Source organism: Dyella sp. C11 (assembly GCF_003121485.1).
Classification (GTDB): Bacteria; Pseudomonadota; Gammaproteobacteria; order Xanthomonadales; family Rhodanobacteraceae; genus Dyella.
The window spans coordinates 1-57,396 of the sequence record NZ_QAVX01000008.1; the positions used below are offsets into that span (position 1 = coordinate 1).

A 57,396-nucleotide genomic window follows, 5' to 3' on the forward strand; every position below is an offset into this window, starting at 1 on the left:
CCGCAACCTGGCTCGCCTGCCGCGGGCTTCCGCCCTCCTGCCGGAGGCCGGGTCACTTTCTCTTGCTTGCCCAAGAGAAAGTAACCAAAGAGAAGGGCACCCCCACTTGGCGCTGCCTGGGCTACGCCCAGCCAGTCCGTGAGGGGCGGCCGGGCTTTTCGACCGGGCTCCTGCCCGGACGAAAAGTGCCTGACATCCATGTCAGGCACCCCTGCGGGGCCTGATCGTCCACCCCTCACCGCCGCACAGGGGGCCCAAGATCAAGAGCGGAGCAGACGGCTCGTGCAGCTGCGCTGCACATCGCATTGCGGAGCGTTGGACGCGTCGGCCTTCTTCTCAGGTTGGCCACGCCCGCTTTTGACCTTTGTGGGAGCGCACCCTGTGCGCGACAACCTGGCGACACGGTCACATTCCAGCGCCGGTCGCGCACAGGGTGCGCTCCTACAGAGGGATCGCGAGAGCGAAGGGGTTGGCGGCGGGCGATCACCGGCGCCTGTACGACGTGAGTGGATCAGCCACGCGTGCTTTCGATCTTTTGTAGGAGCGCACTTGTGCGCGACAACCCGCGACACGGTCACATCCAAGCGCCGGTCGCGCACAAGATGCGCTCCTACAGAGGGGGCGCGAGCGCGAAGGGGTTGGCGGCGGGCGATCACCGGCGCCTGTACGACGTGAGTGGATCAGCCACGCGTGCTTTCGATCTTTTGTAGGAGCGCACTTGTGCGCGACAACCCGCGACATGGTCACATCCAGGCGCCGGTCGCGCACAAGTGCGCTCCTACAGAGGGATCGCGAGAGCGAAGGGGCTGGCTGCGGGCGATCACCATCGCCTATACGACGTGAGCGACCAGGTCGCGGATTCGATGCAACCAAAGCCAACAACGACTGGAAACGGCGAGGCCAGATTGCCCCCTCGCGACCGCAAAACTCGCAACGGCCAAAAACTTCTTCCCCGCGCGGAAGAGTGGCAAGCACAGAGCTAAAACATCACCACTGCGTGCGCTGCGGCAACAACCCCTTCAACTCTGCATCCGTCAAATTCCGCCACTGCCCCGGCTTCAAATGCCCCAGCTTGACGTTCACCACACGCACGCGCCGCAACTGCGTCACGCGATAGCCAAACTCCGCCGCCATCAAACGAATCTGACGATTCAGGCCCTGCGTAAGAATGATGGCGAAGCCGAACTTGGCGATCTTGCGCACCTTGCACGGCTTGGTCATTTGGCCGTGGATGCGCACGCCACGCGCCATGCCGCGAAGGAATTCTTCCGTCACGGCCTTGTTCACGGCCACCAGATATTCCTTCTCGTGGTTGTTTTCCGTGCGCAGGATTTCGTTGACGATGTCACCGTTGCTGGTGAGCAGGATCAGGCCTTCGGAATCCTTGTCCAGGCGACCGATGGGGAAAATGCGTTCCTGGTGGTCGACGAAGTCGACGATGTTGTCCTTGACGGTGCTGTCCGTGGTGCAGGTGATGCCCACGGGCTTGTTCAGTGCGATATAGACGGCGCGCTTGGCGGACGGCGTGGCGGCCAGGATGCGTGCCTTGACGATCTCGCCATCCACGCGCACTTCGTCGCCCTCCAGCGCCTTGGCGCCGGTGGTGACGACTTCACCGTTGATGGTGACGCGGCCGGCCAAAAGCATGTCGTCCGCCTCGCGACGGGAGCAGATGCCGGCTTCGCTGATGTATTTGTTGACGCGCATGGTTCGATGCTTTTCCTGCAGGAGCGCACTTGTGCGCGACCGGGGTGGTGCGATGTGCTTCGGTCGCGCACAAGTGCGCTCCTACATCATTCAATCAAGAGCGCATGCCCACGCCGCGCTTGAGCAGGTGCAGCGCCACGACCGTCAGGCCGACGACGAACACCAGCATCACCGCAAAGGCCACGCCAATCTGCACGTCGCTCACGCCGAGCACGCCGAAGCGGAACGCGTTCACCATGTACAGGATGGGGTTGACCAGCGAAATGCTGCGCCACGGTTCGCTCAGCAGGTCCACCGAATAGAACACGCCGCCGAGGTAGGTGAGCGGGGTGAGCACGAAGGTGGGCACCAGCGCGATGTCGTCGAACTTCTTGGCGAACACCGCGTTGACGAAGCCGGCCAGCGAGAAGATCGTCGCGCCCAGCAACACCGAGAGGAAGGTGATGATGGGGTGTGCCACGTGCAGGTCGGTGAAGAACAGCGCGATGAGCAACACCAGCGCGCCCACCACGATGCCGCGCGTCACCGCGCCGGTAACGTACCCCAGCAGCATCACCCAGTTGGGCATCGGCGACACCAGCATTTCTTCCACGGCACGGCTGAACTTGGCGCCGAAGAACGAGCTGGAAATGTTGCCGTAGCTGTTGGTGATGATGCTCATCATCACCAGGCCGGGCACGATGTACTGCATGTACGTGAAGCCATGCATCACGCCGATGCGACTGCCGATGAGCTTGCCGAAGATGACGAAGTACAGCGTCATCGTGATGGCGGGCGGAATCAGCGTCTGCGTCCAGATGCGCATGATGCGCACGATTTCGCGACGGACGATGGTGTTCAGTGCAACGAGGTTGCCTGCGGCGTTCATGCGGCCTTCTCCGTGTTTTCCTTGCGGCCGTTCTCGACGAGGCGCACGAACAGTTCTTCCAGTCGGTTGGTCTTGTTGCGCATGGACGTCACCGTAATGCCGCGCTCGCTCAAGCCCGCGAACAGCGAGTTGAGATCGTGCGAGCGGGACATCTCCGCTTCCAGGGTGTGATCGTCAACGCGACGCAGCGTGATGCCGGCAATGGCGGGCAGGTCGCCCGGTGCGTTGTTCACGTCGAGCACGAAGGTTTCCACGTCCAGCGAGGCCAGCAGGCGCTTCATCGAGGTGTTCTCCACGATGGTGCCGTGGTCGATGATGGCGATGTTGCGGCAGAGCGTTTCGGCTTCTTCCAGGTAATGCGTGGTGAGGATCACCGTGGTGCCGGCGGCGTTGATGCCGCTGACGAACTGCCACATGGAGCGGCGGATCTCGATGTCCACGCCCGCGGTCGGCTCGTCGAGGATCAGCAGCTTCGGCTCGTTCATCATCGCGCGGGCGATCATCAGGCGACGCTTCATGCCGCCGGAGAGCATGCGCGCCTGATGGTGCGCCTTGTCCCACAGGCGAAGTTCCTTGAGGTACTTCTCCGCGCGCTCCATCGCGATCTTGCGCGGGATGCCGTAGAAGCCGGCTTCGTTCACGCAGATGTCGAAGGGCTTCTCGAACTGGTTGAAGTTGATCTCCTGGGGAACCAGGCCGATCAGCTGCATGGCCTTGCCACGCTGCTTGTTCACCGACACGCCAAACACCTTCGCGTCGCCGTCGCTGGCGTTCACGAGGGAGGAGAGGATGCCGATGAGGGTGGATTTGCCGGCGCCGTTGGGGCCGAGCAGGGCGAAGAAATCGCCGGGCTGGACCGTGAGACTGATGCCTTTGAGGGCTTCGACGCCGTTGCTGTAGGTCTTGCGCAGGTTTTCGACGACCAGCGCGGGTGTTGAACTGGGGGACATGGGCTGCACCGAAGGGGCCAGCCTTCTATTATACGTGGCTTGCCCGGGCCGACCCGCCCCGGCTCACGACCTCACTGTTTCCCCCGGAAGACCCATGGCCGACCATTTCCAGCTCCGTCTCGTCGACAGCACCATGCTGGCGCCCACCGTGCGACACATGGCGTTCGAGCGCGCGGATGGCCAGCCGCTGGCCTTCACGCCGGGGCAGTTCCTGCAGATCCACTTCCACTACGACGACGGCACGGCCACCAAGCGCAGCTATTCCGTGGGCACCGTGGGTGATGGTTCCTCGCCCGTGCAGCGCATCGAAATCGCGGTGAGCTACGTGGAAGGCGGTGCCGCCACCAAGTTGCTGGGCGAGCTGCCGGTTGGCGGCGAAATCAACGCCAGCGGCCCGTACGGTCGTTTCTGCCTGCAGCCGGGCGATACCAACGCGCGCTACCTGCTGCTGGCCACCGGCACCGGCGTCACGCCCTATCGCGCCATGCTTCCGCAGATCGCCGAACTGGTGAAGAACGGCCGCGAAGTGGTGCTGCTGTACGGCGCGCGCAACGAGACCGAGCTGCTCTACGGCGAGGAATTCGAGGCGTTCGCCCAGGCCAACCCGGGCTTCACCTTCCATGGTTGCCTGAGTCGCCAGCCGCGCGACGTGCCGCGCCCCAATGACCGCCAGGGCCACGTGCAGAACGTGCTGGCGGAACTGGCGCCCAGCGCCGACCGCGACATCGCGTACCTGTGCGGCAACCCCAACATGGTCGACGCCGCCTTTGCCGCGCTCAAGGACTTCGGCCTGCCGGTGATGCATATCCGTCGCGAGAAATACATTTCCTCACGCTGACGTTCGCAATGGCCTCTAAGCCGTTGCTCGATAAAGCGCTCAAGTTCCGCTGAGACCGGCCGCTAACGGGATCAGCCCGGCGACGCCCTTCGCCACTTCCCAATCCGTAGTTCTACGGGACGCTTTCCTGACGCCCGCCAAAAACGTGACGCAGTTCACGCTGCCGACACCTGCCCGGGATTCCGATATCAAGGCTCGGGGACCCACGCCGATAGCTCCCGTTAGGCACCCCTGCTTCCCGCAGGGTGCGGGAAGGGGCGTTTATGAAGGGTTGGAATCGCAAGACCTGGATGGGTTGCGTTGTCGCCTTGGCGCTGGGTGTGCCGTTGGCGCATGCCGAAGGCGGAACGATCATGTTTTCAGGCGCAGTCGTCACGCCCACCTGTTCTTTCGGAACGGGCGATGTCAATACCGGTGGGGAGTGCGGTGCCTCTGCGAGTGCATCGTCCCATGCCCAACTATATCGACAGGACAGCGTTGCACTTGAGAATGCGCTAAATACGCATGACCGCCTGCTCAATTACTTCGCGGGTTACGCGCACGAAAACGGGCAGCAGCTGCTTACCCGCACCTACGAGTGATCCTGTTCACTGGTACGACAGCGTAAAGGTGGCTGTGCCCTTCACCAGGCCGGCCGCGACCGGTGTGGTGATGACGTAGTACTGCGCGTAGTACGGAATGGACATCGCACTGGTGGCGGTTCCCAGCGACTGCACTGCGCCGAACGTCACCGCATTGCTCTGCGCCGTGCCGTTGTAGAGCACCTGGATGCCGATATTGGTGGCGTAACCAGAGCCGGTCGTATTGGTGATGACGCCAGTCGTCGTGCCCTGGGTTGCCGTGTTGAGCGTGATCGACACTTTCGCGCCGCTCTGGCAGGTGAGGTTGATGAAGAACGGCGTCAATCCCTCGGTCGTGCCAGCGCTGGTCAGCTGCTTGGTGCTCACCGTGGGCAGCGTGACGGTTTGATTCGTGGAGTCGGTATTGACCGTGCACGAAGGCGCGCTGATCGTGGTGCCGCCAGCCAGTGAAAGCGTCGCACCGCTGATCTGCGTGCTGCTGGAATTCTGATCACCGCCCGCGATGTACCACCAGAAGGGCATCAAGGTAATGCCGCTCACCGTGCCGGAGGTGACTTTGGTCGGATCGGTGACAATCAGCTGTGCCGTGTATGTCTGTGCCGTGGCCGAACCGGTGAAGCACGCGCCAGGGTTTGTCGTGCTGCAACTGCTCGATATGGAGCCGGAGTTGGTGACGCTGGTCACCGCATAACCGGCGACGCCATTCGGGCCCTCACGACTGCGATCACCCAGCGTGGCATCGCTGTAGCTCGTGGCCTGGGTCGGGCTGGCGGTCACCAGCAAAGCCAGGCCGGGATTGCCGGCAAGCGCGAAGGTGATGCCAGGGCCGCCGGGAACGTTGGTGGAATCAAGCGTGGCCAGTGTCTGGCCAGCCTGGATCGTCGCCGTGCGGTCGGCCGTGCTGATCGTGCCGTTGGACTTGCCGTTGGATGTCACCGGCAGGTTGCTGCAGGTGAAGTTGATGCTCGCCGTGCCCGGCGTGCCGAGCAGCTGGCCTTTGCTCATGGTGCTGGGCAGCGTCACGTTGGGCAGCGAGATCACCGCTGCGCCGGTCGATGTGCAGGTCGCGGCCGGCAGCGTGCGCGTCGCCTGGCTGTGCGCGACAGGCGTAACGGCGAGCGAAGCCAGGCCCAGGACGGCGCAGGCAAGCCAGGACGTGGCGCAGCGAAAACGTGACAACGTCATGGGGCGTTCCTGGTGGCTTCGGAGAGCGACGCGCCGCGGGGCGTGCACGTGGCCGGGATTTCCTGATACGACTTGGCGTCCTTGGCGGTGAGGCCAATGTTGTACGAGAACGAGCAGGCGTGCTCGCTGCCATCCTCATCATGCCACTGCGCGGTGAGCATGCCGGCCGTGTTCACGCCACGTGCGAGGATCTGGCCGCCCTGGCCGACCAGGCCGAGGGTCACGCCGGCCTCATTCACCACTTCCGCACCGAACGGAAGCGACGCGCCGCCCGACTGGCGCACGCGGAAGATCACCGTGCGGCCGTTCTGCGTCTTGAACTTCACCAGCACGACGGAACCGGCGTAGGGCGCCACCTGCGCGCTGGTGGCATCAAGCTGCACGTCCAGCGGCAGACCCTTCGGGTCGATCTGGATGGTGTTGAGCGAGTAAGGCGTGAGGTAAGGCACCAGCCCGTACCCGGCACTGTTGATCTTGGAGTTGTTGGCGTTGAGCAGGCGTGCACCGGCGGCGTTCGGCGCTTCCACGATGGCCACGGTGTCGCCCATCGGCTGGCCAAACACCACGCCGCCGCTGTGCACCACCAACGAGCCGTTCACGCCAACCGAGGCCTGCGAATAGCCGTTGCCGGAGCCGACGCTGGCATTGAACACAGCGAACGGACTGCGATAGGAAGCGTTGGCCGAACCGGAGCTGCCGGCGTCTTCGCCATGCGAAGCAGACACGCCGTAGCTGAACTGGTTGGCATCGCCCAGCGAACCGTTGAGCAGCGCCTGTTCCTGCGAGCCGCTGATGGCGTCGTGATTCATGTTCAACATCAGCGTCGGTGCGTGAGCGCTGGTGCCGAGCGGAATATTGACGTTGACGAAGTAACCGTTCGAATAACGGCCCAGCACGTCGCGCGTACGCGTAGCGTTGATGCCGTAGCTGATGTGGTGGAAGCTGTTGCTGTAGCCCGCCTGGAATTGCGTGTCGGTGCCCGAACGGTTCCAGTAATCGTTGGCCGAGCCGCTGACGAACAGCGTGCCGCCATTGCTGCCCAGCGGCTGGCTCAAGGTCAGGTCGAAGCGGTTGCGCTGGCGCTGCAGCGTGTTGTCGCTGAGGCCGTCGTTGAGCGTGGTGCCCGTCAACGCCGCCTGTTGTGCCGGCGTGAGCAGCGCAGTGACCGGCACGCCGTCGATGGTGGGCGCCGTGGGTGCCACGTAGTTGAAGGCGTTGAGCCCGCGCATCGCGTAGTCGCGCGCGGTGGCCGCGTCCGTAAGGCTCAGGTAGCCGCTGGTGGAGTAGCGATAGGCAGCGACGGACAGCGAGGTACGCGTGTCGGTGACGATCTTGCTGTAGCTCACGCGCAGGCTTTCACCCGAATGCGAGGACTGGTTGGGAATTTCCGCGTGCGACGCGGTCAGGTCCAAGCCGATGGCGCCAAAGCGCGTGTTGAACGCCGCACCCACCAGCGCCGCGCCGTAACCCTGCGAAGCAACCACGCCAGCGTAGCCGGTGAGCAGATTGTTGATGCCGTGCTGCAACGTGCCCTGCACGACGTCCGGCTGATGCTCAAGGCCGGTATTGCGCAGCTGGCCCGCCACGATGCTGTAGCGCGTTACGCCCGGGCGCAGCAGCTGGGCAATGGAGGCATACGGCACGGTGAATGTGCGCACGCGGCCATCGGCCTCCGTCACCACCACATCCAGATTGCCGCCGTAACCCGTCGGATAGAGGTCGGAAATGGAGAACGGGCCCGGTGCCACCGTGGTCTGGTAGATCTGCACGCCGTTCTGGCGCACGGTAACGAGTGCATTGGTTTCGGCGATGCCACGAACCACCGGCGCATAACCGCGCAGCGAATCGGGCAGCATGCGGTCGTCAGTAGCCAGCTGCACACCGCGGATGCCGTAGGTGTCGAACACCTGGCCGTCAGTGAAGCTGTCGCCCACGGTCAACACGGCGCGCAGGCCGGGCAGATCGCGCTGCACGTACGTGCGGATGTTGTCCCAGTGCGTATGCGAGGACGAGCTGCCCGAAGCCGATTGCCACGTCACCGTGGAATCCTGGCGGAACTGCCACAGGCCCACGTTGAAACCGGCGTGCAGGCCAAGGTACGAGGGGGTCAGGCTGTTGCCGCCGCTGGTGGAGCGGTAGCCGGTGAAGTTGTAGTTGAGCAGGCCCGCGGCAACACCCGGATCCCAGCTCTCCGGGTCCACATAACCGCGCGCCGTCTGGTCGATATAAGCCTGCGGCACGCTCACATCCACGCGCAGGCGGGACATGTCGACCGACATGGTGGCGTCCTTGATGACGCTGCCGATATCCGTGCAGCCGGACGCGTCGGCAAGCTGGGACTGCACCTCGGAAGATTTCTTGAGGTGCAGTCCCAGCTTGTCGTACAGCTCGGCGTCCAGACACGGCACGGCGTTCGCATTCGGATTCGGTGCGGCGAAGCGCATGTCGCGACGACCGATCCAGGACTGGTTGAGGTAGACGTCCACGTTGTACATGCCCGGCATCACCACGTTGCCGCGCTCGAAGCGCGACAGGTCCGAGGTGTTGTTGCCGGCGCCCGACAGCAGGTTGCGATCGAAGCTCGCATCGATGGCTGACGCGCTGGCATCGGCCGTGGCCGGGCTGGCCGCCGCTGCATGTGTCACATGCGGAACGGCCAGTGCCGAGGCAATGCCGGCCGCCAGCAACAGCGGGCGCAAGGCGCTCCCCCGGTCGGCACGGCTGCGATGGCGCAGCGCTTGCGTCACGGCGACACGCTGCTCTTGGTGGTGCCGGTCGAGCCGTAATCGTTGATGGTGTCAAAGCTCACCACGGCGTTCGACGCCGGGGCGGCGGTCATGCCGGGCACGCTTACATGCAGGTCGCCCATCGGGTCGACCATGCCCACTTTGTCAGTGGTCAGCGACTTGCCGCCGGCCTGGACCGTCAGCGTGGTGATGGTGATATGGAACGGCGAAGGGTTGTGCGCCACCAGGGCGTAATCACCACCTTCCTTCACCACTTTCCAGGTCAGCTGCGCGGGCGCCTTGGTCGCATCACCCTGCAGGGTTGCCGGGCGATAGAACAGCTTCAGGCGCGAACGGAAAGCGAACTGCACCAGGTTCTTGCCGGTCAGTTCGGGAGAATTGGGCTTGGGCGGCACTTCCAGCACGTTGAGCCAGAACACCGACTCACGGTCCTGCGGCAGCTGATTCGCCGTGGCGAGGATGCGCAGGCTCTGCTCTTTGTGCGGTTCCATGCGAAACAGCGGCGGCGTCACCACGAACGGGGTGTTGGCCGTGTCGGGCGTGGACTTTTCATCGCCCGCATCCACCCACGCTTCAATCAGCGCAGGGGCGTTGTTGTCATTGGTCAGGCGTACCGTGACCTCCCCGTCCTTGGCCTGATAAACCACGCGCGTGCCGCCAACGATGACGTTGGCAAGAGCCGGCGTTGCGATGCAAAGGGAGATCAGCACCGCCAGGGCGGCGCGAAACGGGGTCTGCATGGGGGGCACCTTGGAAGAGGAGGGCGCGACGCACGCCAGGCGGTACCGCGGCCGATGACGGCCGCGGTACGGGTCCAATCGCTTACTGGTAAGCGAGGTTGAACTGCACGGTGCTGGCGACCGTACCGGCGGTCACGGTGCCGGTGCCGTAGTAAGCGGCGTAGTAGGTGAACGAGGCGGTGCCGGTCGTGAAGGTGGCAGCGGTCGAACCCTGGCCCGCCACCGTACCGGCGTTCAGGTTCAGGCGGCTGGCGCCAGCGGCGTCGGTCGACAGCGCGATTTCAACGCCGGTGGCCGGGGTGCCGGTGGAGGACGTGTTCTTCAGGTTGCCGTCGGTCAGGATGTTGGTGCTGGGCAGGAAGTACGGGGCAACCTTGGTCTTGCCGTCGGAGGCCGTGCAGTTGCTCAGCGCGATGGTGAACGGGGTGTAGCCCGCGGTCGAGCCGAGGGTGGTGCCGAGCTCGGAGGTCTGCACGGTCGGCAGGACCACCGAAGCGGTGGTGCCGGCGCTGTTGATGTTGACGGTGCAGGTGGAGCCGGTGACGGCGCCCGTGAAGTTGACGGTGCCGTCAACGCTCTGGGTGGTGGCGGCAGCGGCCAGGCCGGCAAAGCCCAGGGAGGCGGCGACCACGGCGGAGAGGAGAAGCTTCTTCATAACCATGTCCTTTGAACGTTGTGTGGATACAGCTGTTTGTTCTGCGCTTCCGGACAGTGGCGTCTGCCCCCCCTTGGCGCTGCTTTGGCTCCCGGCCCGATCCCGTAAGGGCCGGAGTCCAGATCGCTTACCCCTGCCGTAGCAACCGCCGTGCCAACCCTTACGGAGCCGTAAAAATGGCCGTATCCGCCAAAAGTGAGAGGTGGTTGTTAAACAGGAGTGACGATTTTGGTAAGCCGCTGAGCGTCACATCGGACGTTCTGGGCAGGCTCAATGTGCAAAGTGTGTCACATTTTCAGAATCGTCCTATTGCCTGCGCGCTCAAGTTTTCGTTCAGGTTGGTCGATACAGAACGAATATGTAAAGCACCCTTGACAAGAAAACCGATGAAGCGCAGCCTTCTGTCAAGGCAACTTGACACGCGAGTTGAGGGAGGCGCCATGGAGCGCGGTCGGACAATCGGAAACGCGGCGTGAGCGCGCCGTGGTGGTTGGGTGGAGATCGTGTAACAACCATGAACACATGGCCCGCCTGGGGCCGGTGGTGTGCGGCGGGTCTCGCTTACGCCTTATTGGGGATCAGCTTCTGGTTGATGATCCAGGGGCCGGTGATCCGGCTCGTGGGCCTGGCGTGTTTCGTGGTGGCGCTGCCCTTGCTGATCGTCACCGGTCGCGCCTTCACCCAGGAGCGCTGCCGCGGCGGGGACAGGCGCTTCGTCCGCGAATTCATGCCGGCCATGGTCATCTACATGGTGGTGATGCTTTACCTCTGGCCGCTGCAGAAGGGCATGTCGCCGGGCTGGCCGAAAACGACGCTCGTGCTCCTGCCCATGCTGCCCATCATCTGGGCCATGCTGGCGAGCATCCGCCACGTGCTGTCCAGCGATGAGCTGGAGCGACGCCAGCATCTCGAAGCGCTGGCCATCGGGGTATCGCTGGTGTGCGTGGTGGCCATGGGTTTGGGCTTGCTGGGTGCCGCCAGGGTCGTCGTGCTGGATGGCGCCACGGCGTTGCTTCTGGTGTACCCGGCCATCTGTGTGACCTACGGGCTGACGCGCTGCTTCATGGTCTGGCGTGCCCGCCAGGAATGAATAACCGCATTCGTGAATTGCGCAGTGATCACGGCTGGTCGCAGGCCGACCTCGCTGACCGTCTGGACGTGTCACGCCAGACGGTGAACGCCATCGAGACGGGCAAGTACGATCCAAGCTTGCCGCTGGCCTTCAAGATCGCGCGATTGTTCAACCTGTCTATCGAATCGATTTTCGAACCGGAACTCCCGGCCGTATTGCCGGCGGGTTCGCGACATCCAATGGAGTGAGGGAGAGCACCCATGGCAATCAAGGGCCGAACGGCCTTCCGGGTAGGTGTACTGGTGGTGGTCGCGGCAGTGCTGGGGTGGAAGCATTTTCATCCGCCCGCTGCTGTCGCCGCCGACGACTCCAGCGCCACCAGTGCGCCGGTCGATCATCCGTCGACACCCGTCAAGCCACAGGCGTGGAAGCTTGGCTCGCTCACGCTGACGCCGTGCGAGTTGGGCCAGCCCAATAGTGGACTATCGACGGCGGCGTGGTGTGCACCGTTCGAGGTGCCTGAAAACCGCGACGATCCCAACAGCCGCAAGATCCACCTGAAGCTGGCGATCATTCGCAGTAGTGCGCAAGTGGCCAGCAAGGACATGCTGGTGATGCTGGCGGGTGGTCCGGGTCAGGCGGCTACCGAATCGTGGCCAGGCGTCGCCACGGCACTGCAGCCGCTGGCGGCGCATCGTCACGTCGTGCTGCTCGACCAGCGTGGCACCGGCGGCTCCAATCCGCTCACCTGCAAGGACGAGGGCGAAGGCACCGAAGGCGGCTCCGAAGACATCGACGCCAGCGCCGAGCGGCAGAAGCAGGAAACCGAACGCTGCCTCAAGCAGATCGAAAGCAAGGCCGATCCGCGCTACTACACCACCACCATCGCCGCGCAGGATCTGGAAGACGTACGCAAGGCGCTGGGTTCGCCGGAGTTCGACCTGGTCGGCGTGTCCTACGGCACGCGCATGGCGCAGCAATACGCCATGCGTTACCCCAACGCCGTGCGCAGCCTGGTGCTGGATGGCGTGGTGCCCAACGAGCTTGTGCTGGGCGAAGACTTTGCCCGCAATCTGGACGACGCACTGAAGGCGCAATTCGCGCAGTGCACGGCCGACGAGGCGTGCCGCAAGCGCTTCAACGATCCGTACCAGACGCTCTACCAGCTGCGCGATGCCCTGCGAGCGAATCCCCACAAGGTGAGCTTCCGCGATCCTCAGAACTACCAGACCGTGCAGCGCACGCTGAGCGAATACTCGCTGGCCAGTGTCGTGCGCATGTTCGCCTATTCGCCGCTCACGGCCGCGCTGTTGCCGCTGTCCATCGACGCCGCGGCGCATGGCGATGTCGGCCCATTGCTGGGACAGGCGAAGCTGTTGTCGGGTGACCTTTCCGACACGATGAACGGCGGCATGCAGATGGCGGTGATCTGCAGCGAAGATGCCGACCTGCTCACCCCACGCGATGAAGACGCGCACACCATCCTTGGCACGCGCATGGTCGACACGCTGCGCACCACCTGTTCCGTGTGGCCCAAGGGCACGCGACCGGCGGATTTCCACCAGCCGTTGAAAACCAATACGCCCGTGCTGCTGCTGTCGGGCCAGCTTGATCCCGTCACCCCACCGCGTTACGGCGAGCAGGTGGCCAGGAACCTGCCCAATTCGCGTCACATCGTGCTCACCGGCCAGGGCCACAACGTGATCAACGCCGGTTGCGCGCCGCAAGTGGTGAAGCACTTCATCGAAGACCTGGACCTGAAGACGCTGGACGTGACGTGCCTCCAGCGCCTGCAACCCACGCCGACCTTCATCGATTTCAACGGAGCCACGCCATGATCGAAGTGAAGGATCTGCACAAGGCGTTCGGCGCCGTGAAGGCAGTCGATGGCGTCAGCTTCGAGGCACGCGATGGCGAAATTACCGGCTTGCTCGGCCCCAATGGCGCTGGCAAGACCACCACGCTGCGCATGCTCTACACGCTGATGAAGCCCGATCGTGGCCAGGTGCTGGTAGATGGCATCGATGCCGCACAGGATGCCCTTGCCGTCCGTCGGCTGCTGGGTGTGCTGCCCGATGCGCGCGGCCTGTACAAGCGCCTCACCGCGCGTGAAAACATCGACTATTTCGCGCGATTGCACGGGTTGCCCGAAGACCTGATCACCAGCCGTCGCGAGGCACTCGTGAAAGCGTTGGAGATGGAAGACTTCGCTGCACGTCGTACCGAAGGCTTCTCGCAGGGCCAGCGGGTGAAGACGGCGATTGCCCGCGCGCTCATCCACGACCCGCGCAATGTCATTCTCGACGAGCCCACCAACGGCCTGGATGTGATGGCCACGCGTGCACTGCGCCAGTTCATGCAGCATCTCAAGCAGGAGGGCCGCTGCGTGCTGTTTTCCAGCCACATCATGCAAGAGGTGGCGGCGTTGTGCGATCGCATCGTGGTCATTGCCAACGGACGCGTGGTGGCCGACGAATCGCCGGCGGCGCTGCGCGACCAGACGGGCGAGGCGAACCTTGAAGACGCCTTCGTGAAGATCATCGGCAGCGAAGAGGGACTCGCCGCATGAACATGAAAACCATGGAGCCCATCGGCCGCCCGCGTGCTTTCCTCACTGTGTTCCTCAAGGAGGTGAAGGAAAACCTGCGCGATCGCCGCACCATCATCAGCGCATTCGTTACCGGCCCCTTGTTGGGGCCGCTGATGCTGGTGATGCTGCTCAACATCACGCTCAACCGCCAGTTCGACAAGGCGGAGAAGCCGTTGCCGGTGCCGGTGATCGGGGCCGAGCAGGCGCCCAACCTCATGCGTGCATTGAAGGCCGAAGGCATCGTGCCGAAGCCGCCCATCGCCAACCCGGAAGCCGCCGTACGCAAGCAGGATGCCGACGTGGTGCTGCGCATTTCGCCCGACTACGCCAGCGCCTGGCGCAAGGGCGAGGCGGTCCAGGTGGAAATGATCTTCGACTCCTCGCAGCGCGACGCCGATGCCGCGGTGGATCGCGTGTCGCAGATCGTGGAGACCTTCGCGCGTGAACAGGGCGCGATGCGTCTGGTGGCGCGCGGATTGTCGCCGAGTACCGCATGGCCGGTGGTGGCCGCCAAGCGCGACCAGGCCACGGCACAGGCGCGCGCGGCGTTGATGTTCTCCATCCTGCCTTACTTCTTCGTGCTCACGGTGTTCATGGGCGGCATGTATCTGGCCATTGATCTCACCGCTGGCGAACGTGAGCGCCAATCGCTGGAGCCGTTGTTTTCCAATCCCGTACCGCGCTGGAAGATCCTGGCGGGCAAGCTCGCAGCCATTTGCACCTTCGCGACGGCCAGCTTGCTGATCAGCCTGCTGGCGTTCGGGGTGGTGGGGCCATTCATTCCCACCGAAAAGCTTGGCATGGAGTTGGACCTTGGCCCGCGCTTTGCCGGTCAGGTGCTGGTGTTGATGGTGCCGCTGATCGCCTTGCTGGCGGCGTTGCAATCCATGGTGGCGGCGTTTGCCAAGAGCTACCGCGAAGCGCAGACGTACCTGTCACTGCTGCTGTTCGTGCCTGCGCTGCCAAGCATCCTGCTCTCCACCATGCCGATCAAGTCGCAGGACTGGATGTATGCGGTGCCGTTGCTCGGCCAGCATCTGGGCATCATGCAGTTGCTGCGCGGCGACGGCGTTACCCTGCAACAGGCAGGTCTTTGCCTGGCAGGCAGTCTCGCCGCCGCGCTGGTCGGCGTGTTGGCAACCGCGCGGCTTTACCAGTCGGAACGTCTGGCGATATCGGGCTGAGACGCCGGGATCGGTGAAACGCTTGAAAAGACCGTCATTCCGGCGCAGGCCGGAATCCAGTGACCGTACAGATGGGTTGTCGCGAAGCCATTTGCCGTTGCTTTTGGCGCCACTCAATCGCCTCGCAACGCGATGACCAGCTTTCAGCTGTCAAAGAACACTTCCGGCCTGCGCCGGAATGACGGGCGGGCGGTACCATGGGGCTTTCCCGTTTCGAGAAAGCCCATGCGCCGCCAACTGCTTGCCCTGAGCCTCGTCGCTGCCCTTGCCGGCTGCAGCTCGCACAATGACAGCGCGCCTGCCGCATCGTCGTCCGCACCGGCTCCGGCGAGCACGGCGGCAGTCGTGCCGCCGCCCTCTACCGACGCCGACATCGCTGCCCAGCGCATGGCCAACTACGCCTCGGTCAAGCTCACGGCCGACCTTTCTGCCTTCGACGACAAGCAGCGCCGCATGATTGCGCTGCTGATCGAAGCGGCGGATGTCACCAACGACATCTACTGGCAGCAGTCGTGGGGTGACAAGGCGGCGCTGATGGCGCGCATTCCCGACGACGTGACCCGACGTTTCGCCGAGATCAATTACGGCCCGTGGGATCGCCTGGACAACGACCAACCGTTCGTCGCCGGCGTCGGCCCGCGACCGCTGGGCGCGCAGTTCTATCCGGCGGACATGACGAAGGACGAGTTCGACAAGTCCGATCTCAAGGACAAGGCCGGCCTCTACACGCTGCTTCGTCGCAATGCGCAGAATGCACTCGTTGTCGTGCCCTACCACGAAGCCTACAAGGCGGATCTCACGCGCGCGGCCGACCTGCTGCGCCAGGCGGCCGATCTCTCCGCCGACAAGGAATTTGCCGGCTACCTGAAGAAGCGCGCCGATGCGCTGCTCAGTGACGACTACCAGCCGAGCGACTTCGCCTGGATGTCGATGAAGAACAACCCCGTCGACATCGTGATCGGTCCCATCGAAACGTACGAAGACCAGCTGTTCGGCTACAAGGCCAGCTACGAAAGCTACGTGCTGGTGAAGGACCAGGTGTGGAGCGCCAAGCTCGCACGCTTCGCCAAGTATCTTCCCGAGTTGCAGCGCGAGCTGCCGGTGGACGACAAATACAAGGCGGAAAAGCCGGGCTCCGATGCCGATCTCAACGCCTACTTCGCCGTGTACTACGCGGGCGACGCCAACGTGGGCGCCAAGACCATTGCCATCAATCTTCCCAACGACGAGGAAGTGCAGCTGAAGAAGGGCACGCGCCGCCTGCAGCTGGAAAACGTGATGCAGGCGAAGTTCGACAAGATCATGCTGCCCATCGCCAGGGAGCTGATCGTCGACGACCAGCAGCCGCACCTCACTTTCGATGCGTTCTTCCAGAACACCATGTTCCACGAAGTGGCGCACGGCCTGGGCATCAAGAACACGCTCGACGGCAAGGGCATGGTGCGCACGGCGCTGAAGGACCAGGCATCGAGTTTCGAGGAAGGCAAGGCTGACATCCTCGGCCTCTACATGGTCACCAAGCTTGCCGAAAAGGGCGAGCTGGACCATGCCAAGCTGATGGACAACTACGTCACCTTCCTGGCCGGCATCCTGCGTTCGGTGCGCTTTGGCGCCAGCGATGCGCACGCCAAGGCCAACATGGTGCGCTTCAACTTCTTCCAGCAGCAGGGAGCGTTCACGCGCGATGCCAGCTCGGGTCGCTATCGCGTGGACTTCGACAAGATGACCGCCGCCATGAATGCACTGTCGGCCAAGCTGCTCACCATCCAGGGCGACGGCGACTACGCCGCCGCCAAGCAGCTCACCGACAGCATGGGCAACGTCGATGCCACGCTGGCCGGCGACCTCAAGCGACTGGATCAGGCGAAGATCCCCGTCGACATTACGTTCGAACAGGGGTTGGATGTATTGGGTTTGCAGAAGCCCTGAGCACCCCGCTCTTGTAGGAGCGCACTTGTGCGCGACCGCTCGCCGCATCCGTAGCCCGGCGCGCTCCTACAAACAGCCTCGGCAGCGGCTGATGTCTCGACTATGCCACGCGGTGCGATGTTCGCAGCATGAACCCTTCATGCGGACATCGCGCACTGCGTTCCGGTCGTGTTTCCCTGCCGGGCCACTGTTATCTGCTTACCGCGGTGACGGCTTACCGCCGACCGCTGTTCAAGGACGCGCGACTGGCTCGCCTGGCCTGCCAAAGCATCCATGATCGGAAGAGCTGGGGCGATGCAACGCTGTTGTGCTGGGTGTTGATGCCTGATCACTGGCATGGTCTGGTGCAGCTTGGGGTGCGTGACACCTTGCCGGTGGTGATGAATCGTTTCAAGGCTGAGGTCGCCCGGCGACTCAGGTGCAGCCAATCAGGTGTCGTATGGAGTCGCGGTTACCACGATCGCGCACTCCGCCTCGAGGATGATGTCAAAGCGGTGGCGCGATATATCGTGGCTAATCCCTTGCGGGCCCGACTGGTAAGCCACGTGCTCGACTATCCGTATTGGGACTGCGTATGGCTTTGACGCCTGTTTCAGAGCCGCCCTGGCGTTTGCAATGGATGGCTTGCGAATGGGTCGCGCACAAGTGCGCTCCTACAAAAGGGTGGCCTGATTTTTCCAGGGACGACTAGTCGGTCCTTCCATCCATATGCGCATTTGCCCAGTCCGCAACCGCCAGCGGATGCTCCAGATGCAGATGATGTCCACCATCCATGTGCGTTACCGCAATATTCCCCACGCATGCAGCGCGCTCCCGCATGCGTGCGCCAGGCAGGTACGGCGTATCCGGCCGTGCGAGCAGCAGAGCGGTGGGTGATTCGACACCGCGCAGCAAGGCGCGTACCTGTTCTTCGGCGAGTCGGATGGATGAAGTGCGGTTGACCCGCGCGTCACTGCGCCAATGGAAGCCGTGTTCGGTCTTGCGCAGGCCGCGTTCCACGATGGGGCGTGCCTGGTCCGCCGGCAGGCCGCTGGCCATGGTGCGTGCGCTGATGGCCATGTCGATGGTAGGGAAGGCGCGCAACGAACGTCCCGTGGCGGAGCTTGCCATGGCATCACGGAAGTGGCGCAGCGTGTGGTGGCCGTCGTCGGCGATGGGACCAAGGCCTTCGATGAGCAGGAGCTTCTCGATGCGTTCGGGTTTTGCCGCGGCCACCAGTGAAGCAATGCCTGCGCCGAGCGAATGACCCATCAGGTCGAAACGCTGCAGGCCCAGCACGTCGATGGCGAGAAGCACCGTGCGCACGTAGTCGACGAAGTAGTACTGCGCGCCGGGCGGGAGGTGATCGGAATGTCCGTGGCCCGGCAGTTCCAGCGCGATCACCTGGCGGCGTCCGGCGAGGATGGGCGCTAGGCGTGCAAAGCTCCACGCGTTGTCGAGCCAGCCATGCAGGGCCAGCAAGGGCGGCGTGTCGCTGTCTCCCCAGACTTGCGCACTCAGGCGAAGGTGGGGCAGGTGAACATCACGGTTGACCGGATGACTCACGCGCCGGCACTCGCCCGCGGTGCGAATTCCGGCCAGCCGCTGGCGTGACGCAGCACCAGGGCGGCGAGGCTGTCGACCTGGCCGGGCGTGTCGTTGAGCGCGGGGATATAACGCAGCTCGTCGCCACCCGCCTCACGGAAGAAGTCGCGGTTCTGCATGGCGATTTCCTCCAGCGTTTCCAGGCAGTCCACCGCGAAACCGGGGCAGGCCACATCGATCGTCCTGATGCCCCGGCTGGCGAGCTCGCGCACAGTGGCGTCGGTGTACGGCTGCAGCCAGGATTCCCTGCCGACGCGCGACTGGAAACTCACCAGCAGCTGTGACTCGCCCAGCCCCAATCGTTGGCGCAAGGCCTCTGCGGTGGCCTTGCTTTGCGCGAAGTACGGATCGCCTTCACGCACATAGCGCTCGGGAATGCCGTGGAAGGAAAGCAGCAGTTTTTCGCCGCGGCCGTTCGCTGCCCACCACTGCTCGATGCTGCGTGCCAGCGCATCGATATGCGCCGCATCATCGTGGTAGTCGTTGATCAGGCGAAGCTCTGGCGGCCAGCGCAGCGATTGCATGGCATCGGCAACCGCATCGATGACCGAGCCGGTGGATGTAGCGGAGTACTGGGGATAGAGCGGCAGCACCAGCAGGCGGCGTACGCCTTCGCGCTGCAAGCGCTCGATTTGCGAGGTGACGGAGGGCTGCCCGTAACGCATGGCCAGTTCCACGCGAACCGGGCCGGAGCAAACCGCCGACAGCTTTTCCTGCATGCGTGCGGCCAGTGCTTCGCTGCCCACGCGCAACGGCGAACCCTGCGGCGTCCAGATGCGCTGGTAGGCGTGTGCCGAGCGCGAAGGTCGCACGCGCAGGATCACGCCATGCAAGATCAGCCACCAGAGCCAGCGCGGATAATCGATGACGCGCGGGTCGCCCAGGAATTCGGCGAGATAAGGACGCACGGCCTGCGCCGTCGGTGCTTCCGGTGTGCCGAGGTTCACCAACAGCACTGCAGCCTGAATGGGAAGGTCTCGGGAAGAACCGGCAACGCCGGTATAGTCATGGCTGCGTGGCATCGTGGCGCCGGCGATGAAAACCGCCGCAAGTCTGCCACAAGCCGTCAGGGGCGCCGTGGCGAGGATCGCCGCAGGCAGCCGTATCGCTTATCCAGCTCAAGGGAGTCGTCCATGTTCAAAGCATCGCTGCACCGCCTGTTGCTCGCCTCACTGGTCCTGCTGTTGCCCGCGGCCGCCGTGCACGCGGAAGACCCGCCGCTGGTGCGCGCCCAGAACGCGGTGCGCGTGCTGAGCGACATCATGGAAGCGCCGGACAAGTCCATTCCCACCGATCTGCTGAAGCAGGCCAAGGCCATCGCGGTCATCCCCGACCTGTTGAAGGTGGGCTTCGTGTTCGGTGGTCGTCGCGGCGAGGGCCTGATCTCGGTGAAGGGCCCGGACGGCACGTGGTCCAATCCCAGCTTCATCACCATGACGGGCGGCAGCGTGGGCTTCCAGGCCGGTGCTTCGTCCACCGACGTGATCCTGGTGTTCCGCACCCAGCGCGGCGTGGATTCCATCGTCAACGGCAAATTCACGCTGGGCGCCGATGCGGCGGCCGCTGCCGGCCCGGTGGGTCGCACGGCCCAGGCCTCGACCGACAGCGACTTCAAGGCCGAGATCTACTCGTACTCCCGCTCGCGCGGCCTGTTTGCCGGCGTGGCGCTGGACGGCTCCGCTCTGCGCATCGACTACGACGCCAACGAGTCCATCTACGGCAAGGGCATTACCCCGCGCCGCATCTTCGAGGGTGGCGTGAGCAACGTTCCGGGACCGGTGGTCGATTTCAGGGATCGCCTTGAGGAGTACACTCAGCGATGATGTGGAGCGGCGGCGCGGGAGCGTGACAGCCTCGTTCCGCCGCTTTCATTTCTGAGGCCATTCATGAGCATCACCCATCTCCTTATCCTGCTGGTCGTTGTCGTGCTGATTTTCGGCACCAAGAAGCTGCGCAACATCGGTTCGGACCTCGGCGGCGCCGTGCGCGACTTCAAGAAGGGCCTGGACGGCGGCGAAGAGCCCCCCAAGCCGACCAATCCCAACGAACAGCTGCGCGCCGATCCTCCGCCGGCCGGTCCCAGCCAGAATCAGAATCAGCACGACACCGAGCAGAAGTAACTCGGGGTAGATCGGCATGATCGAGATCAGCTTCGGCAAGCTGGTACTGCTCGCGCTCATTGCGCTGATCGTGCTCGGCCCGGAAAAGCTGCCGCACGCGGCGCGCACGGCGGGTGTCTTCATGCGCCGTATCCGTACCGGCTGGGACAGCGTACGCGCCGAGGTAGAGCGCGAGCTTCAGGTCGAGGAGATCAAGCGCCAGGCGCGCGAGGCCGCCTCGCGTGCTGAAGCCGCACAGGCCGAGCTGGACGAGACCCTGCGCAAGATGCGCCCCACCGGCGGCGCCCCGGCCCCCGCGCCTGCCACGGCGGATGTCGCTCCGGTGATCGAGACGCCCGCCGCCACCGACGCCACCCCGACCAAGGAAGTCCCGCATGGCGGCGCCTGAGCTGGAAGGCCCCGAGGACGACCTCGAACAGGGCCTGTTTTCGCACCTGATCGAACTGCGCTCGCGCTTGTTGCGCGCCATCATCACGGTGTTGGTGGTGCTGGGCGCGTTGATTCCGTTTGCCAATCGTCTTTATGCGGAACTGGCCGCGCCGCTGGTGTCGCGATTGCCCGAGGGCGCGCACCTGATCGCCACCGAAGTGGCCAGCCCGTTCGTGACGCCGCTGAAACTGGCGTTCTACGCGGCGCTGTTCATCAGCATGCCGATGATCGTCTACCAGCTGTGGGCGTTCGTCAGCCCTGGCCTGTATCGCAACGAGAAGCGGCTGGCCCGTCCGTTGCTGGTCGCTGCGCTGTTCCTGTTCTATCTCGGTTGCGCGTTCGCTTATTTTTTGGTGCTTCCCGCCGCGTTCCGTTTCCTCACGGCGGTGACGCCCGCGGGCGTGGAGATGATGACGGACATTACGCATTACCTCGATTTCGTGATGCTGATGTTCTTCGCCTTCGGCCTGTGTTTCGAAGTGCCCGTGGCCGTGGTGATCCTTGCCGCCATCGGTATCGTGAACCTGGAACAGCTGCGCAACGGTCGTCGTTACGCCATCGTCGGTGCGTTCGCCATCGCGGCCTTCATTACGCCGCCGGACATCACCTCGATGATCATGCTGGCCATTCCCATGTGCCTGCTCTACGAACTGGGCATGCTGGCGGTTCGCTGGTTGCTGCATCCCGCCAAGGCCGGGAAAACGGCATGAGCGACGCGGCAGCCCGCATCGAGGAACTGAAATCCTCGCTGGAGCTGCAGCCCCATGTCGAGGGCGGTCACTACCACCGCTTTCATCCGCCCCGGGGCGTCGACAACGTGGGCGTTCGCCATGCGATGAGCGCCATCCACTACCTGCTTGAAACGGGCCAGTGCAGCAGCTGGCATCGCGTGGATGCCGAAGAGGTCTGGCATTTCGTGGAAGGCGATCCGCTGGAGCTGTTGATCTACCACCCGGTGACGAAGCGGCTGGATCGCTGTGCGCTGGGGCCACTGGGCAACGGCACCCATCCCGTGGCGGTGGTGCCGGCCGGGGCGTGGCAGGCGGCGAGGCCGCTGGGTGCTTATGCGCTGGCGACGTGCGTGGTGGCGCCGGGCTTCGAGTACGAAGGCTTCGAGTTGCTGTCGCAGGACGATCCGCTGGCGGCACATCTGTCGGGGCTGGCGCCCGAGATCACCTTCTGAGCTTTTTCATCGCCTTGCCCTGAGGCAAGTGCCCGCTCGAAAGATTCCAGAGTCCCTGTAGGAGCGCACTTGTGCGCGACAAGCCCCTGCACGCGTATCCATTTGGCGCGGTGGTCGCGCACAAGTGCGCTCCTGGAGAAGAGCCGTGTGTCATGCGGCTCCCTTGTTTCCGGGAGCTGCCCTGGAACCACTCTTCCGTCTTAGTGCTTGGTGGGCGCTGGTGCGGACGCCGGCGGCCCGTACACCGTGCGATTCAGTGCCATGCCTTTCAGCACGTTCAACGCCTGGGACAACGCATAGTCCTGCGTGGCGAGCTTGGCGTTTTCCGCGCTGCCGTCGTTGTCGATGTCCTTGCCGCCCTTGGTGCCGTCTTCGTTGGCGAGGTGGTTGGGCAGGTCGGCTTCGGAGCTGATCAGGGTCGGCGCGCTGTCGGCCTTGTTCACGGCCAGGTCCGCCAGGGCGATGTCGGGCTTGATGCCTTCGGCCTGGATGGACGTGCCATTGGGCGTGTAGTAGCGCGCCGTGGTGATCTTCACGGCGTGATCGTTGTCCAGCGGCAACACGGTCTGCACCACGCCCTTGCCGAAGGTGCGGCGGCCGATGATGAGCGCGCGGTGGTTGTCCTTCAGTGCACCGGAGACGATCTCCGCCGCGGATGCCGTGCCGTTGTCCACCAGCACCACCATGGGGGCGCCATTGAGCAGGTCGCCGGCGTGCGCTTCGAAGCTGAGGTTGGAATCCTGCAGGCGGCCGCGCGTGGTGACGATGGTGCCGGAGTTGAGGAAGTCGTCGCTGACGCCGACGGCGGCGGTCAGCAGGCCGCCCGGGTTGGAGCGCAGGTCCAGGATGGCGCCCTTCTGCGGGCCGTTCTTGCGGATCAGCTCGCCGAGCTTCTTCTCGAGATCCGGCGCGGTGTCGTCCTGGAACTGGCTGATGCGGACGTATGCGTAGCCCGGCTCGATCTCGCGAGTCTTCACGCTGGTGACGGAAATCTTCTCGCGCACCAGCGGCATGTCGATGGGCTTGTCGCTCTTCTCGTGCAGGATGGTGAGCGTGACCTTGCTGCCCGGGTCACCACGCAGCGCCTTGAACATGTCGTCGATGTTCTCCGGGTCCACCACCTTGCCGTCGATCTTGATGATGGTGGCGCCGGGCTTGATGCCGGCGCGCGAGGCGGGCGTGTCGGCAATGGGGGCGATGATGCGCAAGGTGCCGTCCACCTGCAGCACTTCGATGCCCAGGCCGCCGTACTGGCCGGTGGTGTCCTCGTTGAGTTCGTCCAGGCCTTCCTTGTCCAGGTACTCGCTGTGCGGGTCCAGGCCGGTGAGCATGCCGCTGATGGCAGCCTTCATCAGGGTCTTGTTGTCCACTGGCTCCACATAAGCCTGGCGGACGATTTCATAGACGCGGCTGAAGTTGCGCACGTCGTCCAGGTCCACGCGGTCGGGCACGGACGAGGCCGGGGCAGGCGCGACATCGGCGGGCGTCTTGGTGCCGGTACTTTTGGTTGGCGCGGTCTGCGCCTGCGCCAGCGGCGCCGCCAGCAGCAGGACGGCCAGGCTCAAGGAGGAAAACCGCATGGATGGGGAACTCCGGTAAAGCGGTGGGGGCGGGCCCGGCGGTGGGCCGTATAAGTCGGTTTGACCGCCGGATGTCGCCAGAATTCAACACACTACAAAGGTTAGCCTGCGACGCTGCGCAGGCGGCGTCAATGCACCGGGGGCCTTTTCAGCCTGCTGTCAGCCTTTCTTGCCCAGCCATGTGCGCGGGTCCACAGGCTGGTTGTTCTGGCGCAGCTCGAAGTACACGCCGGTATTGACGCCCGTGGGCGCGCTGGCCGTGCCTACGGCTTCGCCTGCGTTCACCTGATCGCCCACGCCATGCAGGATGGTCTCGTTGTTGCCGTACATGCTCATCCAGCCGCCGCCGTGGCTCAGGATCACCAGCATGCCGTAGCCGCGCAGGAATGCCGCATAGACCACGCGACCGGACGACACCGCTCGCACCTCGCTACCGCCCGGCGCCTTGATCAGCACGCCGTTGCCGTAGCTATTGACCACGCCGGAGGCCGGCCAGGGCAGGTTACCGCGGATATTGGCCAGGCCCTTGCCGGCCGGCGCGGGCGATTTGCCCTCGTTGGCCTTGGCGGCGCGTTCGGCTTCGCGGGCGGCCTCGTCGATGGCCTTCTGCAGCGTGGCCACCAGCGAGTTGAGCGAGGCCTCGTTCTGCTTCAGGGCAGCCAGCTTGCCGGCCTGATCCTTGTATTGGGCGTCCGTGTCGGCCACCAGCCTGGCCTGGGCGGCGCGCTGCTGTTCCAGTGCCTTGGCCTGGGTGGCGCGTTCGGCGCGGGCGGTTTCCAAGGCCTGTTGCTGGGCGGTGATCTGGGTTTCCAGATCCTGCAGCTGGGCCAGGTCACCCATCAGCTTCTGCACCCGGGCCACGCGGTCTTCCTGGAAATACTTGGAATAGGCCAGTGCCTGGGCAATGCGGGTGACATCGTCGTCGCCCATCAGCAGGCGCAGGTCCGAGCCACGGCCCAATGCATAGGTGGCGCGCAGCAATTCCGCGATGGCGGCGCGCTGGCCCTCCAGGTTCTTCTGCAGCTCGGCGCGCTGGGCTTGGAGGTCAGCCAGCTCTTTCTGCTTGCCGGCCAGCTGGTTGTCCGTCTCGCGCACAGCCTTGGCGGCTCCGGCCACGGCATTGGCCTGCTTGGCCAGTTCGGCGGTGGCGCTATCGCGCTTGGCGGCGGTGTCGGCCTGCTCCTTGGCCAGCGCCTCCATCTTGCTGCGCACGTCCGAAAGCTTCTTCTGGGCTTCGGCTTGTTCAGTCTTGGTCTTGCTGTCCTGCATTGCCCAGGCGGGCTGGACGGCGATGAGGACGGCAAGCGCGCCGGTCGCGGCACAGGCTAGGGGGCGGGCACAACGGACTGGTATGGGCATCGGCTCATTATCACAGAGGGCGATGACGGCGCGCGAGCCGCCGGTGCCGGGAGATTGGTGGTCGGTCACGTGGTCTTCATCGCAGCGCCTTTGCGATCACTGGTATGCAACGTGCGATGCATTGCGCGCACGCGACAGCGCGTTGCACATGTCGAGGACATGATGTGCACATCGAACGTCGTGCATCGTTTGCTTTGTCCTGCGGACAAAAACGCTTCCATTTGTAACTTTCATTTGGCCGTAAAGATGTCTTTGACGCGACGCACCATCTGTGGTTTAGTCGAGGTCACACTTATGGATGCGTGACAGCGGCGCCTTGGGCACCGTTGGGACAACGCGTCTCTCACCATCGGCCGGGGAGGCAAGATGGCGCAAGCAGTTCCAGCGACGCTGTACGACGCTGCGTTCGAGCACGACAGCTGTGGGTTCGGTCTGGTCGCACAGATCGACGGTCATGCCAGCGCTTGGGTAGTGGACACCGCATTCAATGCGTTGGCCAAACTTTCCCATCGCGGTGGCGTGAATGCCGACGGCGTGAGTGGTGACGGATGCGGCGTGCTTTTTCATCGTCCGCTGGGCTGGTTGAAAGCGCTTGCCGACGAAGCCGGCATCGCACTGGGTGAGCGCTTCGCCGCTGGCGTGGTATTCCTCGATCCGAATGGCAGCGACGACGCAGCCATTACGCTGGAAGAAAAACTCCGCGAAGAAGGCCTGCATGTCGCCGGTTGGCGCCACGTGTCAGTGAATGCCGAAGCCTGCGGACCGCTGGCAGCGGCAGCGAAGCCACGCGTGCGCCAGGTGTTCGTGGAGCCGTCTGCGTCGATGGACGATGGCGTATTCGAACGCGCGTTGTTCCGTGCGCGCCGCCGCGCCGAGACGGCGCTGACGCACGACCAGCATTTCTATGTCGTCACGCTCTCGGCCGACGTGGTGGGCTACAAGGCCATGGCCGCGCCCGGCCGACTGCGTGAAGTGTTTGCCGACCTGATGCATCCGGCGTTGAGCGCCGATGCCGTGGTGTTCCACCAACGCTTCTCCACCAATACCACGCCGCAGTGGCGTCTGGCGCAGCCATTCCGCCTGTTGGCGCACAACGGCGAGATCAACACCATCCGCGCCAACCGTCGCTGGATGCAGTCGCGCGAATCCATCCTGCATTCGCCGCTGGTCGATCTTTCCGACATCGGTCCGCTGGTGCGCCAGACCGGCTCGGATTCGGAAAGCCTGGATAACGCGCTGGAGGTGCTGATCGCGGGCGGCTTGGACCTTATCGCCGCCATGCGCGTGCTGGTGCCACCGGCTTTCGCCGCGCGCGAAGGCATCGACGAAGACCTCGCCGCGTTCTACGAGTACTACGCGCTGCACAGCGAACCGTGGGATGGCCCGGCAGGCCTGGTGATGTGCGACGGCCACTACGCCGCGTGCACGCTGGACCGCAACGGCCTGCGCCCCGCGCGCTGGGCGCTGTCGGCGGACAACCATCTGATCGTCGCCTCCGAAGCCGGCTTGTGGGAGGTGCCGTCGTCGCAGGTGGTCGCCAAGGGGCGCCTCGCGCCCGGCGAAATGATTGCGGTGGATCTTCAGCAGCATCGTTTGCTGCGCGATGCCGACATCGACGACATCAACCGCAAGCGCGCGCCCTTCCGCGACTGGTTGCGTGCAGGTGTGAGCTATCTCGAATCAGACCTGATCGACCCGTCGCTGGCCGCCGAGCCGTTGCCGACGGAAGAACTGCGCCGCTACCAGAAGCTCTATGGGCTTTCGCGCGAAGAACGCGAAACCGTGCTCAAGGCGATGGTGGAACTGGAACAGGAAGCTACCGGTTCCATGGGCGACGACACGCCGGTCGCCGCCATGTCGCGCCAGGTGCGTCCGCTGTTCGACCGGTTCCGTCAGGGCGTTGCGCAAGTCACCAATCCGCCGATCGATCCGTTGCGCGAAAAGCTGGTTATGTCGCTGGTCACGCAGATCGGTCCCGAGTCGAACGTATTCGATCTCACGCCGGAAAACGCCAGGCAGATCCTGATCAACTCGCCGGTGCTCTCGCAGCGCAAGTTGCGTCAGTTGCTGGCGCTGCCGCAGTTCGCCGGTACGCCACGCTTTGATCTGATGTACGCGCCGGAAGAAGGCCTGGAAGCGGCATTGAACCGTCGTTGCCGCGAGGTGGAAAAAGCGGTGCGCGAAGGCTGCCAGCTGGTGTTCCTCAGCGACCGCTATCCGCAGAAGGACCTGCTTCCCATCCAGTCGCTGCTGGCCGTGGGCGCGGTGCACGCGCACCTGATCGACAAGGCGTTGCGATGTCAGTGCAACATCCTCGTTGAAACGGCGACGCCGCGCGACCCGCACCAGTTCGCCTGCCTGCTGGGTTTCGGCGCCACTGCCATCTATCCCTGGCTGGCGTACCAGAGCCTGTTCGAGCTGGGTCGCGAAGGCCACATCGACAGCGACCGCTTCGAAATCGGGCGAAGCTATCGACGCGGCATTCGCAAGGGTCTGTTGAAGATCCTGTCCAAGATGGGCATCTCCACGGTGGCGGGTTATCGCGGAGCACAGTTGTTCGAAATCGTGGGCCTTGCGCCGGAAGTGGTGGAGCTGTGCTTCCCGGGCACGCCATCACGCATTGGCGGCGCGGGCTTCGCCGAACTGGAACACGATCAACAGATACTCGCCGCGGAAGCGTGGAGCGATGCGTCGCCGTTGCGCGCGGGTGGCCTGTACAAGTTCGTGTACGGCGGCGAGTACCACATGTACAACCCGGACGTGATCGGCACGCTGCAAAAGGCCGTCCGCACCGGAAGCCAGACGGACTATCGCGCCTACGCGAACTTCGTCGACCGGCGTCCGCCCTCGGCATTGCGCGATTTGCTCTCGCCGCGTGCCGTGGGCGATGCGGTTCCGCTCGACGAGGTGGAGTCGGCCTCAAGCATCTTGCGTCGCTTCGATTCCGCCGGCATGTCGCTGGGTGCGCTGTCGCCCGAAGCGCACGAAGCGCTGGCGATTGCGATGAATCGCCTCGGTGCACGCAGCAATTCCGGTGAAGGCGGCGAAGATCCCGCGCGCTACGGCACCGAGAAGATGTCCAAGATCAAGCAGGTCGCGTCCGGCCGCTTCGGCGTCACACCGCAGTATCTGGTGAATGCGGAAGTGCTGCAGATCAAGATCGCACAGGGCGCCAAGCCCGGTGAAGGCGGACAGCTGCCCGGCCACAAGGTGGACAGCACCATCGCACGCCTGCGCTACGCCAAGCCGGGCATTGGACTGATTTCGCCGCCGCCGCATCACGACATCTATTCCATCGAAGACCTTGCCGAACTGATTCACGACCTGAAGGAAGTGAACCCTGAGGCGTTGATCTCGGTGAAGCTGGTGAGTCACGCCGGCGTGGGCACCGTGGCGGCCGGCGTGGTGAAGGCCGGTGCGGATCTCATCACCGTCAGCGGTCACGACGGCGGCACGGGCGCCAGTCCGCTGACGTCGATCAAGTACGCCGGCACACCGTGGGAATTGGGTCTGGCCGAAACGCAGCAGACGCTGCGCCGCAACGACCTGCGCGGACGCGTGCGCCTGCAGACTGATGGCGGCTTGAAGACTGGCCTCGACGTGATCAAGGCCGCGATGCTGGGTGCCGAAAGCTTCGGCTTCGGCACTGGCCCCATGGTGGCTCTGGGCTGCAAGTACCTGCGCATCTGCCATCTGAACAATTGCGCCACGGGTGTCGCCACGCAGCATGCCGTGCTGCGCAAGGAACACTTCGTCGGCCTGCCCGAGATGGTGATGAACTACTTTGGCTTCATCGCCGAAGACGTGCGCGCGCATCTTGCCCAACTCGGCGTGCGCAGCCTCGACGAGATCATCGGTCGCGCCGACCTGCTGGAACAGGTGAATGGCACTACACCGGTGCAGCACAAGCTGGATCTGACGCCGCTGCTCGGACACGGCACGCTGGGTACGAACGTGGATAGCGCCTGTACCTTGCCGCGCAATCCCATGCGCGACGAGGCCGCCCTAGCCACGCGCATCGACGAAGCGACACGTCACGCGGTGGCCAACAAGGTGGGCGGCGAGTTCGCTTTCGAGATCGTCAACACGGATCGCGCCATCGGTGCGCGCCTTTCCGGTGACGTCGCGCGTCGCTACGGCGACCACGGCATGGATGAGAGCCCCATCCTGTTGAAGCTCAACGGTGCGGCGGGCCAGAGTCTAGGCGCGTGGAATGCCGGTGGCGTGCACATCGACCTGGTGGGCGAAGCCAACGACGGCGTCGGCAAGGGCATGGCGGGCGGCCGCATCGTGGTGCGTCCACCGGCGGATTCGCCGTTCGCCACCAACGAGGCATCCATCATCGGCAATACCTGCCTTTACGGCGCCACCGATGGCGAGCTGTATGCCGCGGGTCGAGCAGGCGAACGCTTCGCCGTGCGCAACTCCGGTGCGCTGGCCGTCGTCGAAGGCGCAGGCGATCATTGCTGCGAATACATGACCGGTGGCGTTGTCGCCGTGCTTGGCAAGGTAGGACTCAACTTCGGCGCGGGCATGACGGGCGGCTTCGCCTACGTGCTCGACATCGAGCGCACCTTCGTGGACTGCTACAACCACGAGCTGGTCGACATCCTGCGCATTTCGCCCGAAGGCATGGAGCACTACATGCAGCACCTGCGCGCGCTGGTGGTGAAGCACGTGCAACTCACGGGCAGCGAATGGGGCCGGCGCATCCTGGCGGACTTCCGCGGCCTGCAATACAAGTTCTGGTTGGTGAAGCCCAAGGCGGCAAGCCTTGCTGCGCTGGCAGAGGAATTGAGGAGCGCAGCATGACCGACAAGACGTTCCAGTTCCTCAACGTGCAGCGACAGACGCCGCGTACGGTTCCCGTATCCATTCGTGTGCTCGGTTACGGCGAGATCGCGGGCGATTTCGGCAGCCAGCAAGCCGGCACGCAGGCGGAGCGCTGCATCGATTGCGGCAATCCGTATTGCGAGCACGCGTGCCCGGTGCACAACTACATCCCGAACTGGCTGAAGCTGGTGCAGGACGGTCGCCTGATGGAAGCGGCCACGCTGATGCACGAGACCAATCCCCTGCCGGAAATCTGTGGCCGCGTGTGCCCGCAGGATCGCCTGTGCGAAGGCGCGTGCACGTTGGAGCAAACGGCCTTTGGTTCGGTCACCATCGGCAGCATCGAGCGCTGGGTGACCGACGAAGCGTTGCGTCAGGGCTGGACGCCTGATCTGTCCGCCGTGCAGGAAACCGGCAAGCGCGTTGCCATCATCGGCGCGGGTCCGGCCGGGCTGGCCTGCGCCGATCGCCTGCGCCGCGCCGGCATCGCCGCGGATGTCTACGACCGACAGAGCGAAATCGGCGGCCTCCTCACCTTCGGCATTCCGCCGTTCAAGCTCGACAAGGGCGTGGTGCGCACGCGTCGCCAGTTGCTCGAAGGCATGGGCGTGCGTTTCCTGCTCAATCGCGACGTGGGGCGCGACATCGAATTCGGCCAGCTACTGGACGATTACGACGCCGTGTTCGTGGGAACGGGCGCCTACACTTATGTGGATGCGCAACTCCCTGGGCGCGAGCTGCGCGGCGTGCACGACGCGCTGCCGTTCCTCATCGCCAACACCGAACGCTTGCTGCGTGACGAAGCCATTCCGCCGGCCTTCGATTTCCGTGGCAAGCACGTGGTGGTGCTGGGCGGCGGCGACACCGGCATGGACTGCAACCGTACGGCGATCCGCCTTGGCGCGGCCAGCGTCACCTGCGTGTATCGTCGCGACGAGGCCAACATGCCGGGCTCCGCGCGTGAAGTAAATTACAGCCGCGAGGAAGGCGTGAACTTCCTGTTCCAGCGCCAGCCGCTGGAAATCCTGGGCGGCGCGCGCGGCAACGTGCGTGGCGTGCGCGTGGTGGAAACCGCACTGGCGGACGATGGTTCCGGCCGTCTCGTGCCACGCAATGTGCCCGGCACCGAATACGTGATCGATGCCGACGTGGTGATCCAGTCGTTCGGCTTCCTGCCCAGCCCGCCGGATTGGCTGCGCTCGCACGGTGTGGCGCTGGACAAGTCCGGCCGCGTGATCACGGGCGCCAACGGCACACTGCCGCACCAGACCAGCCACGCGCAGATCTTCGCCGGCGGCGACAACGTGCGCGGCGCGGACCTGGTGGTGCGCGCGGTGTACGACGGCCGCGAAGCGGCCGGGTCCATCGTGCAGATGCTGCAGACCGTCGATGCCGCCGCGCTGGCGCATGCCTGAGCAAGGCTTTGATAGTGCCTTGACTGTGGGAGCGCACCCTGTGCGCGACGTTTTTACCTAAGGTAAGCAGCGTCGCGCACAGGGTGCGCTCCCACATGGTTTCCGCGAACATCGCGCACTGCGTGTACTCCCACATGATGTGATTCGCTCTTTCCGTGGTGTGGAGGGCAATGCGACACTGCGCTGACCGCCATGATCGCGGTGCCAGTACTTCCACGGAGCAACCGCATGCGTCTCGGCCTCGCTGCCAACCAACTGCATCATTCCCACGCCAACGCCGCGTTGTTCCGCTGGCTGCATGCGTGCGAGGTCGGCATTCGCGAACTGGAACTGGGCTTGCATGCCGTAGGACGCACGTACGATGCGATCCACCGCGCAGGCTATCTCGATCGCTATCTCCCGCTGCGCCGTTATCCGTATGGCCGCGAAGGCGGACTGATGAAGCTGGTGGCGGAAATCGTGGGGCTGGGACCGGATCGCACGCTGGATGGCGCCATCTACCTGATGGACCCCGTCGATCCCTCATCCATTTTTCCCGAGGCCATTGCACTCAAGCGCCAGTGCGTGATCCACGGCAAGCCGTTCATTTCCACGGTGGCCACGGCGCGCGACTGGATCGAGATGGAGCGCATCCATGCCGGTTTTACGCGCGATCCGGGCGCGGACATCTTTCATGACCTGGAATCCCAGACGCTGGCACTGATTGCCCACGACGCCATGAAGCCGCAAATGCTTGCCTACGCCGCCGAGCATTTCGATGTGCTGTCGCGTTTCGCGCATCGCGTGGGCACCGGCACCACGGGCCAGCGACTCAACGAGCTTGCCTGGAGTCGTGGCTGGCCCGCGGACAAACCGTGGGTGGAGCGTTACCAGAGCGGCCCGATGGGTGGTGATGCCCAGATTGCGGATCTCGTACTCGAACGTCGCTGCCAGCGCGCCATCTTTTTCGAAGACCCGCACGTGGCACGCCAGCACGAAGCCGACATCCAGTTGCTGGAGCGCGCCGTCACCACCCGAACGGACGACGCCGTATGCATGACCTCGCCCAAGGTCGCGGCACGCTGGGCCGCCGCGGCAGTGTTGCGCGTACCGGCCTGATCGATGGCGGGTGCATACTGGACACCCTGCGTCGCCTGCGCGATGTCTCCCTGAGGTCGTTTCCATGTGCGTGATCGCTTTTGCCTGGCAAGCTCATCCGCGCTGGCGCCTGGTGCTCATCGGCAATCGCGATGAATTCCACGAGCGCCCGAGGTTGCCGCTGGCGCGTTGGGAAACACCGGCCATCATCGCCGGCAAGGACCTGGAAGCCGGTGGCACATGGCTTGGCGTGACGGACACCGGGCGATGCAGCGTGGTGACGAATGTGCGCGATCCGCGTGATCCGCAACTGGGCCGTTCGCGTGGCCTGTTGTCGCTCGATTACCTGGCGGGCGCCGAAGACGCGGTCGCTCATGCGGATCTCTTGCTGCGTACCGCGGCCGACTATCGACCGTTCAACTTGCTGACGTTCGATACCACGCACGCGTTCTACATCGGCAACCGTCCCGACTCGCGCGCGCAATCCGTCGAGCCCGGCGTGCATGGTCTGTCCAATGCCGATTTCAATACGCCGTGGCCCAAGACGCGGGCACTAATGCGACACATGCAGTCATGGATTGATGCGGGACACGACGATGAATTCTCGCCGCTGTTCGCCGCACTGGCCGATCCGCATGGCTATCCGGATGACCAGCTTCCCGACACCGGCGTGGGCCTGGAACGCGAGCGCTGGCTGTCATCGGCCTTCATTCGCGGCGACCGTTATGGCACGCGCGCCAGCACCGTGGTGGCCATGGGTCACGATGGTCGCGGTGTCGTAGTGGAACGGCGCTTTGGCCCGAACGGCCATGAGGAAGGCGAAACGGCCATGCCTTTCGGGCGCTAAAAAAGTACGTGTGGGAGCGCACCCTGTGCGCGACGCTCTTCATTACCCGCTCGAAAAGCGTCGCGCACAGGGTGCGCTCCCACAGTGAAAGACAAGCATCAAGCTTCGGACTGGCCCGGGAACTCGCCTTCCACGTAAAACCAGTGGCCATCCTCGCGCACGAAGCGGCTGATCTCGTGCATGCGTTGCGCCTTGCCACCGCCATAACGCAGGCGTGCCACGAATTCCACGATGGCTCGGTCGCCTTCGCTTTCATGCCGCTTCACGGTCAGGCCCAGCCAGGTTGGCGCTGGCTGCTGCGACGTGAGTTTCAGGTGCGCGGGACGCGTGCTGTGATGCCAGGTGGCCAGCAGGTAAGCCTCGCGCTTGAGCACGTAGGCGCTGTAGCGGGAGCGCATCAGTTCTTCGGCCGTGGCCGCCACGGCCCCCTCGTGCAGGCGCCCGCAGCAGCGGGCGTAGCCCTCGTTGTTGCCGCAGGGGCAGGGGGTCAGGGTGTCGATGGCTTGTACGTAGGGTCGCATGGCGTGTCGCGGGCGCGGCCGGGAGCGCCCTCTGGGACGCATCGTGACGCCATCGGGACCAAAATGCCAACGCCGGCAGGCGCAGCACCTAGCGGGTGCGTTGCCAGATGCGCAGGCGATTGTTGGCCGGCATGGCCACGTCGTCGATCAGGTCGAAACCGGCCACTTCGGCCAGGGCATCCACCGCTTCGGCATCGCGGATGCGCATGTGCGTGCCGCGCGCCTGCAGCCATTCGTCGAAGGCGGCATTGCTGTCGCTGGTGTAACGGCCGCCGTAATTGAAGGGGCCATAGATTGCGAGTTTGGCGTCGTCCGTGGTGACGCCGGCAAGGCGATCGAAGAGTTCTTCCACCTCGTCCCAGCTCATGATGTGCAGCGTGTTGGCGCTGAACACGGCGTCGTACCGCCGCGAGGGCCACGGTCCGCTCACGTCCAGCGCGAGCGGCTGTGGCGTGTTGGGCAGCGCTGCCTCGTCCAGCCACAGTTGCATGCCGGGAAGGTGTTCTTCGCGGTCGCTGCACTGCCAGCGCACCTGGGGCAACGCAGCCGCGAAATACACCGCGTGCTGGCCCGTGCCGCTGCCTATTTCCAGCACATCGCGCCGGTCGGCAAAGTGCGTGCGCAGTACTTCCAGGATCGGCTCCCGATTACGCTCGCACGACGGTGCATTGGGCTTTTCCACTCAGACGGGACGGCCGCGCAGCACGCGGGCGGGCAGCATCAGCATGGCGCCGAGAAAGGCGAACACCGCGCTCACGGTGATACCCACAAGACGGAACGGCAGCACCAGCAGCCACACGATGGGATAAAGCACCAGCGCAATCAGCGCGAGCGGCCAGCAGAACACCAGCAGCAACAACCAAAGCAGGAAGGCAACCATGGCCCGATCCTCATGCCGGAAACAAAGCCACTCTAGCGCAGCCCCTGCCACACGCGTAGATGACTGATTTCACCCCATCGGCTGCACGCCGATCAGCCACAGATGCAGCCAGTGCGCGAACACCGCCCATGCGATCACCCCGGCCACCACCACGATGACATCGCCCTTTACCGTGCCCGCGGGATAGGCCACGCCAGCGGCGCGATCCCGTCGCCGGGAGCTGGCGAAATCCACGATGGCCCACAGCAGGAATGCACCGAACAGCAGCACGTCGTGCAGCATGCCGGTCGCCAGCAGATGGCCAAACGCCCACACCTTCACGCCGGCCAGCATGGGATGACCCAGCTTGGCCTTGAGGTGGTTGGCGGGTACATAGGCCGCCGCCACGAGCACGAAGGCCAGCAGCGTGAAAAGCGCGTTGAGATGACGCAAGCCCACCGGCGGCACGTAAAGCACCACGGGTTGCTGTCGCGCGAGCCCAAAGCCGACCACGATCAGCACCAGGCCGATGACCGACACCAGCGAGTAAAGCCCCTTCCAGGCTCCCTCGCCCATGCGCGCGCGTTGCCGCACGCGCCAGTCGTTGGCAAAGATGCGGATGGAATGAACGCCCAGGAACAACACCAGGCCGAGGATCAACCAAGTCATGACAAGCGCCTTGATGACATACGTGCATGGATCATGGCGCGTATCGGTGGCCGGCGCATGAGCCGGGGATCACTCTTCCCTGCAACCGGCACCAAACCATTTGTTGTTCACGGTATCGAGACTGGCATTCATGTCTGCCGCAGAGCAGATCGGGTAGCGCGAATCGCCGTTGCGCTGAATGCTCAACTGCCGGTCATGTTCGCGCTGGTTCTGTTGAGCTGCCTTGGCATCGTCGCGGCGATGCGCGGTGGACATCATGCAGTCGGCAAACTTGTCCGTGCCGGGCTGGTATCCGTAGCTGGCGCAGGTTTGTTCATCGGAGGCGTGTTGCTGTTGTGGCGTGACGGTTTCACAACCGCTGAGGCAGGCACACAGGGAAAGGCCAATCATCACAGCGGGAAGACGCATGGCTAGTCTCCGGGACGTATGGACGTGTTTATCGTCCATGCGACGTGCCCGGTGCGCAAGTAGCCCATAGGCTCTAAATGGTCGTTCGAACCCGCGCCACCAGGGCAATGGCACCTTCATGCAACACAAGAGGGTTGCGGTCAGGCTGCCACGCGTCGCCTGCCGCCAGCGTTCCTTGCGGGGTGTCGGCCGTGCCTTGTGCCAGGAAAACCAGCACGGCATCCGCAGGCATGACGGGGCTGCCCGGGCCATCGATCACATCGATATGGCCGCTTGCCTGTGCACGACGCACCATCAGGTTGAAATCGCGCGTAACGCCGCCGGCCATCGTTACATCCACCTGTGCTTCACCGGCAAAGGCGAACGGTTGCCGTGGCGTCGTGAGCGAGTGCGTTTGATCGCCATCCAGCGTCATGGTGAAGCCTTCGCCTTCCAGCAACACGATCTGGCGATCGATGCCCGGAAACGTGGAAAACGGCGCGGCGCTGTTCACGTCAGCAATGCTGATACGCCACATGAAGTGGTTGCCGTCCGCATCGGCAGGAAAGCGCAGCACTTCGCGCGTCACGCCCATGCCGTTCTTCCACGGCTGGGGTTTCATGTCATCAGCACGGATGATGCGAGCACTCATGCCACTTTCTCAATGACGCGTGTGAAAGGCGGGAGCGACTTGAGCATGCGTTCGCCATAACGCTTGAGCACAACGCGACGATCCAGCAGCACGATGCGGCCACGGTCGGTTTCCGTGCGGATGAGTCGGCCGCAATACTGCGTGAGCAGGCGCGTGGCTTCCGGCACCGTCACTTCAATGAAGGGATTGCGTCCGCGCGATTCCAGCCACTCGGCATACGTTGCACCCACCGGATCGGTAGGCACGGCGAAGGGCAACTGCGTGATCACCACTGTTTCGCACAGCTTGCCCGGCAGGTCGAGACCTTCGCCGAAGGAAGCCAGCCCGAACAGCGTGCTGCCCTTGCCAGCCTCGATATCGGCAACATGCTCGGCGACCAGTTGCGCCTTGCCCAGCGAACCCTGTGCGCGCACCTTGCGCACGTATTGGATGGGCAGCTTTTGCAGCACGCGGTCCAGCTTCGCGCGCGACGTGAACAGCACCAGGTTGCCGGCATCCCAGTCGAGATGTTCCGCCAGCCAGTCGCAGATTTCCTGCACGTGTTCTTCGCGCGCATCGGGCAGCGCGCGCATGGCCGGCACTTCCAGGCGAGCCTGCGCCGCCAGGTCGAAAGGCGACGGCAAACTCAGCGTGACCGAGTCATCGGGCAAGCCGACGGCATCGGCAAAACCGCGGAAATTGCCGCCCGCACTGAGCGTGGCAGAGGTCATCACCACCGCACTCGCGTTGCCCCACAGCACGCTGCGAAGCAGGCCGCCTGCCGAGACAGACGATGCATGACAGACGAGTTGCTGATCGTTGCTCAACGTCACCCAGCGGGCCAACGGCGGCGAATTCTCGCCATCGGTCGCGGACCACGCGCGCCACGTACGCACCTGGCGATCGATGCGCTCCAGCGCCATGCCAAGTTCGCGCGACAGGGCTTCGTTGGTGGGGCCTGTCTCGGTCATTTCCAGCACGGCGCGCCGTACGGCGCCGACCCAGCGCTCGATCTCGCCGGTGAACACGTACAGCGCACGTGCGTGTTCCACCCAGGCTTCCGGCAGCTGACCCAGCGAGCCGCGATACATCGGCTCCTGGTCGTCCGGCGACGGCAGCCAGCCCATGCGGATTTCCTTTTCCAGTTCCTCCAGCGCGTCGCTGAGTTCCTGCAGTTTCTGGTCGCCCGCATCCAGCGTGGTCTTGCCGATCACTTCCTTGTCGGTCAGCGAATAGGCTGCGTGAATCTGCCGGCCAAGACGGCTCAGCTGGCGCGCAGCAGTATTCATGTAGACCTCTGCCGCACCGCGATCGATCGCCTTCGACGGCACGTGATGGCCTTCGTCGAAGATGTACAGCGTCTCGTCGGGCTTGGGCAGGATCACGCCGCCGAAGCCGTCTTCTTCGCGCGGCATGGTGAGGTCGGCGAGCACCAGATCCTGGTTCGCCACAATGATGTCGGCATCGCCCACCGCACGGCGGGCGGCAAAGAACGGACACTGCATGAAATGCGCGCACTTGCGGCTGGTGCAACCACCGGCGCTGGTGGTGATCATGGGGCGCAGCACATCGCTGACCGGTTCGGGCGCGGCATCGATGTCGCCATCCCATTCGCGCCGGTCAAACAGGTCCAGCAGCTTGGACAGCGCCTTCTTGTCGCGTTCCTGGGGCGGCTTGGTCCACAACGCCAGATCGGCGTCGAACCCCAGGCCCATCTGCGAGGTCTCGTTGAGGCTGTTGCTGGCCATCGCCAGGTTGCGTGGGCACAGGTAGCGACCGCGGCCTTTGGCCAGCGCCACCTTGGCCTCGGTGCCATTGAGCTTGAGATAAAGCGGGATATCGCGCTGGACCAGCTGCTCCTGCAAGGCCACCGTGGCCGTGGCGATCAGCAGCTTTTTCTTCTGAGCGCGCGCCACCTCGACACCCGCAATCAGATACGCCATGGATTTGCCGGTGCCCGTGGGCGCCTCGATCACGGCAGCGCCGCCTTCCAGCGCCAACGCCTTGGCCACCTCGGCAATCATCTTTCCTTGCGACGCACGCGCGCGGAAGCCGGGCAGGCCGTCCTTGAGGCGCGTGTAAGCGGCGCGGATCGCGTCTTTGGTGGTATCGGTCAGCATCGGCAAAGGGGCGCGAGAGGTTCGCGTCGAGCGCCCATTCTCGCATGCCCGCCCCTTGCTTGCTGAACGAGGCGAGCCGGGTGGAATGTCAAGAGAAAAGGAGAAATTACCCCGACAGCCCGCAACCATTGGACGAATCCGCCGGCCTGATCCCTGGAGCCATCGCGCGCGTCACCGCGGGCCCATACACAGTCCGTGCGTACGTGGGGCGAGGGCTAATTTAAGGATCGGGGATGTCTGGGGATACGGGACAAGTCTCAAATGGGCGATCGCGTGGAATCAATGTACCTGGTGGATGCTTGAGCGGCTCCATCTCGAAATATTCAGGGTCAAAAAAAGGGCCAGCAATGCCAGCCCCCAAAGTTTGTGCCAAAACGCGATGTCTAAAGCTTGCTTCTTGCTGATCGCAGCGGGTCCTCAGAATTTGTAATTGAAGCCCGCGTAGTAAGCGCGGCCGATGGCGTCATACAAGCCACCGCCGAAGGTGGTACCAAAAATATTGGTCGGCGGGTTGCGGTCAAAGACGTTGGTGATGCCGCCGTAAATCTGCCATCCACTGTTGGGCACGCTGTAACTGACCTTGGCGTCGTTGAAGAAGCCCGCGCCTGCGCGAATGGGTGTCGTCTGTGTCGGGTTGGATGCATAGCTTTCATTGGTCACGCGCAACATCGAGGAGAAGTAGCGGATGTTCCAGTTGAACGCCCAGCTGCCGATGCCGTACGTGTTGTAGAGCGTCGCCTTCCATTCCGGGAAGCCCAGCACGCCGTTGTCCTGGATGGTGTAGGTCGGATCGATCTGGAACGGATGCTCGGTGTACGCAATCACGCGCGTGGCATTGAGACTGGTATTGAACCTGCCGTTGCCGATAGCCGTGCCGTAATTGACGTTGAAGTCGATGCCGGATGTGCTCAGCTCCGAAATGTTCTGCTCGATGGTGCTGATGTAGTTGAGTTCGTGCGTTACCGCGTCGCGTAACGCACTCTGGCAATAGATGGTGTTGATGCCCGTGGTCGAATCGACGCAGTTGTTGGCTGTCTGCTGACCCGAGGGCGACGAAATGGCATTCGTCAGTTTGATGTTCCAGTAATCGGCCGACAGGCTCAACCCTTCAAGGAAGGTGGGCGTAAGCACAATGCCTGCCGTCCACGTCTTGCCGGTTTCAGGCTGCAAATCGGGGTTGCTGCCGGAGAGGCCCGGGATGGTGGCCGAGTTGCTGGAGGTCCAGCCGGAGGGAACGCCAAGCGCCAGACAGTTGGCGGCGCGAACGCTGGGGTCTTTGCCGTTCTTGATCTGGTTGGTGGAGCAGGGGTCGGTGACAGAGAAATAGTTCTGGGTCTGGCCGCTGTACAACTCGTCGATATTCGGCACGCGCACAGCGGTGGACATGGTGCCGCGAAGGCGTACATCGCTGGTGATAGACCAATCCAGACCCCAGCGCCATGCCTTGGTATGGCCAAAGCTGCTGTAGTCCGAGAAACGTGCCGCCGTATCGAACGAGAGGCTCTGTGCACCGGTGCGACCGGTGATCAGTGGCGCTGCGAATTCGATGAAACCTTCCTTGACGTTGTATGCGCCGCTGGACGAAGGAATGGCGTTGAGGAACGTCAGGCCTTGTTGATCGAGCGGGTCGGTGTCCTGTCGGCTGGTTTCGCGGCGGAATTCAGCGCCACCGACCAGGCTCGCAGCACCTGCTTCCCACGGCATCTGGAACAGGTTGTTGTTCGTCACCGTGCCGCCGCCCACGAACTGCGTGAGGTGTGTTTTGGTGGTCGTGGTGGTATTGAACCATTGCGCCGCCGCCGGATCGATGGCCCCCGTGCCAAAGATGCTGGTCGGCACGCAGCCGCCACCCAGTGCGATGGGGTCGAGCACCCGACCGGCATTGACGTTGATGGCATTGGGGTTCAGCGTCGAACGACAGACGATGTTGCCGGTGGATGGATCACGCACGGCATCGATGGATGCGTTGAAACGATCCCTGATGCGATTGTTGAGGTTGTGCCGCGTCTCGTCGGTAACGCCGTAATCCACGTAACCATCGTACTGCCAGTCGCCAGTGATGACGCCATTGGAGCCCAGGACGATGCGGCTCGTGTTGCGAGATGTATCTTCACCGCGGCGACCTGCGTCAACGTCAAAGCGCGAGACCGCAAGGGACTTCTTGCCGTTGGCATCCATCAGCGAAGCGAGGCTCGGCGAGATATATGGGTTGTCCCGCGTGATGATGTAGGCGGTGCCGCCGCTGCCAAAGGCGGGTTGTCTCCACACCTTCACCTGGTTGTTGCTGTAGGTACCTTCGGCGTAGAGATGCTGCTCGGGCGTAATGTCGAAGGTGGCCACGCCGTTGACGGTGGTGCGGTTGTACTTCGGCATGAGTTCCAGCACCTGGTTCGTGTCCAGGCGGTCGCAATCCTGGCAGCGGCCCGTATCGTCCGCGATGCCATCAAAACGCTGCGAGCGCACGCTGCCGTCAGGATTGAAGACATAGCGCTTGCCAAGTTCGGTCGACCTGCCGAGAGAGAAGGTGCCACCATTCGTGATGGTGTAACTGCCGGCATTGTTGAAGAGGGCCGTGTCGGTCGGGCCATTGGGCGTCTTGATCGTTGAATACGACTTGTTGCCGAAGCGATCAGGGAACTCCAGGTTGTCCGACTGCGCATGTTCCACGGACGCCGCAATGTTGCCGCGGTTCTGCGCGAAATTCATGCCGCCGCTGAGCGTGATGCTCCTGGGGCTGTAGCCGCCGTGTTCGGAATCGCCGTACTGTGCACTGAGCTGTGCACCCTGATAGTTCTTCTTCAGAATGAAGTTGACCACACCGGTAACGGCATCGGCACCGTACACCGCCGACGCACCACCGGTAATGACTTCCACGCGCTCGATCCATGCAACGGGAATCATATTGACGTCAACGGACGTGTCACCGGCACTCGCGCCAACAAATCGACGGCCATTGACCAGCACCAGCGATCGCGCGGATCCCAGGTTGCGCAAGTCCATCTTTTGCACGCCTGCGGTGCCGATATAACGCGTGGAGTTGCCCATCGTGTATGTGCTGGCCAGCTGCGGCATGGTGGTCAACAAATCACCCACATTCACGGCACCGCTGGACTTGATGTCTTCCGCCGTCATGACCGTGGTCGGCACGGCCGAGATCACGTTGATGTTGGAAATGCGCGTGCCGGTGACATTGATCGCCTCAAGATCCGAAGCGCGCTTCGGATCTGCCTGCGTGGCTGCACCTGGCAGGGTTTGCTGAGCGAATGCGGTGCCGGACATGGCGGCAAGGCAGGCCAGCGTAAGCAGCCTGCGGCGGTGATAGTGGTGATGCATGCAACCGTCTCCCTACGGGTCGTTCGAAAAGATCGGCTGCTGAGCAAGCCGATTGGCGCGACTTACTGCGTTCGAGCAGCAAGAAGTTTCGATTCGATCACGCGTCGGAGAAGGCGGATATGTAAGGCGAGCGATAGTTCGCGTCGGCGATCTGCCGGCGCAAGGTAGGGGTTCGGATATGTCGAGTCAGCTTATGCTGACATCCGGACGGCAATGATCAGGGCGACGCGTTGATGCTCCGCGCCACCGCTTCCGCCACGCGAATGCCATCCACCGCCGCGGAAAGAATGCCGCCGGCATAACCCGCGCCTTCGCCGGCGGGGAACAGGCCGCGCGTGTTGAGGCTCTGGTAGTCCTCGCCGCGACGGATGCGCACGGGCGATGACGTGCGCGTTTCGACGCCGGTGAGCACGGCGTCGTTCATGCCGAAACCCTTGATCTGGCGATCGAACGCGGGCAGCGCTTCGCGGATGGCTTCGATGGCGTAGTCGGGCAGGGCGGTGGCGAGGTCGGTGAGGTGGATGCCGGGCTTGTACGACGGCTGCACCTGGCCGAGCTGCGTGGAGGGTTTGCCCTTGATGAAATCACCGACGAGCTGACCCGGCGCGCTGTAGTCGCGGCCGCCGAGTTCGTAGGCGCGCGATTCCAGGGCACGCTGCAAGGCGATGCCGGCGAGCGGGCTGCCGCTGTCGTCGAATGCGGCGAAATCCTTGGGCTCGATGCCGACGACGATGGCGGCATTCGCATTGCGCTCGTTGCGCGAGTACTGGCTCATGCCGTTGGTGACCACGCGCTCGGGTTCCGACGTTGCCGCGACCACCGTGCCGCCGGGGCACATGCAGAAGCTGTAGACGGAACGACCGTTCTTGCAGTGGTGCACCAGCTTGTAGTCGGCCGCGCCCAGGATGGGGTGGCCGGCGTTCGATCCAAAGCGCGCCTGGTCGATGATCGATTGCGGATGTTCCACGCGGAAGCCAACCGAGAACGGCTTGGCTTCCATGTACACGCCACGGTCGTGCAGCATGAAGAATGTGTCGCGCGCGCTGTGTCCCACGGCGAGCACCACGTGGTCGCTCATCAGTTGTTCGCCGTTGGACAGCACAACGCCGCGCAACTGGCGCGTGCCATCGGCAGCCGTATCCACGAGCACGTCGTCCACGCGCTGCGAGAAGCGGATTTCGCCACCCAGCGACTGGATGGTCTCGCGCATGCTTTCCACCATCGTCACCAGGCGGAAGGTGCCGATGTGCGGCTTGCTGACGTAGAGGATTTCCTCCGGCGCGCCAGCCTTCACGAATTCGGTAAGCACCTTGCGACCGTGGTGGTGCGGGTCGGAAATCTGGCTGTACAACTTGCCGTCGGAGAACGTGCCGGCTCCGCCTTCGCCGAATTGCACGTTCGATTCGGGTTCCAGCTGGCGCTTGCGCCACAGGCCCCAGGTATCCACGGTGCGTTCGCGCACGGCCTTGCCGCGATCGAGAATGATGGGTCGATAGCCCATTTGCGCGAGCAGCAAGCCGGCGAACAGACCACATGGACCGAAACCGATCACGATGGGACGTTGTTCGAGGTTCTCGGGCGCCTTGGCCACGAAGTGGTAGTTGGTGTCCGGTGTGGGCTGGACGTGCTTGTCGTCCGCGTGGCGCTTGAGGATGACATCCTCGTTGGCCACGTCCACATCCAGAGTATAGACGAGCTGGATGGCGCTGCGCTTGCGGGCGTCGTAGCCGCGACGGAACACGATAAAGCTGTGCAGACCGTCCTTCCCCAGTCCCAGCTTCGCGCGGATGGCGGCCTCAAGGGCGCCTTCGGCATGGTCGAGCGGGAGCTTGATGTCGGTGAGGCGGATCATGCGGCGGGGCGGGCTGGGGGGGGCGGCCGCCTATTTTCGCACGTCTGGCCGGGAGGGGCAGTCGCACACCCGGTGTGCAGCGACTGCCCTTGTGGGAGCGCACCCTGTGCGCGACGCCCTCCGCCGCGAGATCAACCCTCCGCCGCGATCTTCCGCAACGTTTCCTCGAACACTTCCGGCGGCTGGCCACCCTGGATCAGGTAGCGCTCGTTGACGATCACGGACGGCACGGCGCGGATGCCTTGCGACTGGTAGAACTGCTCCTGCGCACGCACGTCCTGTGCATAGCGGTCTTCGTCCAGCACATGGCGGGCCTCAGTGGCATCCAGGCCGACGGAGGCGGCGACATCCACCAGCACGTCGCGCGAGCTCACATCGCGACCGTCCGTGAAATAGGCGGCCAGCAGCGCCTGCTTCAGCTCGGGCTGGCGACCTTCCAGCGCGGCCCAGTGGAGCAGGCGATGGGCGTCGAAGGTGTTCACGATGCGGCTGCGCTTGTCCATGTTGAAGGTGAAACCCAGCGCGGCGCCGCGATCGCGGATGGCGCCCTGGTTCTGGCGCATCTGCTCCGGCGTGCTGCCGTATTTGCGCGCCAGGTGCTCGCCGATGTCCTCGCCTTCGGGCGCCATCTGCGGGTTGAGCTCGAAGGGTTGGAAATGCAGCTCCACCGAGACGTCATCGCCCAGGGCTTCCAGCGCCTGTTCCAGCGACTTGAGGCCGATGGCGCACCAGGGGCATACCACGTCGGAAACAAAGTCGATCTTGATGGGAGTAGGGGCGCTCATGGGGTGATTCCTCGGTTGATCTCAGGGTTATGGGTTCGGCGCGTGGGCCAATCAAGTGGCAGTGCGGCGCCGTAAGCCCTGAGACCGCGCAGGCATAAAAAAGGGCAGCGCGGACATGGCGTGTCCAGCGCTGCCCCTGTGTGGCGTCAACCGGTTACGGCTTGCCGAGGAAATCCATCTTGCCCAGTTCCGCGCCGGCTTCGCGCAGGATCGCGTACGCGGTGGTGCAGTGGAAGAACACGTTCGGAAGTACGAAGTGCAGCAGATAGCCTTCGCCTTCGAAGTGCTGTTCACCGGAGCGCATCTTGAGCGTGATGGCGCGGGTTTCGCTGCCGTCGATCTGATCGGCCTTGAAGCTCTTGATGTAGTCGATGGCGCGTTCGATGCGGGCGTGGAGCTCGGCGAACGTGGTCTCGTTGTCTTCGAACTTCAGTGGCTCGACGCCGGCCAGGCGCGCGCAGGCGTTCTTGGCCATGTCGGTGGCGATCTGCACCTGGCTGGTCAGCGGCAGCATGTCGGCGGTCAGGCGCGCCTGCAGCAACAGCGACGGCTCGTACTTGCGGGCTTGCGCATGCGCCTCGCCCTTCTTCAGCACGTGCTGCAGGTTGTGGAGGGCGCGCAGGAAGACGGGAACGGATGCCTGGTACATCGACAAAGTCATGGGGATTGCTCCGGTGGTTCGGGGTGGTGAATGGCGTGTTGAAGCGGGACGACCGAGGAAGGTTCGCCCGGAAGCGTGTGGGCCGGGTGCGTGGTGTCGGCGGCGAGATCCTGCACGTTACGGGTTGCGCGCATCGCGATCAGCGCGCCGATGGCGAGCAGCGCGGCCGCACGCTCGACCGCCAGTCCCGGCAGGTGAAACGGCGATGTCGGGGAAATCGAGAACGAGAACACCTGCGCGAACAGGAACGGGCCAAAAATACCCGCGAAACTCTGCAGGCTGCTGACGGCTCCCTGCAGGCGACCTTGTTCGTGCGGATCCACCTCGTGCGTCATCAGCGACTGGATGGGCGGCTGCGACAAGCCCCACAGCGCCATCAGCGGGATGCCCATGAGGAAAGCCGCGCCTGTATCGGCAAAGCCCATCACCAGGAACGAACCGATGCCGCACAGCATGCCGCCGAGCATCAGCCGTCGTTCGCCAAAGCGCGGCGCGAGCTTGCGGGTCAGCACGGCCTGCACCAGGCCATCGCAGGCACCGACCAGCATCAGCACATAACCGACAGCGCGCGGCCCCCATTGATAACGATAGTCCGCGTACAGCACGAAGGTGGTCTGCAACACGTAGTGTGCGAGAAACACCAGGAACATCACCACCGCCAGTCGCATCACCAGCGGGTAGCGCGCCAGCAGTTTCAGCGAGCCCAGCGGATGGGCGCTATGGATTTCAAAGCGCTGGGTGCGGCGATCCTTGGGCAACGATTCGGGTAGCACGAACAGGCCGTACAGGAAATTGCACGCCGCCAGGCTGCCCGCGACCCAGAACGGCAGGCGCAGATGGATGTCGCCGAGCAAGCCGCCGATGCCCGGCCCGATGATGAAGCCCAGGCCGAACGCGCTGCCGAGAATGCCGTAGGCGGCCGCGCGCTTTTCCTTGGGCGTGATGTCCGCGATGTACGCGTTGGCGGTGGTGAAGCTGGCCGCGGTCATGCCCAGGATCACGCGTGCCACGAACAGCAGCCACAACGTGGGTGCCATGGCCAGCACGAAGAAGTCGATGGCAAGACCTGCGTTTGAAATCAGGATCACCGGGCGCCGACCGAAGCGATCCGACAGCGCGCCCTGTATCGGCGAGAAAGCGAACTGCACGATGGCGAACGCCGTGCTGAACACGCCCACCCACCAGATCGCATTGGAAATGCCGCCGCCCGCGAGCTGTTCGATCAGGTGCGGCAACACGGGGATGACGACCCCGAACGCCAGCATGTCCAGCACAACGGTGACGTAAATGAATGCCAGGGCGGCACGGCGACGCGGTTGATGCTCGGGAAGGGTTGTCTGATCCATGGAGGTGACCGACGGCAAGACGCGCACGATAGCCCATTACACATGACGCCGTGTGTGCAGTGCGGAAGAGGGGCGAATGCCCTTGTAGGAGCGCACTTGTGCGCGACCACATCCGGCGGTCGAGTCATTGGCACCCTGCGGTCGCGCACAAGTGCGCTCCTACAGGGAGCTCGCCGGTTCAGCCCTGCGGCGGCTGCGTCAGCTCTTTGGCATCCAGGTAGCCGTCATGGTTGCGGTCCAGCTTGTGGAACTGGCGGCGCAGGTTGTCCTGGAACTGCTTCAGGGTGATCGGCTTGCCGTGCCCGCCCGGCAATTCACTGGGTTCCAGCACGCCGTCGCCGTTGGTATCGAGACGGTAGAAGCCTTCGCTGAGGTGCGCGACGTATTCGGCTTCGCTCACGCGCCCATCGCCGTCGGTATCGAACTCACGCAGGTATTCGGCTGGCGTGGATTGCGCCCACGCCTGCACCGGCGCAATGAACAGGCCGGCCAGCATCGCGAGGTGGATGGGCCGGCGCAGGATCATGCGGCTTCCGTCCGGCGGCGCAGCACGGCGAGCGGCTGTGCCCATGTCGCGCCGGGGCGGCGCTTGCTGGTGACCAGGGTGAGGTCGCTGGGCTGGAACACGTTGATGTTGTGCGTGGCCGGGGTGGTCAGAATGTACTGGGCGCGGGTGGACTTGAGGAAGGCGCCCACCTTGTCGATGTTGAAGATGTCCAGGTGCGCGAACGGTTCGTCGATGAATACGAAGCCGCCGGGGCGATCTTCGTCGCGCATCAACGCGACCAGCAACAGCAGCGACTTCATCACCTGCTGTCCGCCGGACGCTTCGCCGTCGTCCATGCCGATCCAGCCCTTCTTGTCGAACTCGAAGCGAACGTTGAGGCCAGCCTGTGCCAGCGCGAGGTCCTCGTTCACCAGTTCGGGCAGTTCCGTTTCCACGCCGATGCCGGCGAGATCCGCCAGCACCTTCAGGTTGCGCGCGTAGCGCTTCACCGTATTGCGCAGCACGTTGAGATACGCGCCGCGCGCTTCGGTGGTGATGCGTGCGGCGCGCTCCAGGTGCACGCGGCGGCGCTGCAGGTCTTCCTTCAGGCCTTCGTGGTCGTTGGCGTACTTGTCGCGCAGCGGCAGCACGCCGTTGTCGGTTTCCCAATGGCCTTCGTTGAGGCGACGCTCGATGCGGTCGATCTCGCGACGCACGGCCGCTGGTGATTCGTAGCGCTCGCGCAGTTCGAGCATGGCGCGACGTGTGCGATGCGCCGGACGCACGTGGTTGCGCTTGTGACGGAAGGCCTTCAGGCGATCAACCTGTTCGTTGCGGAACTGGGAAAACTGGCGCGTCGTATCGGCCAGCTGTTGCTGGGCCTGGCGATGTTCGCGCGCTTCGTTGTCACGTTGGCGGGAATTCTGCTGGCGCTTTTCACGCACGCCTTCGTAATGCGCTTCGGCAGCGGCGTAGCTGTCCGCGCAACGCTGGACATCGTCTTGAAGTGCGGCCTGCGCTTCGTGTGCGGCGGCGAATTCGTCAGCGCGATCGGCCAGCTGGTTGCTGGCATTGGCGCCACGCAGCAGGCTTTCGGCATCGCTGGCCTGCTCCTGGAACGCCTTGCGCTTGTCGCCGATGGCGCGCAGCTGCTTTTCGATCTGTTGCAGGCGGTCTTCGCCTTCACGCAGCTGGCGTTCGCGTGCGGCGCTGCCGAAGTAGACATCATCCACGCCCAGGTGACGGCCGCCGCGGCGTTCGCGGAAATAGCCCTGCGGCGTGATCCAGTCCTGCTCCTTGCCCAGCTTCGCGCCGTCGGCCACGTCTTCCACGCGACGGATGCGGTCGAGCTGGCGCAGCAACCACTCGGGCGCAGGCGCCGTGAAATCCACCACTTCCAGCAGCGACCCGCGCGTAGGCACGGTGGCGGGCGCGCGTTCGGCGACGACGAAGTGCTTGTAGCGGTGCTGTTCGCCAAGGCGCCACGCCGCTTCGCGGTCGCGCGGATGATCCAGCAACACCACATGGCGATAACCGGCAAGCACGGCTTCCACCGCGGCCTGCCAGCGAGGCTCGGTGATCTCCACGATCTCGCTCAGCATGCTGTGGCCCACGCCCGCATCATCCAGCGCGCGGCGGAACGACTGCTCGAATTCAGGCGTGTAGCGCTGGCCACGGCGCCACGCAGCCAGTTGCGCCGTCAGCGTGGAAAGCTGCTCGCGCAGGCGCGCTTCGTCGTTCTGCAGGCGGCCGAGCTGGCTGCGCGCTTCGACGAGTTGCTTGCCTTGTTTCTCGTGATCGGCGCCATCCTGCTCCGCAACCAGCTTGCGCAAGTGTTGCTCCTGCTTGAGCAGCGTGGCGTTTTCGGTTTCGGCGCGGCGGGCTTCGTCCAGTTGCTGCTTGGCTTGCTGGCGAGCCTGATCCGCCACGTGTTGCTCGCCGCGCAACGATTCCTCGCTGGCATCGAGCGATTGCAGGCCAAGCTGCAGCTCGACATCGCGCGCCGAAAGATCGCGGCATTTGCGCTTGAGCCCCAGCAGCTGGGGGCGCGCACCGCGAATCGCGTTGTGCAGTTCCGCCAGTTCCGTGCGCGGCAGCGTCTCGGCAACCAGATCGGTGTGCTCGGATTTGAGTGCATCCCACTCCTGCCATGAGCGCACGCGGCCTTCGGCTTCCTGCAGGCTCACGCCGATCAGCGAAAGCTGGTGTTCCAGGCCGTGCAGCTCGCGGTCGGCTTCGGCCTGTTCGTTGCGTGCACGCTGGTAATCCTCCAGCACCGTCTTGTCGCCGAACACGTCGAACACCAGGTCGAGCAGCGACTTGGGCGGCAGCTGGCACAGCTTGTCCGTGGCGCCCTGTTCCAGCGTGAGCACGCGACGGATGGCTTGTGAAAGGCCAGCGCCTTCCAGGCGTACGCGGTACTCGCGCAGTCCCATGAAGTCGTTGCGCGCTTCGATGTCATCGATGCTTACGTCGCCGCCCATCACGGCGTACTGGCGCTGCCACTCGCCGCCCTTCTTCTGGATGCGCACGGCCAGCGTCACTTCACTGTCCATGATGGGGAAGAACGGGCGCTCGCCGCGCGGCCCCGGCACGTTGCCGACGCGTGCGCGCAGCCACGCGAAGGGCTTGCCGTTGTGGCGCAGGTAGCTCTTGTAGTCGCGGTTGCCGGCGCAGTCGATGGTGAGCAGCGTGCGCAACGCGTCGAGCAACGTGGTCTTGCCCGAACCATTGGGTCCAACCACGGTGACGATGTTGGTATCCAGCGGCAGGCTGAAGCGCTGCCAGTAGTCCCAGTGGATGACTTCGAGGCTGCGGAAATCAAACATCGTGGATCACTTCGCTGTCTTCGCTGATGTCATTCACGTCGCCGTCGGCGTCGTCGTAGAGGGGCTCTTCATCGGAACCCAGGTCGTCGCGCGGGGTCAGGCCCGCAAGCAGGTCGCTCAAGGCACCGTCGAGAATGCGTCGCGCGGTGCGCTCGTAGTCGAACACAAGATCCAGCAGTGGACCTTCCGCCAGCTCGCCCTTGCGGCGCACGATGAAACCGTGACGCGAAAGCAGGCCAAGGTTGAAGTTCACGCGCGTCTTGCCACCCAGCTTGTCGCCGAAGTCGGCAAGCAGGGTGCGTTCGGCCACGATGGGCGACAACGAGGTATCGCGTGAAATAGGCTTGGCTTCGGCGAACATCAGCGTTTGCGAGGCATCGGCTTCGGCCTGCTGGCGTTCCAGCTGGCGCTGGCGCTTGGGCAGCACGATCAGCGCCCATAGCACCACCAGCAGCGCGATGGCGTCGCGGTCCAGCTGCAGCGTGTTGGAAATCCAGCTGTCGCTGCCGCCAAACACGTGCTTCTCGTTCGCGCGCGCCACGGCCACGCCGATATAGGCGGAGTACGGATGCTCGCGCAGCTCAAGGCCCACGGCGGCGAGACGGCGGTCCAGATCTTCGCGGAAGGCCTCGTCGAGCAGCGCCATGCGCGCCTGCTTGTCGTCGCGTGGCAGCCAGCGCTGGGAAAGCAGTCGCGCGACGAGCGCGGCGGTTTCGTCATGCATGTTTCTTGTCCTTGTGGGGATGCAGGCGTCCCGCGCTGACCAGCGCGATGGACGGCAAACCCGGGTCGATCAGGTGCGGCTCGATTTCCAGTTTCAGCGGCAGGCGTGCGAGGTCCGCCGTGGGACCCTGCAACGCGGACGACTCAGGGTCGCCCACCAGGCCGAGCAGCGAGAGACGGTAAGCGCTCAAGGCGTAGTCGTTGCCGCGCAACGCAGCGCTCAATTCCATCGGATCGGTGAGCGACGCCAGTTCGCCGTGCCATGCCAGCAGAGGCGAGAGGTCTTCCTCGTCGATGGGCAAGTCATGCGTGCTCGGCGTGGCTTCCGCGTCGGGCAGTGCGGTGCTTTCGGCCGCTGCGCGTTCGCGTTCGAGCAGTTCATATTCCGCCACGTCCAGCGCGATCTGGTCCTGCAGGAACGGCGGCTGCACCGGCAGCAGCGATGCTTCATTGGCGTGCTCAGCCAGCGCATCCGGCGTGAGCGAACGCAGCCATGCGACCAGGTCGGACGAGGACAAACCCGTGCGCCCCAGGTGCACGCGGTGCTGGTCGATCTTGTTGAGTTCGCGCTGGAACACGCCGGCCTGCCGCAACAGCGCGCTCTGCGCGCGGCCCACGGCCTGCGCCAGGCGATGCGTCGACGAATCGATGTCTTCGCTGTCGGCAATGGCGCTGACCACCTCGGTGCCTTTTTCCACCCACGTCCACACCGCATCCAGGCGCTGCGCCGCGCGGCGGATGCGATGTTCGGAACCGGAAAGCACGGCGCGGTCGAAGTCTTCCTTCAACTCCGACAGGCGCGACAACAGGTGACCGAGCTCATCGGCGGAAACGCGGCCCACGGCTTGTCCCGCCGCCAGCTGTGCGGTGATGTAGCCGAGGCCGTCTTCGTCGTCGCGCTCGAATTCCAGCAGCGTGGACACGGCGGCCAGCGCCTTGCGGCCCAGCGGACTCACGCGATAACGCAGCGTCTCGCTGTCCCAGGTGAGCAGTTCGTGCTCCTTCAGGCGCTGCACCACCGTTTCCAGCTTCACCGGTTCGACAAAGGCGAGCTGGTCGCGGATTTCGGCGGGCGTCCATTCCGGGGCGTGGGCGCGTGCGCCCAGCGTGCGCAGCACCAGCAGGCGCAGCATCACCTGCGTTTCACCGCCGTGGAAGAGGGCGCTGAAGGCGCGCAGCAGCGAGCGACCGCGCAACAGCGGAAACGCCGCCGGGAGATCCTCGGCGGTGATGCCTTCGCGCAGTACGTCCTGCAGACGCTCGTCGGCGTCGAAACTATCGAGTGCCTGCATCAAGCGCTCAGCGACCGGCGCCGTGGATGCCGATGAACTGCAGGAATTCCGAGCGGGTGCGCGCGTCGTCACGGAAGGCGCCCAGCATCTGGCTGGTGATCATCGACACGCCGCGCTTGTGCACGCCGCGCGTGGTCATGCATTCGTGGCTGGCGTCCACCACCACGGCCACGCCGGCCGGATGCAGGTTTTCCTGGATGCACTGCGCGATCTGCGCGGTCAGTTTTTCCTGCACCTGGAAGCGGCGCGCATAAGCATCCACCACGCGGGCCAGCTTGCTGATGCCCACCACGCGGTTGGTCGGCAGGTAGCCCACGTGCGCGCGGCCAATGATCGGCGCCATGTGGTGCTCGCAGTGGCTTTCGAACTCGATGTCGCGAAGCACCACCATTTCGTCGTAGCCGGCGACTTCCTTGAAAGTGCGGCGCAGGTATTCGCCCGGGTCCACGTCGTAGCCGGAGAACCAGTCCTTATAGGCCTTCACCACGCGCTTGGGCGTGTCGAGCAGGCCTTCGCGAGCGGGATCTTCGCCCGACCAGCGCAACAGGACGCGCACGGCTTCCTCGGCCTGTTCGCGGGTGACTTCGGTCGGTTCGTGCTGCTCGCTCATGCGGGTTCCTTCGGGTACGCCTTACAGACGCGCCAGTGTAACGCCAGCGTCAAGGATTGGGCGGCATGGCGGCCCGCAGGCGAGCCGGATCAAGCACTTGCAGATGTCGTCATGCGCAGGGATGGGCCCTTATGCGGCGCCGATACGGCCGTTAGACTGGACGTCCGCGTGAACAAGGAGATGTCATGAAGCGCTGGTACCTGTCCATGGTGTGGATGTCGCTGGGCCTGCTTGCAGGCGTGACCCACGCGCAGAGCGTCAAGAAAACCGCCGAAGCATCCATGCTGGTGACGGGATCGATCGAGGTGAATCCGGACGGCAGCCTGCACGGCTACACCATCGACGAGCAGGAGAAACTGCCGCCGGTCGTGGTCGATGTGATGAACAAGAGCGTGCCGCACTGGCAATTCAAGCTCTCTTCCCCGACCACCCAGATCGTAAAGACGCACATGAGCGTTCGCCTGGTGGCGAAGCCAACCGGTGACGGCAACTATCGCGTCGCCGTGGAAGGTGCATCTTTCAGCGACGGTGGGAAGAACGATGCCAACGTCAGCTCCAAGGATAGGGTTTCGCCGAAATACCCCAGCCTTGCGGTCGGCGCGCGGGTCAGCGGTACGGTGTACCTGCTGCTGCGCGTGGGCCGCTCTGGCACCGTGGAAGATGCGATCGCCGAGCAGGTGAACCTTGAGCAGTACGCCAGCAGGACGGATATGGACAAGTTCCGCAAGGCGTTGGCCGATGCCTCGTTGGACGCGGCGCGCCAGTGGACGTTCAACCCGCCCTCACAAGGCAGCACCGTGAATGATCCCTACTGGGTCGTGCGCGTGCCGGTGGCCTTCAGCCTCAACATCGGTGGCATGCCCTTGAAGGATCACCGTTACGGCAAATGGGATGCCTACATTCCAGGGCCGCGCGAAACGGCACCCTGGGCCAGCAAGGACCTGCTGGCGGAATCGCCGGATGCATTGCCGGACGGTGCGCTGCGCACGGGCAATTCGGGCCTGGTGCTCACCACGCCGCTTGGCGGTGTCAGTGCTTCGGGTTCAAGCGATTGAGCGAAACAACGTGATGCGATCCGCCTGCGGTTCGCGGGTGGCTCGCAGCCATGATTCGTTGGCCACGGTGGGTGTGCAAGGCCCCAGCGTGGCGATGCGGAACGGTCGACGACCCGCTTCCCTGCGAAGCTGGTCGAGTACCTGCCGCAGGATGTCGCCAGTAAACGGTGTGTACAGATAGAACAGCGTGCCGCGCGAGGTATCCATCTCGCGTGCGTCCTGCGCCACGAAGCGGGCACGCTCCACGCGCAGCGCTGCCGCCGCGCGTTGCGCACTGGACACGTAAGCCTCTTCGCGTTCGATGCCGATGGCCTGCGCATCGGTGCAGATGGACACCAGCAAGGGCACGTGGCCCATGCCGGAACCGAGATCGACCAGAACGTCATCGCTGGTGAGGCGGGCGCGTTCGATCAGGTCCAGCACGTGCCGCACCGGCGTGGGTTGATAGAACACCATGTCCGTGTCGAGCGGCGCGATGTCACTGACGGGTTCGTCCAGTGCCAGCACGTCGCCGACCAAGGCATCCAGATGGTCGTAACCCCACGGCTGAAGCAGGTCGTCATGACGCACCCAGCCGCGCAGCGCGTGTGCGCCCGCACCCAGTTTGATGGCGTGGCGAATCGCATCGCACAGGCGCTGCTGCACATCGGCCAGGGTTGCGTGGCGTTCCTTCGCACGGCGACGCAGCGTGGCAATCACGGCTAGCCCTGCCGGCGTGATGCCGGAGGGCTCGTGCTGCATCACGTCTTCCAGCCGGTCCATGGCGCGGATGCGTTCGCGCAGCTGTTCCGGCCGCTCCAGCGTGCGGTCGCGTTCCACTTCGCAGACGATGGTGTTCAGGGTTTCCAGCATGACGATCGATGGTGTCACGTTTTGGCTGGCCGCGAGTTGAACGCAGGTTGCTTCGATGTCAGCGCGGATCGGGAACGAAATGCCCTGGGAACGGGTCGGGGCGCGGCGTGGGACGGTCATCGCCGGGAATCACGCCCTGCGCGATCAGCCGTTCGCGCGTGTCGTAGTACAGCGTGATCACCTCGTTCGGCGTCGATGAGGCGCGCTGGAAATCGGTGTAACTCACCACCGAGGTCTCGCGCTCACCATGGCCGGTGCCGATGGGGCCGTTGTCGCGCGCGCTTGCGAGGGCTTCGGCGGCGGGTGCCGCTGCTTTCTCTGCCATGCGGGGTGCGGCAGGCGCGTCGGAACGCATGGCGTCGGGTGCCGGCGTGGCCGGTGCCATCGGCATGGGCAGCGGGCGGATCATTCGCCGCGGAAGGAAGACGGCGATGCCGATGACGCCCACGTTGTCGGGGCGGCCTGTGCGTGCGGCATAGCTGCGCGATGCATCGGCAAACACAAAATCCGCAACTTCGCTGAGGCTTTTGCGCCAGCCTAGGATGTCGCTGGACTCGAAAGGCGACAGCACGTAGCCCTCCTGCGTCCAGTTGGCGGCGTCACCGGAGAGTGCGTTGACGCCGTCGACGGAAAGCACGCCGAGCAGGCGGCTATCGTCCTGGCTGCGCAGGCGGATCTGGTAGCGGTGCCCGGGATGGCCGGCGACGTAGTAGCGGCCCTCGTGGCGATAGACCGGCAATTCCTGTTGCGTGGCCCGGTCGACAATGGCCAGGTCCACCAGCCTGCCGACCGCTCCCACCTGCATGCTGGCGGCGAGCGTGGCGATCCCGAGGACATGTTTCCAGATGGCGTTCATGCGACGACTCCGGCAGGCATCGACGGCGATGCATACGGTGGAACGCCACCGGCGCGCGAACGGGGTTAGGCACCGGGCTGCTCAAGATTTCACGGGACTGGCCGATGGATAGGCAAACCCTCCCAAGGACTTCGCGTGAGCATCGGCATCCATCTGGACACCTCTTCCATTCCGGTGACCATCGCTGGGGCGTCGTCGTCGTCCTCCGCGTCCACGAGCCCTGCCGCCGCCACGTCATCGACGTCATCGAGCCAGGCCAAGGGAGCGGCGAAAGCGGGTGGTGCTGGCGGCGCAGGCGGTGCGGCGGGCGCATCGAGCAGCAGCGACAGCAGCGGCACCAGCGCGACCGTGCAGGCGTTGCAGCGTGAGATTGCCCAGTTGCAGAAGCAGCTGGCGCAGGAGCAGCAGGCCCTGCATGCGGCCACGTCCGGCAAGCAGGCGTCGGACCCGGCGAACCTGGCGCGTGTTTCCGCGTTGCAGTCCGCCGTGGCGACCACCAACGGTCAGCTTGAAAGCGCCGTGACATCGCTTGCCACGGCGCTGCTGGCCGAAGGTGGCAGCAGCAGCGGTTCGCTGGTCAGCGCGTCCGCCTGAGCGCGGACGCCAGCGGTCAACCTTCCGGGTCGTCCTCGCCGATCTCTTCGATGGCGGGCGCGTCGCCTAGCAACTGCTGGGCTTCGTCGCCGGACAAGGTTTCCACGCCACGCAGCTTGCGTTCGATGGCGCGCGTACGGACGCTGGCCTGATCGATCACGTTGGTGGCTTCGTTGAGCTTCTTGCGGGTCTTTTCCAGCACCGTGCCGAACTTGCCGAACTCGGTCTTCACCGCGCCAAGCAGGGTCCACACTTCGCTGCTGCGCTGGGCAATGGCCAGCGTGCGGAAACCCATCTGCAGGCTGTTGAGCAACGCGGTAAGCGTGGTGGGACCAGCCACGGTGATGTGGTGGTCGCGCTGCAGGGCTTCGAACAGGCCCGGGCGGCGGATCACTTCGGCATACAGGCCTTCGGTGGGCAGGAACAGCACGGCGAAATCCGTGGTGTGCGGCGGCGCCACGTACTTGCTGCGAATGCGCTTGGCTTCTTCGCGCACGCGCATTTCCAGTGCGCGCCCGGCCAGCGCGGCGGCTTCCGCATCGGCGGCTTCCTGGGCGTCCAGCAGGCGCTGGTAATCCTCCACCGGGAACTTGGCGTCGATGGGCAGATACAGCTGCGCGTGTTCGCCCGCACCCGGCATGCGCACGGCGAATTCCACGCGGTCGCTGCTGCCGGGAATGGTCACCACGTTCGAGTCGTACTGGTCGATGGTCAGCAACTGTTCGAGCAGCGCACCCAGCTGCACTTCGCCCAGGATGCCGCGCGTCTTCACGTTGGTCAGCACGCGCTTGAGGTCGCCCACGCCCGTGGCGAGGTTCTGCATTTCGCCCAGGCCGCGCTGCACTTGCTCAAGCCGCTCGGAAACCAGCGCGAACGATTGCCCCAGACGCGTTTCCAGCGTGGTCTGCAATTTCTCATCCACCGTGGCGCGCATCTGTTCCAGCTTGGCGGCGTTGTCGTCCTGAATCGCCTTGAGCTTGGTTTCCAGCGTGGCGCGCACTTCATTGAGGCGCTTTTCGTTGTCGGCGGTGAGCGCGGCGAGGCGCTGCTGTTGCTGTTCGCCGAAGCGGTTGAGCGTAAGAGTGAGTTCCTCGCGACTGTGGCGCGCGTCTTCGGTCAGGCGCTGGGCGAGCTTTTGCAGGCCTTCGTCTGTGCGGGTGGTCAGCGTGTCCAGGCGCTGGCCAAAGTGGCCGATACGCTCGTGTTGCTGCGTGTTCATGCCGCCAAGCTGTTCCTGCACCAGCGAACCGAACTGGCCCAGCGACTGGATCATCTCGCCACGGCCGGCGCGTTGCTCCTGTGCGAGCGCATCGCGCAGGTGGCGGTTGTCGTCTTTCAGCGCATCCAGGCGCGCGGTGAGGCCGGCGTCCTCGCGCCCGCGTTGCAGGTTCATCACCTGCAGCACGATCACCGCCAGCACGGCGACAACAAGGACGATCAACAGGATTTCGATCAGCGACAT

Annotated in this window: 51 protein-coding genes; 20 read left to right on the forward strand and 31 right to left on the reverse strand. The window is 64.3% G+C overall.

The window, feature by feature from the left end; genetic code table 11:
* Positions 1–987: 987 nt before the first annotated feature.
* The 3 genes from rluF to DK366_RS09395 form a co-directional block, all read right to left on the reverse strand.
* The gene (gene rluF / locus DK366_RS09385; RefSeq protein ID WP_109125293.1) at positions 988–1,707 is read right to left on the reverse strand and encodes a 23S rRNA pseudouridine(2604) synthase RluF; all 720 of its coding nucleotides are present in this window, start codon (positions 1,705–1,707) and stop codon (positions 988–990) included.
* Positions 1,708–1,801: 94 nt separating this feature from the next.
* Complete coding sequence (locus DK366_RS09390; RefSeq protein ID WP_109125294.1) at positions 1,802–2,575, reverse strand: ABC transporter permease; 774 nt, start codon at positions 2,573–2,575, stop codon at positions 1,802–1,804.
* Positions 2,572–3,525, reverse strand: coding sequence for an ABC transporter ATP-binding protein (locus tag DK366_RS09395; protein WP_109125295.1), 954 nt, complete (start codon positions 3,523–3,525; stop codon positions 2,572–2,574). The genes DK366_RS09390 and DK366_RS09395 overlap by 4 nt, the downstream gene beginning before the upstream one ends.
* 94 nt (positions 3,526–3,619) lie before the next feature.
* Between DK366_RS09395 and DK366_RS09400 the strand changes: the two genes are divergently transcribed.
* Both DK366_RS09400 and DK366_RS09405 read left to right on the forward strand, forming a co-directional pair.
* A complete protein-coding gene (locus DK366_RS09400) occupies positions 3,620–4,363 on the forward strand; it encodes an FAD-binding oxidoreductase (RefSeq protein WP_109125296.1) in 744 nt (247 codons plus the stop codon).
* Positions 4,364–4,626: 263 nt separating this feature from the next.
* Positions 4,627–4,944, forward strand: a complete 318-nt coding sequence (locus DK366_RS09405) for a type 1 fimbrial protein (RefSeq protein ID WP_109125297.1) — start codon at positions 4,627–4,629, stop codon at positions 4,942–4,944.
* A gap of 6 nt (positions 4,945–4,950) precedes the next feature.
* On the opposite strand, the gene DK366_RS09410 is transcribed toward DK366_RS09405, so the two are convergent.
* The 4 genes from DK366_RS09410 to DK366_RS09425 form a co-directional block, all read right to left on the reverse strand.
* Entirely contained in the window at positions 4,951–6,129 is a 1,179-nt protein-coding gene (locus DK366_RS09410; RefSeq protein ID WP_109125298.1) for a fimbrial protein, read from the reverse strand.
* Positions 6,126–8,876, reverse strand: a complete 2,751-nt coding sequence (locus DK366_RS09415; RefSeq protein ID WP_109125299.1) for a fimbria/pilus outer membrane usher protein — start codon at positions 8,874–8,876, stop codon at positions 6,126–6,128. Before DK366_RS09415 ends, DK366_RS09410 begins: the two co-directional genes overlap by 4 nt.
* Positions 8,873–9,616 (reverse strand): fimbria/pilus periplasmic chaperone, encoded by a 744-nt coding sequence (locus tag DK366_RS09420; protein WP_109125300.1) that lies wholly within the window; start codon positions 9,614–9,616, stop codon positions 8,873–8,875. The genes DK366_RS09415 and DK366_RS09420 overlap by 4 nt, the downstream gene beginning before the upstream one ends.
* An 82-nt stretch (positions 9,617–9,698) precedes the next feature.
* Complete coding sequence (locus tag DK366_RS09425; protein WP_157956488.1) at positions 9,699–10,271, reverse strand: fimbrial protein; 573 nt, start codon at positions 10,269–10,271, stop codon at positions 9,699–9,701.
* A 514-nt stretch (positions 10,272–10,785) separates the two neighbouring features.
* Here DK366_RS09425 and DK366_RS09430 point away from each other — a divergent pair.
* The 7 genes from DK366_RS09430 to DK366_RS09460 all read left to right on the forward strand — a co-directional run bounded on the left by DK366_RS09430 (position 10,786) and on the right by DK366_RS09460 (position 17,630).
* Positions 10,786–11,361: a hypothetical protein gene (locus DK366_RS09430; RefSeq protein WP_157956489.1), complete on the forward strand. Its 576-nt coding sequence runs from the start codon at positions 10,786–10,788 to the stop codon at positions 11,359–11,361.
* Positions 11,358–11,591, forward strand: a complete 234-nt coding sequence (locus DK366_RS09435) for a helix-turn-helix transcriptional regulator (RefSeq protein ID WP_109125303.1) — start codon at positions 11,358–11,360, stop codon at positions 11,589–11,591. Before DK366_RS09430 ends, DK366_RS09435 begins: the two co-directional genes overlap by 4 nt.
* Positions 11,592–11,603: 12 nt before the next feature.
* Entirely contained in the window at positions 11,604–13,181 is a 1,578-nt protein-coding gene (locus tag DK366_RS09440; RefSeq protein ID WP_109125304.1) for an alpha/beta hydrolase, read from the forward strand.
* On the forward strand, positions 13,178–13,912 hold the full coding sequence (locus tag DK366_RS09445; RefSeq protein WP_109125305.1) for an ATP-binding cassette domain-containing protein: 735 nt from the start codon (positions 13,178–13,180) through the stop codon (positions 13,910–13,912). Before DK366_RS09440 ends, DK366_RS09445 begins: the two co-directional genes overlap by 4 nt.
* 2 nt (positions 13,913–13,914) lie before the next feature.
* Entirely contained in the window at positions 13,915–15,117 is a 1,203-nt protein-coding gene (locus DK366_RS09450; protein WP_232821000.1) for an ABC transporter permease, read from the forward strand.
* Positions 15,118–15,342: 225 nt separating this feature from the next.
* Positions 15,343–17,046, forward strand: a complete 1,704-nt coding sequence (locus DK366_RS09455) for a Zn-dependent hydrolase (RefSeq protein WP_109125306.1) — start codon at positions 15,343–15,345, stop codon at positions 17,044–17,046.
* A gap of 128 nt (positions 17,047–17,174) precedes the next feature.
* Complete coding sequence (locus DK366_RS09460) at positions 17,175–17,630, forward strand: transposase (RefSeq protein WP_232820991.1); 456 nt, start codon at positions 17,175–17,177, stop codon at positions 17,628–17,630.
* A gap of 103 nt (positions 17,631–17,733) precedes the next feature.
* Here DK366_RS09460 and DK366_RS09465 read toward each other — a convergent pair whose 3' ends face one another.
* Positions 17,734–18,591, reverse strand: coding sequence for an alpha/beta hydrolase (locus tag DK366_RS09465; RefSeq protein WP_109125307.1), 858 nt, complete (start codon positions 18,589–18,591; stop codon positions 17,734–17,736).
* A complete protein-coding gene (gene hemH / locus DK366_RS09470) occupies positions 18,588–19,652 on the reverse strand; it encodes a ferrochelatase (protein ID WP_109125308.1) in 1,065 nt (354 codons plus the stop codon). Before hemH ends, DK366_RS09465 begins: the two co-directional genes overlap by 4 nt.
* Positions 19,653–19,763: 111 nt before the next feature.
* Between hemH and DK366_RS09475 the strand changes: the two genes are divergently transcribed.
* From DK366_RS09475 to DK366_RS09495, 5 genes are all read left to right on the forward strand, one after another.
* Entirely contained in the window at positions 19,764–20,453 is a 690-nt protein-coding gene (locus DK366_RS09475; RefSeq protein WP_109125309.1) for a lipid-binding SYLF domain-containing protein, read from the forward strand.
* A gap of 63 nt (positions 20,454–20,516) precedes the next feature.
* Positions 20,517–20,750: a Sec-independent protein translocase subunit TatA gene (gene tatA / locus DK366_RS09480; RefSeq protein WP_109125310.1), complete on the forward strand. Its 234-nt coding sequence runs from the start codon at positions 20,517–20,519 to the stop codon at positions 20,748–20,750.
* Between the two features lie 16 nt (positions 20,751–20,766).
* Complete coding sequence (tatB, locus tag DK366_RS09485) at positions 20,767–21,138, forward strand: Sec-independent protein translocase protein TatB (RefSeq protein WP_109125311.1); 372 nt, start codon at positions 20,767–20,769, stop codon at positions 21,136–21,138.
* Positions 21,125–21,889: a twin-arginine translocase subunit TatC gene (gene tatC, locus DK366_RS09490; protein ID WP_109125312.1), complete on the forward strand. Its 765-nt coding sequence runs from the start codon at positions 21,125–21,127 to the stop codon at positions 21,887–21,889. The genes tatB and tatC overlap by 14 nt, the downstream gene beginning before the upstream one ends.
* Complete coding sequence (locus tag DK366_RS09495) at positions 21,886–22,362, forward strand: cupin domain-containing protein (protein ID WP_109125313.1); 477 nt, start codon at positions 21,886–21,888, stop codon at positions 22,360–22,362. The genes tatC and DK366_RS09495 overlap by 4 nt, the downstream gene beginning before the upstream one ends.
* Before the next feature lie 200 nt (positions 22,363–22,562).
* Here the strand turns inward: DK366_RS09495 and DK366_RS09500 are convergent, their stop codons facing one another.
* On the reverse strand, positions 22,563–23,942 hold the full coding sequence (locus DK366_RS09500; RefSeq protein ID WP_109125314.1) for a S41 family peptidase: 1,380 nt from the start codon (positions 23,940–23,942) through the stop codon (positions 22,563–22,565).
* Between the two features lie 159 nt (positions 23,943–24,101).
* Entirely contained in the window at positions 24,102–25,211 is a 1,110-nt protein-coding gene (locus DK366_RS09505) for a peptidoglycan DD-metalloendopeptidase family protein (RefSeq protein ID WP_232820992.1), read from the reverse strand.
* Between the two features lie 456 nt (positions 25,212–25,667).
* Here DK366_RS09505 and gltB point away from each other — a divergent pair, with 456 nt between their 5' ends.
* From gltB to DK366_RS09525, 4 genes are all read left to right on the forward strand, one after another.
* Positions 25,668–30,113: a glutamate synthase large subunit gene (gltB, locus tag DK366_RS09510; protein ID WP_109125316.1), complete on the forward strand. Its 4,446-nt coding sequence runs from the start codon at positions 25,668–25,670 to the stop codon at positions 30,111–30,113.
* Positions 30,110–31,549 (forward strand): FAD-dependent oxidoreductase, encoded by a 1,440-nt coding sequence (locus DK366_RS09515; RefSeq protein ID WP_109125317.1) that lies wholly within the window; start codon positions 30,110–30,112, stop codon positions 31,547–31,549. The genes gltB and DK366_RS09515 overlap by 4 nt, the downstream gene beginning before the upstream one ends.
* A 228-nt stretch (positions 31,550–31,777) precedes the next feature.
* The gene (locus tag DK366_RS09520) at positions 31,778–32,647 is read left to right on the forward strand and encodes a methylglyoxal synthase (RefSeq protein ID WP_109125318.1); all 870 of its coding nucleotides are present in this window, start codon (positions 31,778–31,780) and stop codon (positions 32,645–32,647) included.
* Between the two features lie 64 nt (positions 32,648–32,711).
* Positions 32,712–33,473: an NRDE family protein gene (locus DK366_RS09525; RefSeq protein ID WP_109125319.1), complete on the forward strand. Its 762-nt coding sequence runs from the start codon at positions 32,712–32,714 to the stop codon at positions 33,471–33,473.
* A gap of 98 nt (positions 33,474–33,571) precedes the next feature.
* Here DK366_RS09525 and DK366_RS09530 read toward each other — a convergent pair whose 3' ends face one another.
* From DK366_RS09530 to folE, 17 genes are all read right to left on the reverse strand, one after another.
* Positions 33,572–33,994 carry a YchJ family metal-binding protein gene (locus DK366_RS09530; protein ID WP_109125320.1) on the reverse strand — a complete coding sequence of 141 codons (423 nt, stop codon included), beginning with the start codon at positions 33,992–33,994 and terminating at the stop codon, positions 33,572–33,574.
* An 88-nt stretch (positions 33,995–34,082) separates the two neighbouring features.
* Complete coding sequence (locus DK366_RS09535; protein WP_109125321.1) at positions 34,083–34,676, reverse strand: DUF938 domain-containing protein; 594 nt, start codon at positions 34,674–34,676, stop codon at positions 34,083–34,085.
* On the reverse strand, positions 34,677–34,874 hold the full coding sequence (locus tag DK366_RS09540; RefSeq protein WP_109125322.1) for a hypothetical protein: 198 nt from the start codon (positions 34,872–34,874) through the stop codon (positions 34,677–34,679).
* Positions 34,875–34,943: 69 nt separating this feature from the next.
* The gene (locus DK366_RS09545; RefSeq protein ID WP_109125323.1) at positions 34,944–35,522 is read right to left on the reverse strand and encodes an NnrU family protein; all 579 of its coding nucleotides are present in this window, start codon (positions 35,520–35,522) and stop codon (positions 34,944–34,946) included.
* A 69-nt stretch (positions 35,523–35,591) separates the two neighbouring features.
* Positions 35,592–35,930 carry a hypothetical protein gene (locus tag DK366_RS09550; RefSeq protein ID WP_109125324.1) on the reverse strand — a complete coding sequence of 113 codons (339 nt, stop codon included), beginning with the start codon at positions 35,928–35,930 and terminating at the stop codon, positions 35,592–35,594.
* A 73-nt stretch (positions 35,931–36,003) separates the two neighbouring features.
* Positions 36,004–36,561 (reverse strand): HutD family protein, encoded by a 558-nt coding sequence (locus DK366_RS09555; protein ID WP_109125325.1) that lies wholly within the window; start codon positions 36,559–36,561, stop codon positions 36,004–36,006.
* Positions 36,558–38,660 (reverse strand): ATP-dependent DNA helicase DinG, encoded by a 2,103-nt coding sequence (gene dinG, locus DK366_RS09560; RefSeq protein WP_109125326.1) that lies wholly within the window; start codon positions 38,658–38,660, stop codon positions 36,558–36,560. Before dinG ends, DK366_RS09555 begins: the two co-directional genes overlap by 4 nt.
* A 417-nt stretch (positions 38,661–39,077) precedes the next feature.
* A complete protein-coding gene (locus DK366_RS09565; protein WP_109125327.1) occupies positions 39,078–41,993 on the reverse strand; it encodes a TonB-dependent receptor in 2,916 nt (971 codons plus the stop codon).
* Positions 41,994–42,210: 217 nt separating this feature from the next.
* A complete protein-coding gene (locus DK366_RS09570) occupies positions 42,211–43,845 on the reverse strand; it encodes an NAD(P)/FAD-dependent oxidoreductase (RefSeq protein WP_109125328.1) in 1,635 nt (544 codons plus the stop codon).
* A 131-nt stretch (positions 43,846–43,976) separates the two neighbouring features.
* Entirely contained in the window at positions 43,977–44,630 is a 654-nt protein-coding gene (locus DK366_RS09575; protein WP_109125329.1) for a DsbA family oxidoreductase, read from the reverse strand.
* Between the two features lie 154 nt (positions 44,631–44,784).
* Complete coding sequence (locus DK366_RS09580) at positions 44,785–45,291, reverse strand: DUF1993 domain-containing protein (protein ID WP_109125330.1); 507 nt, start codon at positions 45,289–45,291, stop codon at positions 44,785–44,787.
* On the reverse strand, positions 45,288–46,637 hold the full coding sequence (locus DK366_RS09585; protein WP_109125331.1) for a TCR/Tet family MFS transporter: 1,350 nt from the start codon (positions 46,635–46,637) through the stop codon (positions 45,288–45,290). Before DK366_RS09585 ends, DK366_RS09580 begins: the two co-directional genes overlap by 4 nt.
* 178 nt (positions 46,638–46,815) lie before the next feature.
* A complete protein-coding gene (locus DK366_RS09590) occupies positions 46,816–47,163 on the reverse strand; it encodes an EF-hand domain-containing protein (protein ID WP_198651497.1) in 348 nt (115 codons plus the stop codon).
* Positions 47,160–49,952 (reverse strand): AAA family ATPase, encoded by a 2,793-nt coding sequence (locus DK366_RS09595; RefSeq protein WP_109125332.1) that lies wholly within the window; start codon positions 49,950–49,952, stop codon positions 47,160–47,162. Before DK366_RS09595 ends, DK366_RS09590 begins: the two co-directional genes overlap by 4 nt.
* Positions 49,945–50,676, reverse strand: coding sequence for a hypothetical protein (locus tag DK366_RS09600; protein ID WP_109125333.1), 732 nt, complete (start codon positions 50,674–50,676; stop codon positions 49,945–49,947). The genes DK366_RS09595 and DK366_RS09600 overlap by 8 nt, the downstream gene beginning before the upstream one ends.
* Entirely contained in the window at positions 50,669–51,967 is a 1,299-nt protein-coding gene (locus DK366_RS09605) for a hypothetical protein (RefSeq protein WP_109125334.1), read from the reverse strand. Before DK366_RS09605 ends, DK366_RS09600 begins: the two co-directional genes overlap by 8 nt.
* 7 nt (positions 51,968–51,974) lie before the next feature.
* Positions 51,975–52,577: a GTP cyclohydrolase I FolE gene (folE, locus tag DK366_RS09610; RefSeq protein WP_109125335.1), complete on the reverse strand. Its 603-nt coding sequence runs from the start codon at positions 52,575–52,577 to the stop codon at positions 51,975–51,977.
* 185 nt (positions 52,578–52,762) lie between these two features.
* Here folE and DK366_RS09615 point away from each other — a divergent pair, with 185 nt between their 5' ends.
* On the forward strand, positions 52,763–53,632 hold the full coding sequence (locus DK366_RS09615; protein WP_109125336.1) for an energy transducer TonB: 870 nt from the start codon (positions 52,763–52,765) through the stop codon (positions 53,630–53,632).
* Here the strand turns inward: DK366_RS09615 and DK366_RS09620 are convergent.
* Positions 53,621–54,484 (reverse strand): methyltransferase domain-containing protein, encoded by an 864-nt coding sequence (locus tag DK366_RS09620; protein ID WP_157956490.1) that lies wholly within the window; start codon positions 54,482–54,484, stop codon positions 53,621–53,623. The genes DK366_RS09615 and DK366_RS09620 overlap by 12 nt on opposite strands.
* 58 nt (positions 54,485–54,542) lie before the next feature.
* Positions 54,543–55,340 carry a hypothetical protein gene (locus tag DK366_RS09625; RefSeq protein ID WP_109125338.1) on the reverse strand — a complete coding sequence of 266 codons (798 nt, stop codon included), beginning with the start codon at positions 55,338–55,340 and terminating at the stop codon, positions 54,543–54,545.
* Positions 55,341–55,475: 135 nt separating this feature from the next.
* Here DK366_RS09625 and DK366_RS09630 point away from each other — a divergent pair, with 135 nt between their 5' ends.
* Positions 55,476–55,934 (forward strand): hypothetical protein, encoded by a 459-nt coding sequence (locus DK366_RS09630; protein WP_109125339.1) that lies wholly within the window; start codon positions 55,476–55,478, stop codon positions 55,932–55,934.
* A 16-nt stretch (positions 55,935–55,950) separates the two neighbouring features.
* On the opposite strand, the gene rmuC is transcribed toward DK366_RS09630, so the two are convergent.
* Positions 55,951–57,396: a DNA recombination protein RmuC gene (gene rmuC, locus DK366_RS09635; RefSeq protein ID WP_109125340.1), complete on the reverse strand. Its 1,446-nt coding sequence runs from the start codon at positions 57,394–57,396 to the stop codon at positions 55,951–55,953.

Bases quoted from the DNA above. Each gene is read 5' to 3' on its own strand.
- rluF (WP_109125293.1), bottom strand. From the start codon at position 1,707: ATGCGCGTCAACAAATACATCAGCGAAGCCGGCATCTGCTCCCGTCGC.
- DK366_RS09390 (WP_109125294.1), bottom strand. From the start codon at position 2,575: ATGAACGCCGCAGGCAACCTCGTTGCACTGAACACCATCGTCCGTCGC.
- DK366_RS09395 (WP_109125295.1), bottom strand. From the start codon at position 3,525: ATGTCCCCCAGTTCAACACCCGCGCTGGTCGTCGAAAACCTGCGCAAG.
- DK366_RS09400 (WP_109125296.1), top strand. From the start codon at position 3,620: ATGGCCGACCATTTCCAGCTCCGTCTCGTCGACAGCACCATGCTGGCG.
- DK366_RS09405 (WP_109125297.1), top strand. From the start codon at position 4,627: ATGAAGGGTTGGAATCGCAAGACCTGGATGGGTTGCGTTGTCGCCTTG.
- DK366_RS09410 (WP_109125298.1), bottom strand. From the start codon at position 6,129: ATGACGTTGTCACGTTTTCGCTGCGCCACGTCCTGGCTTGCCTGCGCC.
- DK366_RS09420 (WP_109125300.1), bottom strand. From the start codon at position 9,616: ATGCAGACCCCGTTTCGCGCCGCCCTGGCGGTGCTGATCTCCCTTTGC.
- DK366_RS09425 (WP_157956488.1), bottom strand. From the start codon at position 10,271: ATGAAGAAGCTTCTCCTCTCCGCCGTGGTCGCCGCCTCCCTGGGCTTT.
- DK366_RS09430 (WP_157956489.1), top strand. From the start codon at position 10,786: ATGAACACATGGCCCGCCTGGGGCCGGTGGTGTGCGGCGGGTCTCGCT.
- DK366_RS09435 (WP_109125303.1), top strand. From the start codon at position 11,358: ATGAATAACCGCATTCGTGAATTGCGCAGTGATCACGGCTGGTCGCAG.
- DK366_RS09440 (WP_109125304.1), top strand. From the start codon at position 11,604: ATGGCAATCAAGGGCCGAACGGCCTTCCGGGTAGGTGTACTGGTGGTG.
- DK366_RS09445 (WP_109125305.1), top strand. From the start codon at position 13,178: ATGATCGAAGTGAAGGATCTGCACAAGGCGTTCGGCGCCGTGAAGGCA.
- DK366_RS09450 (WP_232821000.1), top strand. From the start codon at position 13,915: ATGAAAACCATGGAGCCCATCGGCCGCCCGCGTGCTTTCCTCACTGTG.
- DK366_RS09455 (WP_109125306.1), top strand. From the start codon at position 15,343: ATGCGCCGCCAACTGCTTGCCCTGAGCCTCGTCGCTGCCCTTGCCGGC.
- DK366_RS09460 (WP_232820991.1), top strand. From the start codon at position 17,175: ATGAACCCTTCATGCGGACATCGCGCACTGCGTTCCGGTCGTGTTTCC.
- hemH (WP_109125308.1), bottom strand. From the start codon at position 19,652: ATGCCACGCAGCCATGACTATACCGGCGTTGCCGGTTCTTCCCGAGAC.
- DK366_RS09475 (WP_109125309.1), top strand. From the start codon at position 19,764: ATGTTCAAAGCATCGCTGCACCGCCTGTTGCTCGCCTCACTGGTCCTG.
- tatA (WP_109125310.1), top strand. From the start codon at position 20,517: ATGAGCATCACCCATCTCCTTATCCTGCTGGTCGTTGTCGTGCTGATT.
- tatB (WP_109125311.1), top strand. From the start codon at position 20,767: ATGATCGAGATCAGCTTCGGCAAGCTGGTACTGCTCGCGCTCATTGCG.
- tatC (WP_109125312.1), top strand. From the start codon at position 21,125: ATGGCGGCGCCTGAGCTGGAAGGCCCCGAGGACGACCTCGAACAGGGC.
- DK366_RS09495 (WP_109125313.1), top strand. From the start codon at position 21,886: ATGAGCGACGCGGCAGCCCGCATCGAGGAACTGAAATCCTCGCTGGAG.
- DK366_RS09500 (WP_109125314.1), bottom strand. From the start codon at position 23,942: ATGCGGTTTTCCTCCTTGAGCCTGGCCGTCCTGCTGCTGGCGGCGCCG.
- DK366_RS09505 (WP_232820992.1), bottom strand. From the start codon at position 25,211: ATGCAGGACAGCAAGACCAAGACTGAACAAGCCGAAGCCCAGAAGAAG.
- gltB (WP_109125316.1), top strand. From the start codon at position 25,668: ATGGCGCAAGCAGTTCCAGCGACGCTGTACGACGCTGCGTTCGAGCAC.
- DK366_RS09515 (WP_109125317.1), top strand. From the start codon at position 30,110: ATGACCGACAAGACGTTCCAGTTCCTCAACGTGCAGCGACAGACGCCG.
- DK366_RS09520 (WP_109125318.1), top strand. From the start codon at position 31,778: ATGCGTCTCGGCCTCGCTGCCAACCAACTGCATCATTCCCACGCCAAC.
- DK366_RS09525 (WP_109125319.1), top strand. From the start codon at position 32,712: ATGTGCGTGATCGCTTTTGCCTGGCAAGCTCATCCGCGCTGGCGCCTG.
- DK366_RS09530 (WP_109125320.1), bottom strand. From the start codon at position 33,994: ATGCGACCCTACGTACAAGCCATCGACACCCTGACCCCCTGCCCCTGC.
- DK366_RS09540 (WP_109125322.1), bottom strand. From the start codon at position 34,874: ATGGTTGCCTTCCTGCTTTGGTTGTTGCTGCTGGTGTTCTGCTGGCCG.
- DK366_RS09545 (WP_109125323.1), bottom strand. From the start codon at position 35,522: ATGACTTGGTTGATCCTCGGCCTGGTGTTGTTCCTGGGCGTTCATTCC.
- DK366_RS09550 (WP_109125324.1), bottom strand. From the start codon at position 35,930: ATGCGTCTTCCCGCTGTGATGATTGGCCTTTCCCTGTGTGCCTGCCTC.
- DK366_RS09555 (WP_109125325.1), bottom strand. From the start codon at position 36,561: ATGAGTGCTCGCATCATCCGTGCTGATGACATGAAACCCCAGCCGTGG.
- dinG (WP_109125326.1), bottom strand. From the start codon at position 38,660: ATGCTGACCGATACCACCAAAGACGCGATCCGCGCCGCTTACACGCGC.
- DK366_RS09565 (WP_109125327.1), bottom strand. From the start codon at position 41,993: ATGCATCACCACTATCACCGCCGCAGGCTGCTTACGCTGGCCTGCCTT.
- DK366_RS09570 (WP_109125328.1), bottom strand. From the start codon at position 43,845: ATGATCCGCCTCACCGACATCAAGCTCCCGCTCGACCATGCCGAAGGC.
- DK366_RS09575 (WP_109125329.1), bottom strand. From the start codon at position 44,630: ATGAGCGCCCCTACTCCCATCAAGATCGACTTTGTTTCCGACGTGGTA.
- DK366_RS09580 (WP_109125330.1), bottom strand. From the start codon at position 45,291: ATGACTTTGTCGATGTACCAGGCATCCGTTCCCGTCTTCCTGCGCGCC.
- DK366_RS09585 (WP_109125331.1), bottom strand. From the start codon at position 46,637: ATGGATCAGACAACCCTTCCCGAGCATCAACCGCGTCGCCGTGCCGCC.
- DK366_RS09590 (WP_198651497.1), bottom strand. From the start codon at position 47,163: ATGATCCTGCGCCGGCCCATCCACCTCGCGATGCTGGCCGGCCTGTTC.
- DK366_RS09595 (WP_109125332.1), bottom strand. From the start codon at position 49,952: ATGTTTGATTTCCGCAGCCTCGAAGTCATCCACTGGGACTACTGGCAG.
- DK366_RS09600 (WP_109125333.1), bottom strand. From the start codon at position 50,676: ATGCATGACGAAACCGCCGCGCTCGTCGCGCGACTGCTTTCCCAGCGC.
- DK366_RS09605 (WP_109125334.1), bottom strand. From the start codon at position 51,967: ATGCAGGCACTCGATAGTTTCGACGCCGACGAGCGTCTGCAGGACGTA.
- folE (WP_109125335.1), bottom strand. From the start codon at position 52,577: ATGAGCGAGCAGCACGAACCGACCGAAGTCACCCGCGAACAGGCCGAG.
- DK366_RS09615 (WP_109125336.1), top strand. From the start codon at position 52,763: ATGAAGCGCTGGTACCTGTCCATGGTGTGGATGTCGCTGGGCCTGCTT.
- DK366_RS09620 (WP_157956490.1), bottom strand. From the start codon at position 54,484: ATGCTGGAAACCCTGAACACCATCGTCTGCGAAGTGGAACGCGACCGC.
- DK366_RS09625 (WP_109125338.1), bottom strand. From the start codon at position 55,340: ATGAACGCCATCTGGAAACATGTCCTCGGGATCGCCACGCTCGCCGCC.
- rmuC (WP_109125340.1), bottom strand. From the start codon at position 57,396: ATGTCGCTGATCGAAATCCTGTTGATCGTCCTTGTTGTCGCCGTGCTG.